The organism is Devosia sp. YR412, from assembly GCF_900110945.1.
GTDB lineage: Bacteria > Pseudomonadota > Alphaproteobacteria > Rhizobiales > Devosiaceae > Devosia.
This window is the reverse complement of record NZ_FOFL01000007.1, coordinates 1-55,634: the sequence shown is the minus strand read 5'-3', so window position 1 is coordinate 55,634 and position 55,634 is coordinate 1. Positions and strand designations below refer to the sequence as shown.

General features: G+C 63.2%; 54 protein-coding genes and 4 tRNA genes (1 of these 58 running past the window's edge). 26 read left to right on the top strand and 32 right to left on the bottom strand.

The genetic code is table 11. The features are described from left to right. Positions 1 to 786 carry the 5' portion of an ABC transporter substrate-binding protein gene (locus tag BM045_RS17665; protein ID WP_092185665.1) on the bottom strand. The gene continues 456 nt to the left of window position 1, outside the view, so only the first 786 of its 1,242 coding nucleotides appear in the window; the start codon lies at positions 784 to 786; its stop codon lies beyond the left edge, outside the window. Between the two features lie 227 nt (positions 787 to 1,013). On the opposite strand from BM045_RS17665, the gene BM045_RS17660 reads away from it, so the two are divergent. From BM045_RS17660 to BM045_RS17650, 3 genes are all read left to right on the top strand, one after another. After that, positions 1,014 to 2,084, top strand: coding sequence for a LacI family DNA-binding transcriptional regulator (locus BM045_RS17660; RefSeq protein ID WP_092185663.1), 1,071 nt, complete (start codon positions 1,014 to 1,016; stop codon positions 2,082 to 2,084). Between the two features lie 59 nt (positions 2,085 to 2,143). Further along, positions 2,144 to 2,220 (top strand) — tRNA-Arg (locus BM045_RS17655). 185 nt (positions 2,221 to 2,405) lie between these two features. Then, positions 2,406 to 2,696 carry a PilZ domain-containing protein gene (locus tag BM045_RS17650; protein WP_092185661.1) on the top strand — a complete coding sequence of 97 codons (291 nt, stop codon included), beginning with the start codon at positions 2,406 to 2,408 and terminating at the stop codon, positions 2,694 to 2,696. Here the strand turns inward: BM045_RS17650 and BM045_RS17645 are convergent. After that, positions 2,693 to 3,148 carry an ArsR/SmtB family transcription factor gene (locus BM045_RS17645; protein ID WP_092185659.1) on the bottom strand — a complete coding sequence of 152 codons (456 nt, stop codon included), beginning with the start codon at positions 3,146 to 3,148 and terminating at the stop codon, positions 2,693 to 2,695. The two genes, BM045_RS17650 and BM045_RS17645, sit on opposite strands and share 4 nt — an antisense overlap. A gap of 187 nt (positions 3,149 to 3,335) precedes the next feature. On the opposite strand from BM045_RS17645, the gene BM045_RS17640 reads away from it, so the two are divergent. Beyond that, entirely contained in the window at positions 3,336 to 4,019 is a 684-nt protein-coding gene (locus BM045_RS17640) for a PAQR family membrane homeostasis protein TrhA (RefSeq protein WP_244523052.1), read from the top strand. A 6-nt stretch (positions 4,020 to 4,025) separates the two neighbouring features. Here BM045_RS17640 and BM045_RS17635 read toward each other — a convergent pair whose 3' ends face one another. Continuing rightward, positions 4,026 to 4,505 (bottom strand): DUF192 domain-containing protein, encoded by a 480-nt coding sequence (locus BM045_RS17635; RefSeq protein ID WP_092185655.1) that lies wholly within the window; start codon positions 4,503 to 4,505, stop codon positions 4,026 to 4,028. 11 nt (positions 4,506 to 4,516) lie between these two features. After that, positions 4,517 to 5,122 carry a cold-shock protein gene (locus BM045_RS17630; protein ID WP_092185653.1) on the bottom strand — a complete coding sequence of 202 codons (606 nt, stop codon included), beginning with the start codon at positions 5,120 to 5,122 and terminating at the stop codon, positions 4,517 to 4,519. A 174-nt stretch (positions 5,123 to 5,296) separates the two neighbouring features. Here BM045_RS17630 and BM045_RS17625 point away from each other — a divergent pair, with 174 nt between their 5' ends. The 5 genes from BM045_RS17625 (at position 5,297) to BM045_RS17605 (ending at position 7,074) form a co-directional block, all read left to right on the top strand. Then, positions 5,297 to 5,713, top strand: a complete 417-nt coding sequence (locus BM045_RS17625) for a VOC family protein (RefSeq protein ID WP_092185651.1) — start codon at positions 5,297 to 5,299, stop codon at positions 5,711 to 5,713. Positions 5,714 to 5,864: 151 nt separating this feature from the next. Then, a complete protein-coding gene (locus BM045_RS17620) occupies positions 5,865 to 6,338 on the top strand; it encodes a YcbK family protein (RefSeq protein ID WP_139198832.1) in 474 nt (157 codons plus the stop codon). A gap of 75 nt (positions 6,339 to 6,413) precedes the next feature. After that, a tRNA-Glu gene (locus BM045_RS17615) sits at positions 6,414 to 6,488 on the top strand. Positions 6,489 to 6,537: 49 nt separating this feature from the next. Then, a tRNA-Glu gene (locus BM045_RS17610) sits at positions 6,538 to 6,612 on the top strand. Between the two features lie 84 nt (positions 6,613 to 6,696). Continuing rightward, complete coding sequence (locus tag BM045_RS17605) at positions 6,697 to 7,074, top strand: YbaN family protein (RefSeq protein WP_244523051.1); 378 nt, start codon at positions 6,697 to 6,699, stop codon at positions 7,072 to 7,074. Between the two features lie 305 nt (positions 7,075 to 7,379). Here BM045_RS17605 and BM045_RS19225 read toward each other — a convergent pair whose 3' ends face one another. The 5 genes from BM045_RS19225 to BM045_RS17580 all read right to left on the bottom strand — a co-directional run bounded on the left by BM045_RS19225 (position 7,380) and on the right by BM045_RS17580 (position 11,572). Then, a complete protein-coding gene (locus tag BM045_RS19225; protein ID WP_244523050.1) occupies positions 7,380 to 7,535 on the bottom strand; it encodes a hypothetical protein in 156 nt (51 codons plus the stop codon). 159 nt (positions 7,536 to 7,694) lie between these two features. Then, entirely contained in the window at positions 7,695 to 8,516 is an 822-nt protein-coding gene (locus BM045_RS17595; RefSeq protein WP_092185647.1) for an ABC transporter ATP-binding protein, read from the bottom strand. A 19-nt stretch (positions 8,517 to 8,535) separates the two neighbouring features. Further along, positions 8,536 to 9,582, bottom strand: coding sequence for a FecCD family ABC transporter permease (locus BM045_RS17590; protein WP_092185645.1), 1,047 nt, complete (start codon positions 9,580 to 9,582; stop codon positions 8,536 to 8,538). After that, complete coding sequence (locus BM045_RS17585) at positions 9,582 to 10,613, bottom strand: FecCD family ABC transporter permease (protein ID WP_210185040.1); 1,032 nt, start codon at positions 10,611 to 10,613, stop codon at positions 9,582 to 9,584. The genes BM045_RS17590 and BM045_RS17585 overlap by 1 nt, the downstream gene beginning before the upstream one ends. A 2-nt stretch (positions 10,614 to 10,615) precedes the next feature. Next, entirely contained in the window at positions 10,616 to 11,572 is a 957-nt protein-coding gene (locus tag BM045_RS17580) for an ABC transporter substrate-binding protein (RefSeq protein WP_092185641.1), read from the bottom strand. 151 nt (positions 11,573 to 11,723) lie between these two features. On the opposite strand from BM045_RS17580, the gene BM045_RS17575 reads away from it, so the two are divergent. Genes BM045_RS17575 through BM045_RS17565 form a run of 3 tightly spaced genes read left to right on the top strand, consistent with a single transcriptional unit; the run spans position 11,724 to position 13,708 of the window. Beyond that, positions 11,724 to 12,308 carry a sigma-70 family RNA polymerase sigma factor gene (locus BM045_RS17575; RefSeq protein WP_244523049.1) on the top strand — a complete coding sequence of 195 codons (585 nt, stop codon included), beginning with the start codon at positions 11,724 to 11,726 and terminating at the stop codon, positions 12,306 to 12,308. Then, positions 12,305 to 12,955, top strand: a complete 651-nt coding sequence (locus BM045_RS17570; RefSeq protein ID WP_092185639.1) for a ChrR family anti-sigma-E factor — start codon at positions 12,305 to 12,307, stop codon at positions 12,953 to 12,955. The genes BM045_RS17575 and BM045_RS17570 overlap by 4 nt, the downstream gene beginning before the upstream one ends. A 3-nt stretch (positions 12,956 to 12,958) precedes the next feature. Continuing rightward, the gene (locus BM045_RS17565) at positions 12,959 to 13,708 is read left to right on the top strand and encodes an SDR family NAD(P)-dependent oxidoreductase (protein ID WP_092185637.1); all 750 of its coding nucleotides are present in this window, start codon (positions 12,959 to 12,961) and stop codon (positions 13,706 to 13,708) included. Positions 13,709 to 13,914: 206 nt separating this feature from the next. Here BM045_RS17565 and BM045_RS17560 read toward each other — a convergent pair whose 3' ends face one another. From BM045_RS17560 to BM045_RS17525, 8 genes are all read right to left on the bottom strand, one after another. Continuing rightward, positions 13,915 to 15,150 (bottom strand): SAM-dependent methyltransferase, encoded by a 1,236-nt coding sequence (locus tag BM045_RS17560; RefSeq protein ID WP_092185635.1) that lies wholly within the window; start codon positions 15,148 to 15,150, stop codon positions 13,915 to 13,917. Positions 15,151 to 15,174: 24 nt separating this feature from the next. Further along, positions 15,175 to 15,945, bottom strand: coding sequence for a DUF1365 domain-containing protein (locus tag BM045_RS17555; protein ID WP_092185633.1), 771 nt, complete (start codon positions 15,943 to 15,945; stop codon positions 15,175 to 15,177). Continuing rightward, a complete protein-coding gene (locus BM045_RS17550) occupies positions 15,930 to 17,264 on the bottom strand; it encodes an NAD(P)/FAD-dependent oxidoreductase (protein ID WP_092185631.1) in 1,335 nt (444 codons plus the stop codon). Before BM045_RS17550 ends, BM045_RS17555 begins: the two co-directional genes overlap by 16 nt. A gap of 181 nt (positions 17,265 to 17,445) precedes the next feature. Next, positions 17,446 to 19,233 (bottom strand): single-stranded-DNA-specific exonuclease RecJ, encoded by a 1,788-nt coding sequence (recJ, locus tag BM045_RS17545; protein ID WP_092185629.1) that lies wholly within the window; start codon positions 19,231 to 19,233, stop codon positions 17,446 to 17,448. A 218-nt stretch (positions 19,234 to 19,451) separates the two neighbouring features. Then, a complete protein-coding gene (glpX, locus tag BM045_RS17540) occupies positions 19,452 to 20,438 on the bottom strand; it encodes a class II fructose-bisphosphatase (protein WP_092185627.1) in 987 nt (328 codons plus the stop codon). 39 nt (positions 20,439 to 20,477) lie between these two features. Continuing rightward, positions 20,478 to 21,818 (bottom strand): homoserine dehydrogenase, encoded by a 1,341-nt coding sequence (locus tag BM045_RS17535; protein ID WP_244523058.1) that lies wholly within the window; start codon positions 21,816 to 21,818, stop codon positions 20,478 to 20,480. Between the two features lie 266 nt (positions 21,819 to 22,084). Then, positions 22,085 to 23,050, bottom strand: coding sequence for an ABC transporter substrate-binding protein (locus BM045_RS17530; protein WP_092185623.1), 966 nt, complete (start codon positions 23,048 to 23,050; stop codon positions 22,085 to 22,087). Positions 23,051 to 23,380: 330 nt separating this feature from the next. After that, positions 23,381 to 24,595 carry an LL-diaminopimelate aminotransferase gene (locus tag BM045_RS17525; RefSeq protein ID WP_092185621.1) on the bottom strand — a complete coding sequence of 405 codons (1,215 nt, stop codon included), beginning with the start codon at positions 24,593 to 24,595 and terminating at the stop codon, positions 23,381 to 23,383. A gap of 436 nt (positions 24,596 to 25,031) precedes the next feature. Here BM045_RS17525 and BM045_RS17520 point away from each other — a divergent pair, with 436 nt between their 5' ends. Next, positions 25,032 to 26,348 (top strand): glycosyltransferase, encoded by a 1,317-nt coding sequence (locus tag BM045_RS17520; protein ID WP_092185619.1) that lies wholly within the window; start codon positions 25,032 to 25,034, stop codon positions 26,346 to 26,348. A gap of 37 nt (positions 26,349 to 26,385) precedes the next feature. Here BM045_RS17520 and BM045_RS17515 read toward each other — a convergent pair whose 3' ends face one another. From BM045_RS17515 to BM045_RS17495, 6 genes are all read right to left on the bottom strand, one after another. Then, positions 26,386 to 26,751 (bottom strand): VOC family protein, encoded by a 366-nt coding sequence (locus BM045_RS17515; protein ID WP_092185617.1) that lies wholly within the window; start codon positions 26,749 to 26,751, stop codon positions 26,386 to 26,388. 102 nt (positions 26,752 to 26,853) lie between these two features. After that, the gene (locus BM045_RS17510; protein WP_092185615.1) at positions 26,854 to 27,492 is read right to left on the bottom strand and encodes a hypothetical protein; all 639 of its coding nucleotides are present in this window, start codon (positions 27,490 to 27,492) and stop codon (positions 26,854 to 26,856) included. Between the two features lie 81 nt (positions 27,493 to 27,573). Then, complete coding sequence (gene rpsI / locus BM045_RS17505; RefSeq protein ID WP_092185613.1) at positions 27,574 to 28,053, bottom strand: 30S ribosomal protein S9; 480 nt, start codon at positions 28,051 to 28,053, stop codon at positions 27,574 to 27,576. A 1-nt stretch (position 28,054) separates the two neighbouring features. Further along, positions 28,055 to 28,519 carry a 50S ribosomal protein L13 gene (gene rplM, locus BM045_RS17500; protein ID WP_092185611.1) on the bottom strand — a complete coding sequence of 155 codons (465 nt, stop codon included), beginning with the start codon at positions 28,517 to 28,519 and terminating at the stop codon, positions 28,055 to 28,057. 149 nt (positions 28,520 to 28,668) lie between these two features. Continuing rightward, positions 28,669 to 28,842: a hypothetical protein gene (locus tag BM045_RS19005; RefSeq protein WP_170848569.1), complete on the bottom strand. Its 174-nt coding sequence runs from the start codon at positions 28,840 to 28,842 to the stop codon at positions 28,669 to 28,671. 40 nt (positions 28,843 to 28,882) lie between these two features. After that, positions 28,883 to 29,947: a COX15/CtaA family protein gene (locus tag BM045_RS17495; protein WP_244523048.1), complete on the bottom strand. Its 1,065-nt coding sequence runs from the start codon at positions 29,945 to 29,947 to the stop codon at positions 28,883 to 28,885. A 76-nt stretch (positions 29,948 to 30,023) separates the two neighbouring features. Between BM045_RS17495 and BM045_RS17490 the strand changes: the two genes are divergently transcribed. Further along, on the top strand, positions 30,024 to 30,230 hold the full coding sequence (locus BM045_RS17490; protein ID WP_092185607.1) for a DUF2842 domain-containing protein: 207 nt from the start codon (positions 30,024 to 30,026) through the stop codon (positions 30,228 to 30,230). Here BM045_RS17490 and BM045_RS17485 read toward each other — a convergent pair whose 3' ends face one another. Then, a complete protein-coding gene (locus tag BM045_RS17485) occupies positions 30,231 to 31,271 on the bottom strand; it encodes a polysaccharide deacetylase family protein (RefSeq protein WP_092185605.1) in 1,041 nt (346 codons plus the stop codon). A gap of 11 nt (positions 31,272 to 31,282) precedes the next feature. After that, on the bottom strand, positions 31,283 to 33,553 hold the full coding sequence (locus BM045_RS17480) for a GumC family protein (protein WP_170848568.1): 2,271 nt from the start codon (positions 33,551 to 33,553) through the stop codon (positions 31,283 to 31,285). 146 nt (positions 33,554 to 33,699) lie between these two features. Here BM045_RS17480 and BM045_RS17475 point away from each other — a divergent pair, with 146 nt between their 5' ends. The 5 genes from BM045_RS17475 to BM045_RS17455 all read left to right on the top strand — a co-directional run bounded on the left by BM045_RS17475 (position 33,700) and on the right by BM045_RS17455 (position 39,728). After that, complete coding sequence (locus BM045_RS17475; RefSeq protein WP_092185601.1) at positions 33,700 to 34,251, top strand: polysaccharide biosynthesis/export family protein; 552 nt, start codon at positions 33,700 to 33,702, stop codon at positions 34,249 to 34,251. A 1-nt stretch (position 34,252) separates the two neighbouring features. After that, entirely contained in the window at positions 34,253 to 35,386 is a 1,134-nt protein-coding gene (locus tag BM045_RS17470; protein WP_092185599.1) for a glycosyltransferase family 4 protein, read from the top strand. A 72-nt stretch (positions 35,387 to 35,458) separates the two neighbouring features. After that, a complete protein-coding gene (locus tag BM045_RS17465) occupies positions 35,459 to 36,979 on the top strand; it encodes an undecaprenyl-phosphate glucose phosphotransferase (RefSeq protein ID WP_092185597.1) in 1,521 nt (506 codons plus the stop codon). Between the two features lie 2 nt (positions 36,980 to 36,981). Continuing rightward, the gene (locus BM045_RS17460; protein ID WP_092185595.1) at positions 36,982 to 38,418 is read left to right on the top strand and encodes a hypothetical protein; all 1,437 of its coding nucleotides are present in this window, start codon (positions 36,982 to 36,984) and stop codon (positions 38,416 to 38,418) included. Beyond that, the gene (locus BM045_RS17455; RefSeq protein WP_092185593.1) at positions 38,415 to 39,728 is read left to right on the top strand and encodes an O-antigen ligase family protein; all 1,314 of its coding nucleotides are present in this window, start codon (positions 38,415 to 38,417) and stop codon (positions 39,726 to 39,728) included. The genes BM045_RS17460 and BM045_RS17455 overlap by 4 nt, the downstream gene beginning before the upstream one ends. Position 39,729: 1 nt before the next feature. Here BM045_RS17455 and BM045_RS17450 read toward each other — a convergent pair whose 3' ends face one another. Next, positions 39,730 to 40,701, bottom strand: coding sequence for a phosphotransferase enzyme family protein (locus tag BM045_RS17450; RefSeq protein WP_170848567.1), 972 nt, complete (start codon positions 40,699 to 40,701; stop codon positions 39,730 to 39,732). A gap of 67 nt (positions 40,702 to 40,768) precedes the next feature. After that, a tRNA-Pro gene (locus BM045_RS17445) sits at positions 40,769 to 40,845 on the bottom strand. A gap of 286 nt (positions 40,846 to 41,131) precedes the next feature. On the opposite strand from BM045_RS17445, the gene BM045_RS17440 reads away from it, so the two are divergent. Further along, on the top strand, positions 41,132 to 42,064 hold the full coding sequence (locus BM045_RS17440; protein ID WP_092185589.1) for a dihydrodipicolinate synthase family protein: 933 nt from the start codon (positions 41,132 to 41,134) through the stop codon (positions 42,062 to 42,064). A gap of 18 nt (positions 42,065 to 42,082) precedes the next feature. Here BM045_RS17440 and BM045_RS17435 read toward each other — a convergent pair whose 3' ends face one another. Genes BM045_RS17435 through BM045_RS17425 form a run of 3 tightly spaced genes read right to left on the bottom strand, consistent with a single transcriptional unit; the run spans position 42,083 to position 45,060 of the window. Further along, a complete protein-coding gene (locus BM045_RS17435; RefSeq protein WP_092185587.1) occupies positions 42,083 to 43,087 on the bottom strand; it encodes a 4-hydroxyproline epimerase in 1,005 nt (334 codons plus the stop codon). Next, on the bottom strand, positions 43,088 to 44,317 hold the full coding sequence (locus BM045_RS17430) for an NAD(P)/FAD-dependent oxidoreductase (protein WP_092185585.1): 1,230 nt from the start codon (positions 44,315 to 44,317) through the stop codon (positions 43,088 to 43,090). It abuts the gene before it with no gap. Beyond that, entirely contained in the window at positions 44,314 to 45,060 is a 747-nt protein-coding gene (locus BM045_RS17425) for a GntR family transcriptional regulator (protein ID WP_092185783.1), read from the bottom strand. Before BM045_RS17425 ends, BM045_RS17430 begins: the two co-directional genes overlap by 4 nt. 124 nt (positions 45,061 to 45,184) lie before the next feature. Here BM045_RS17425 and BM045_RS17420 point away from each other — a divergent pair, with 124 nt between their 5' ends. After that, positions 45,185 to 45,952 carry an NAD(P)-binding domain-containing protein gene (locus BM045_RS17420; protein ID WP_092185583.1) on the top strand — a complete coding sequence of 256 codons (768 nt, stop codon included), beginning with the start codon at positions 45,185 to 45,187 and terminating at the stop codon, positions 45,950 to 45,952. On the opposite strand, the gene BM045_RS17415 is transcribed toward BM045_RS17420, so the two are convergent. Continuing rightward, positions 45,949 to 48,012 (bottom strand): CHASE2 domain-containing protein, encoded by a 2,064-nt coding sequence (locus tag BM045_RS17415; RefSeq protein WP_092185581.1) that lies wholly within the window; start codon positions 48,010 to 48,012, stop codon positions 45,949 to 45,951. The two genes, BM045_RS17420 and BM045_RS17415, sit on opposite strands and share 4 nt — an antisense overlap. Positions 48,013 to 48,015: 3 nt before the next feature. Beyond that, on the bottom strand, positions 48,016 to 48,990 hold the full coding sequence (locus BM045_RS17410) for a helix-turn-helix domain-containing protein (protein ID WP_170848566.1): 975 nt from the start codon (positions 48,988 to 48,990) through the stop codon (positions 48,016 to 48,018). Positions 48,991 to 49,038: 48 nt separating this feature from the next. On the opposite strand from BM045_RS17410, the gene BM045_RS17405 reads away from it, so the two are divergent. The 5 genes from BM045_RS17405 to BM045_RS17385 all read left to right on the top strand — a co-directional run bounded on the left by BM045_RS17405 (position 49,039) and on the right by BM045_RS17385 (position 55,326). Then, positions 49,039 to 50,313: an ABC transporter substrate-binding protein gene (locus BM045_RS17405; protein WP_092185579.1), complete on the top strand. Its 1,275-nt coding sequence runs from the start codon at positions 49,039 to 49,041 to the stop codon at positions 50,311 to 50,313. 73 nt (positions 50,314 to 50,386) lie between these two features. Then, positions 50,387 to 51,283, top strand: a complete 897-nt coding sequence (locus BM045_RS17400) for a carbohydrate ABC transporter permease (protein WP_244523047.1) — start codon at positions 50,387 to 50,389, stop codon at positions 51,281 to 51,283. Continuing rightward, a complete protein-coding gene (locus BM045_RS17395; RefSeq protein WP_092185577.1) occupies positions 51,280 to 52,158 on the top strand; it encodes a carbohydrate ABC transporter permease in 879 nt (292 codons plus the stop codon). Before BM045_RS17400 ends, BM045_RS17395 begins: the two co-directional genes overlap by 4 nt. Before the next feature lie 24 nt (positions 52,159 to 52,182). Further along, positions 52,183 to 53,262: an ABC transporter ATP-binding protein gene (gene ugpC, locus BM045_RS17390; protein ID WP_092185575.1), complete on the top strand. Its 1,080-nt coding sequence runs from the start codon at positions 52,183 to 52,185 to the stop codon at positions 53,260 to 53,262. 54 nt (positions 53,263 to 53,316) lie between these two features. After that, complete coding sequence (locus BM045_RS17385; protein WP_092185777.1) at positions 53,317 to 55,326, top strand: aldo/keto reductase; 2,010 nt, start codon at positions 53,317 to 53,319, stop codon at positions 55,324 to 55,326. Positions 55,327 to 55,634 lie beyond the last annotated feature (308 nt).

Sequence of the window (55,634 nt, the reverse complement as noted above, 5' to 3'; positions counted from 1 at the left end):
GATGTTGCCGGCCGCAGTGCCTTCCAGCAGCTGGGTACCGACGTCGCCGAAGGACGGCACCATGGTTTCAGGCGAGATCACCTTGCGGAGCGAGTCGAGAGCTTCGGCGACCTTGCGGAATTCCGGGCCACGAACGGCATCGGCACTCTTGTCGCGGTTGATGGCGAGAACGAGATCGGAACCGCCGATACCCGACATCAGCACGCCCGGAATGCCCGAGAAAGGCCAGCCGGTGGCAAGACCGAAGGGCAGGATGTCCGCCGCTTCGAGAGCCGGCCAGGACGCGACATATTCGTTCCAGTCCTTGGGAACCGGCTGACCGATCTTTTCGTAAGCAGCGGTCGACAGCCACAGCCAATCCCACGAGTGGATGTTGACGGGCAGGCAGTAGATCTTGCCGTCATAGGTGCAGGGCTCGAGCAGGGTCGGATCGACATAGAAGCCGAGGCCGCCCATTTCGTCGACGATCGGGGTCAGGTCGCGGATCAGGCCGGCCTGGATCAGTTCCTCGGCGTCGCGGCCGGTGTTCATCTGCGTGGCACCCATCGGGTCGCCGCCGATGATACGGCTGATGATGACCGGGTTGGCGCCGGTGCCGGAACCGGCCAGCGCACTATCCACCCAGGTGTTGCCAGTGGTTTCTTCGAAGACGCGGGCAAATTCGGCGACGGCAGCGGCTTCGCCGGCCGACGTCCACCAATGCGTCACTTCAAGCTCTGCCGCCATGACGGCCGTTGAACCGAGCAAAGCAGTTGCCATTGCGGCAACCACTGCAAATTTCTTCATAGTTGTCCTCCCAAACATCACATGGAGCGATCGCGCTCCCACGACGCCGCCAGCCGCAAGGTTGCCTTCTTGTGAGACATCCCGAACTGGCCGCATGTAATCGATTGCATCCTTCGTTCCCGAAACCTCTGCAATCGATTGCATTACTTTCACCTACGTCTTGCGTGACTGTCAATACAGATTTACACAGAATGCATAGCTGACAGCGAGAGGGGGCGCTGGCAGACATGGTTCTAGTGAAGAAAACACCGACAATTCAAGATGTTGCGCGGTTTTCTGGGGTCTCGACGGCGACCGTCAGCCGGGCGCTTTCCAGCCCCGAAAGGGTGAGCGAGAGCACCCGTGCGCGCATTTCGGAGGCAGTTCAGCTCACCGGCTATACGCCGAACCAGTCGGCCCGCTCGCTGCGCCAGAAAACCGCCCGGACCATCCTTGTCGCCCTGCCCGACATCCGCAATCCGTTCTTCTCGGCCATCCTTGATTCGATCGAGCGCGAGGCGGCCGCGCGCGGCTATGGCGTGCTGGTGGCGAACCGATTCTCCGGCGGGGATTCGGGTCGCCGGATGCGCGACTATTTCCTCTCCAACCGCGTCGACGGCCTGCTGCTGTTTGATGGTTCGGTCGATCTGGAACAGTTGATGCTGCTTACGGGCGATCCGGCTCCGGTGCCGCTGGTGGTGGCCTGCGAGGAGATCCCGAGCGCACCATTTCACACGGTGCGGACCGACAATTGCTATGCCGCCGAACAGGCGACGCGCCATCTGATCGGGCTCGGCCATACGAGCATAGGCCATATCGCCGGCCCTTGTGGCAATGTGCTGACCGCCGAGCGCGCGGCAGGCTTCCGCAAGGCCATGGGTGATGCAGGGCTCATGGTGCGAGAAGACTGGCTGTTCGAAGGGGCCTTTGGCATGGACCAGGGCCATGCGGCCGGGCAGCGCTTTGCGGCCTTGAGGGAGCGTCCGACGGCAATGTTTTCCGCCAATGACGAGAGCGCCATAGGCTTTCTCTCGGCGCTCAACCAGCACGGCATCGCCTGCCCGCGCGACGTTTCCCTGGTCGGTTTTGATGATCTCGACATCGCCGCCCATGTCCTGCCGCCGCTGACCACCATGCGCCAGCCGCGTGAGGCTCTGGGTCGCATCGCCGCCGGCGCGCTGATCGATGTCATCGAGGGCCAGAGCCGCAGCCGGCTGCCGATGCATATGGTGCTCAGCTCCGAGCTCATCGTGCGCGGCAGCACTGCCTGTCCCCCGGCTCATCAGTCGAGCGCCGCTGCCTCGGTGCTGCCGGTGTAATAGGCGCCAAAACACCATTCCCTTTGCGTCGAAATGGGTTAAATGGGTCCATCTGCGCTGGTCCCGTAGCTCAGCTGGATAGAGCAGCAGCCTTCTAAGCTGTTGGTCGGGGGTTCGAGTCCCTCCGGGATCGCCAGATTTTTCGGTTCAGCCGTGTAGTGCAGAGCGTAGCAGGCAAACTGGAAGATTTGTTTGGCCAAGCGGACTTAGTCACGAGTTGTGTAAAATTCGAACCAGCGGTTGCAGCGGCCGGTAACGCTGGCGCGCTTTGGGCCGGCCGGAATTAACACTTCGGCAAGGCCCGTATTGCAGGCTAAGCCTATGTTTAATATATCAAAATTTACCAATCCCTCGGCCTCAACCCAGCCGCTCGAACGTCGTATGGCGCCACGGCGCAATACCTATATCGAGGCAGAGATCAGCTTCGAGAAGACCCGCCTGCCCTGCATCATCCGCGACGTTTCAGAGGGTGGTGCCAAGCTGGAAGTGGCGAAAGTCGCGGGCATTCCCAACCTTTTCCAGTTGCATGCACCGGGCCACCAGCCGCAGGCCTGCCGCGTGGCGTGGCGGGCGATCCGGGAAATGGGCGTCGCCTATCTCGACGTGGACTAAAAGTCGAAACCCATCTGCGAAATCGGGACTTCCCGTTTTGGCTTGGGGGCGACAGCTTTGTCCGCAACATCGAGCGTTGGGAGAGCGTCGAGACGAACGATCGGCGGCGGCGCGGCTTCGGCAGGCTTGGCCGCGACCTTCTTGGCGGTTGACGCCCTTGCCAGCAGCTTGACCGGCTTGTCGGTCAGCACGGGTTCGCGCATCGCGGCGACCCATTCGCCCACCGGCTTCAGCTTTTCGGCATGCAGGGCATAGCGGTTTTCGCGGCCGAGCTTTTTCTCGCTGATCAGCCTGGCCTGCTTCAGCACCCGTAGATGTCGGGAAATGGCGGGGCGGCTGATCTTGAACGAGCTGGCCAGCACATGCACCGGCTGCGGACCGTCATGCAGGATTTCGATAATCCGGCAACGGGTTGGGTCGGCCAGGGCGACAAGGACGGCGATGGGCGGCATGCTGAATTCCCGAATTATCCAGCCCCAGTAGTAACGCCTGCGTTACAGGTCAAGCGCGGCAGGAAGCATGCGGGTGGTTATTCACCAGAACTGCAGGTCTCACTTGACGATCCCATAGGATCGGCGCCTGCTTGCAACCATGTGGCCACGTCCCAGTTCGGTACTGGTATGTAGGGAGACCACGACAGTGCACGAGAGCAAGCCGAGCTATTCATGGTGGAGCCGCGAACAGCGGCCCTTCACCATCGCCGAGAAGGTGGTCGACGGTGTCGTCCATATTCTTGGGCTGATGGGCGCCATTGCCGCAGGCTCAGTGCTTTTGGCGTTTGCTATTTTCGGGACGGCGCCCGAGGCCGTTCCCGCGCTGGCGGTCTATATTGGTTCACTGGTGGCGGTGCTCGGCGTGTCGCTGGCCTACAATATGTGGCCAGTATCGCCGATCAAGATGTGGTTGGCACGGTTCGACCAGGCGGCGATCTTCCTGTTCATCGCCGGGACCTATACCCCTTTTCTGGCGGTGCTGGGCGGCACGACGTCCGGCATATTAATGACCACCTTCGTCTGGGGCGCCTCACTGGTTGGTATCGCGCTGAAACTGATCGTGCCGCAGCGCTTTGGGCGTCTGGCCATTGCGCTTTACCTAGCGATTGGCTGGAGCGGGACGTTGGTGTTCCAGTCGTTGGCCGAGAGCCTGCCTAACAGCACGCTCTGGCTGCTGCTGGCCGGCGGCGTCACCTATTCGCTCGGGATCATCTTCCATCTCTGGGAAAAGCTGAAGTTCCAGAATGCCTTGTGGCATGTCTTCGTGGTCGCCGGAGCAAGCCTGCATCTGTGGGCGGTGATCGACTTTATGGTCGTCCACCGCCTCTAGACGGCGCTATTGACCGGCAGCAATCCGGTCGTGATCCATTTTGTCACCGGCCTTGAGGCCGATCTCAACCGAGCGGCCGCCCGGGATTTCCAGCACATATTGCACCGGACCGTCGGATGGAATGCCGGTGGGGTCGTGCGGGATGGCGTTGACGTGGACGTTTTTCACCACGCCGGCCGCATCGACGAAGATCATGTCGAGCGGGATGAAAGTATTGCGCATCCAGAACGACACCGGGCGCTGTTCCTTGAAGTCGAACAACATGCCGGCGTCGTCGGCCAGCTCAGTGACATACATCAGGCCCTTGGCGCGCGATTCCGGCGTGTCGACCACCGAAACGTTGAAAGCGTAATCGCCGGTGTCGGTGTGCAGGGTCAGTTTGCTCTCATCAGCCAGCGCCACTAGCGGCGACAGCAGCAGGGCGGCAGCAATGATGGCTCCAGAGCGTCGAAGCGCCGGAGCAAAGCCTTGGGCAAACAGCATCATTTTGGGAATTCCTAGTGGGAGGACGGCGCGTCGCCCCAACCATCGGGCCGGATTTCGGCGACCATAAGGCCCTTGGGACCATTGCCGTAGCGCACCAGCACAAACTGGCCGGGGCGCAGTTCGGTGATGCCAAAACGGCGAAGGGTTTCCATATGCACGAAAATGTCAGGCGCGCCCTCACCTTCGGAGAGGAAACCGAAGCCGCGGATGCGGTTGAACCACTTTACCTCAAGGCGAACCATGCCCGAGGTCGGCTCGACCACGACATGGGTGCGCGGCGCTGGCATCTGGGCCGGATGGCGGGCGGTGGATTCGTCCATCGAGACGACGCGGAAGGCCTGCAGGCCGCCGGGGCGGTTAAGCGCCTCGACGACGATTCGGGCACCTTCATAGGCGGTCTGGTAGCCGTCGCGGCGCAGGCAGGTGACATGCAGCAAAACGTCAGCCATGCCATTGTCGGGCACGATGAAGCCAAAGCCCTTGCCGGCGTCGAACCACTTGATGGCGCCGGAAACCTCAATGGTGTCGAGGTTTGCATCGCCAGAGGACGCAGCTGCATGGGCGTCGTTTGACACGCCTGCGCCGTCCTCGTGCTCGCCAGTAAACTTGGCCCCCATGCTTTTTCCCGCAGCCCTTCGTACTCGCCCCGCCGCCGCGAGGTACTAAACTAGACAAGCACACTCTGTCCGATTCAAGGGTAATTGTTAAGACTTTGTTTGGAAATGCACCGGTTGCCGCAAGGGGCTGTGCTTGCTAGGCCTCGGACAGCAGATTTACCGAGGAGAAGCGCGATGAAATACCTGCACACCATGGTCCGGGTGACCAATGTCGAGGAGAGCCTGCGGTTCTATTGCGAGGGTCTCGGGCTCGAGGAAGTGCGCCGCCGGGAGAGCGAACAGGGCCGGTTCACGCTGATTTTCCTCAAGGCGCCGGGCGATGATGGCGGTGAAGTGGAACTGACCTACAACTGGGATCAGGAAGAATATACCGGCGGACGTAATTTCGGCCACCTGGCCTATCGCGTGCAGGATATCTATGGCCTCTGCCAGCATCTGAGCGACATGGGCGTTGTGATCAACCGGCCGCCGCGCGACGGGCATATGGCGTTTGTGCGCTCGCCGGACGGGATTTCGGTGGAACTGATCCAGGACGGCACCCTGCCCCCGCAGGAGCCGTGGGCCTCGATGCCCAACACCGGCAAATGGTAGCTATTGGTTAGCCATCTGTTCACCAGATGGTAGCAGTTCACTAACCGTAGCGCTTAGCGCGCGGTTAGCGAAACCAATCGTATTTTAGCGACTTCACAGAACGGGACATTGTCTGTTGCCAAAGCGCAACAGCGATCCTTCGGAAGCCGCGATGCACACCCCTCTCCGCTCGATTCTCGCCGTTGTCGTCTGCACCCTGTCGCTGGCCGCCTGCATGCCCATGGCAATGTTCGCCAGCGGCACCGGCTCGGCCTATGCAGGCAAGCGCAGCGACTGGGGTACCTATGTGTCGAGCAAGGACGTCAACGCGCTGTGCCTCGCGCCCAAGCTCCGATTCCTGATCTGGGAGTTCGAGGGCCAGTTCGGTCGCAAGGTAATCATGAATTCGGGCTTCCGCGATGGCCAGCATAATGCGGCGGCGGGCGGGGCGGACAATTCCTACCACACCAAATGCATGGCGGCGGATTTCTACATCCCGGGCGTCGACAAGCAGACGCTGATCAACTTTGCCATGCGCAGCAGCGCCGGTGGCCTGGGCTGCTATCCGGGCCGCCAGTTCATCCATGTCGACGTGCGCGACCGGCCACGCGGCTACAATCGGCCGGTGACGTTTTCGGGCTGTTGAAAAAATTGAACTATCTGTCGCAAATGGGTTGCGCGGATCAAAACACCCCATTATACGACCCTCACCAGCGCTTAGGCGCCCTTCGTCTATCGGTTAGGACGGCACCCTTTCACGGTGCAGAGAGGGGTTCGACTCCCCTAGGGCGTACCATTCCTTCTTTGTGAAGAATGGTATATCTAACATGGCAAGTTCCAGGTTCGCGGCCATCGTCTATCGGTCAGGACGGCACCCTCTCACGGTGCAGAGCGGGGTTCGATTCCCCGTGGCCGTACCAGGAACCTCAGCTCAACCTGAACATCGCAGTCAACTTGACGGCTGGCCGGCGACGGCTCATTAGTCGCGGAATCGCGTCAGCCCGGTGAGCAAAATCCTCCGCCCTCTCTATTTCATCGCCGGCGTGCTGCTGGTGGCCATTGGCATCATCGGCATCTTCGTGCCGCTGCTGCCGACCACCGGCCCGCTGATCCTGGCCGCCTGGTGCTTTGCACGCTCGTCAAAGCGGGCCGAGGCGTGGTTGCTGTCCAACAGGCAGTTCGGCCCGGCGATCCTTGCCTGGCGGCAGAATGGCGCCATTGCGCGCAAGCACAAGCTGATGGCCGTGGGCGGCATGGCACTGGGGCTGGTGCTGTTCTGGGCCGGGGCGCATCCGGCGCTGTGGCTGGGATTGCTGGTGGCAGCGGGGCTAGCGGCTTGCGCGGCATTTGTGTGGACGCGGCCGGAGCCGGCGAAGAGCTAGCCCTGGTAGTCCGGAACGTCGCTGGGCTGAGACAGCGGCCTGTTGACTGAATTCGAAATGCCGACGATCACAAGCACGCCATTCTCAACTGTGTGGTCGATGAAATAGCCGCCACGCAGCAGGCGGCGCAATCCGGGGACGGCAAGCCTTTGCCGTCAAATCCCGCCGCCGAAAATGTACCGAGATCATTGAAGGCCGTAGCCATGCGCTTCAGGAATTCTGCCGCGGCGCGCGGGTTGCGCTCTCGCAGATAGGCTGCCTCATGCCGATATACTGTCGCGCCAGCCCGGAGAGGCGAACGCGCATCAAGCCACCTTGCCGTGCACGATCTCTTCAAGTTCACGGAGGACGTCTTCGGCGTCATGGGAGTCGCCGTTGCGAATCTGTTCTAGGCCTTCCGCGGCCTTTTTAATCTCCGCACCCTCTGCCAGCAGGTAGTATCGCAGGGCGCGCAGGATCACCCAGGACGAGCTGCGCTCGCAGGCTTTGGCGATCGCTTAGACGTCCTGCGGTACATCTACGGGCAGTCTCAATGGGATAGGGTCTGAGAGGTCAGGCGTGCTCATCGGCATTCTCCGCGCTGGACTGTCTTTATAGTCCAAAACGAAAAAGCCGTCCAATCAGGCGCTGAGCTTTGCCCCTGCCCCTACGTGATGCCGGCCGATGGGCACCACCATCGGCGTGTCGGAAATCGGGTCGATGACGATGCGAGAGGCCATGCCGAAGACGTCGGCGACGACGGCTTCGGTGACGACGTCTGCGGGGCGGCCTTGGGCGACGAGCTTGCCGGCCTTCATGGCGACGATGTGGTCGGCATAGCGGCAGGCGAGGTTGAGGTCGTGCAGGACGACCACCACCGTGCGGCCACTGTGCTTGACCAGATCGGTGAGGAGATCGAGCACTTCGACCTGGTGGTTGATGTCAAGAAAGGTCGTGGGCTCGTCGAGCAGCAGCAGATCGGTCTGCTGGGCGAGCGCCATGGCGATCCAGACGCGCTGGCGCTGGCCGCCGGAGAGTTCATCCACGGGCCGGTCGGCCAGCTCGAGGGTATCGGTGGCGCGCAGGGCCTCGGCGACGGCGGCGTCATCCTCGGGCGTCCAGCGGCGGAACCAGCCCTGGTGCGGATAGCGGCCGCGACCGACCAGATCAGACACGACGATGGCGTCCGGCGCGATGGGCGATTGCGGCAGCACACCGAGGATGGTGGCGACCTCTTTGGTCGACATTTGGTGGATCGGCTTGCCGTCGAGATAGACGGCACCGCGGGTCGGCGCCAGAAGCCGCGCCAGGCCGCGCAGCACGGTGGACTTGCCGCAGGCATTGGCGCCGACGATGACGGTCAGCTTGCCTGGCGGAATGGTCAGGTTGAGGTCATCGACGACCTTGCGCTCGCCATAGCCAAGATCCATGCCGGCGGCGAGAAGCTGGTGGTTGATGGTCATCGAAAACTCCACGATAGCGTCAATTGACCCGCCCTGCCCGGTTGGACACGATCAGCAGCCAGATGAGGAAGGCCGCGCCGAGCAGGCCGGTGACGACGCCGACCGGCAGTTGCACGGCGGGGATGACGTGTTGCGCCACAAGGTCCGAGCCCAGCATGACTAGCGCGCCGACCAGGGCGGCCTGCACAAAACCCTTGCCGGCGCCATTGAGCAGGTTACGCGCGATGGGACCGGAGACAAAGGCCACGAAGGCCACCGGCCCGACGGCAGCCGTGGCAAAGGCGGCATAGGCGACGCCGGCCAGCATTAGGCCCAAGCGGGCCGTTTCGACGCGGGCGCCGAGGGCGCTGGCGGTGTCATCGCCCAGTTGCAGCGCATCCAGCACTCGCGACAGGGCCATGGTGATGGGCAGGAGCACGAGCATGGCAATGGCCAGCGGGATGATATCGGCGCGGTTGGCAGCATTGAGGCTGCCGACCAGCCAGGCCAGCGCCTGCTGGACCTCCACGAGGCGCGCGCGGGTGAAGAGATAGGACACCACAGCCATCATTATGGCCGCCATGCCGATGCCGATCAGCACGACGCGATAGGCGGTGACGCCATTGCGCCAGGACAGGACATAGATGATCAGCGCTGTCAGAACGGCGCCGGCGAGTGCGCCGAGAGAGACGCCAAAGCCGGTCATGCCGAAGAGTACGATGCAGACCACCGCGGCGGCGCTGGCGCCATGCGAGATTCCGATAATATCTGGACTGGCCAGAGGGTTACGCAGAAGCGTTTGGAAAATGATTCCGCTGAGGGCGAAGCTGGCGCCGGTGAGCACGGCCAGGGTGGCGCGCGGCAGGCGGACGTTGAGGACGATGAAATCGACGCCCTTGTTGGCCATGCCGGTCAGCGGCGAGAGCAGCGACTGGATGACTCCGGACGGCGGCACGGCATAGTCGCCGAGGTACAGTGCCAGGGCGAAGGTCACGAGCAGAGCGAGGGTCAGGCCGAGGCTCACCACGCGACGGCGGCTGGCGAGGTTTTGGCGGATGTGGCGGACGGTGAGGACGGCGTCACTCATCAGAGGCTCGCCAGCTTGCGGCGGCGGACCAGCGCGATGAAGAAGGGCGCGCCGATGACGGCGGTGACGATGCCGACCTGCACTTCGCCGGGCGGAGCGATGATGCGGCCGATGATGTCGGCGCCGAGCAGCAGAATGGGCGCGAGCAGCATGGAATAGGGCAGGATCCAGCGATAGTTGGGGCCGGTGATGGCGCGGGCGACATGCGGCACGGTGAGGCCGACAAAGGCGATGGGACCGGCAGCGGCGGTGGCGCCACCGGCGAGGACGACCGCGGCAAGGCCGGCAACGGCGCGGGAGCGGTTGACGTTCTGGCCGAGCGAGCGGGCGACGTCTTCGCCCATGGAGAGACCGTCAAGCATGCGGGCAGTGAACAGGGCCAGCACAATGCCGACGGCCAAGAAGGGGGCGACCTGGGTGACCACATCCATGCCGCGACCGACCAGCGAGCCGACCTGCCAGAAACGGATTTCATCGAGGGTACGCGGGCTGGTGAGCAGGATGGCGCTGGTGATGGACTGCATGGCGGCGGTCATGGCGGCGCCGGCCAGGGCCAGCTTGATCGGGGTCGCACCTTCGCGGCCGAGCGAGGCGATGGCATAGACCACCAGCATGGCGGCCCCTGCCCCGGCAAAGGCCAGCCACACGTAGGCGCTGAGTTGGGTGATGCCGAAGACGGCGACGCCGAGTACGACGAAGACCGCTGCGCCGGAGTGGATACCGAGGATGGACGGATCGGCCAGCGGATTGCGGGTGGCGCCCTGAAGTACAGCGCCAGCGAGGCCAAGCGACGCGCCGACCATCAGGCCGACCAGAGTGCGCGGCAGGCGCAGGTCCCAGATGATGCGGTGGTCGGTGGAATTGGCATCGAAGGCGGTCAGTGCCTGCCAGATCGTGTCAAGCGAAACCGGGCGGGCGCCGACGGTGACCGAAAAGAAGGATACCGCCACCACGGCCACGGCAAGGCCAATCAGGCCGAGCGCGAGCACGGCCCCCTGGGACTTGCGGGTGGGAATGGCGGTTTCGGTCACGGCTAGTCGGTCAGGTTTTCGTCGGCGGCGGTGATGGCAGCGGTCAGCTTGTCGAGCGCACCGGCATAGGCGGTGTAATTGCGCAGCCAGAAGGCCGGCCATTCGGTGACGGCGCCGGAAGCGGCGGCGGGCAGCGTGGTCCAGGTCGGCTGGGCCAAGGCGTTCTCCAGCGTCGCCGGGGCGCGGTTATCGACCATGATCAGGTCGGCCGGGTATTTGTCGGCATTTTCCCAGCTGACGGTCTCGAAGTAATTGTTTCCGGCGGCATCGACGCCAGCGGGCGTGACGATGTTGAGGCCCCAGCTTTCCAGGTCGAGCAGTTCGGCGGCGCCGGCCGGGTCAGCGACATAGAGGGCGTCGGTACCGGCATAGACGGCGAGTGCGGTGAGGTTTGGCTTGGCGTCGACAGCGGATTTGAAGGCTTCCTGCGCCGTGGCAAAGCTGGCCTTGGCTTCGGCAATTTCGGGCGCGGAAAGGTCGGCGCCGAGGCTGGCGGCCAGCGCCTCATAATCCTTGATCATGCCGACAATGGAATCGCTGGCGGCCGGGCCGGTGATGGGCGCCAGCTCGAACAGCGCGGCGGAGACGTCGGTGCCGCCGCTCCAGGAGGCGTTGCGATCCCACCATTCGCCGATGATCAGCTCGGGCTCGAGCGCTGCGACCTTTTCGATATCCACTTCGCCCCAGGCCTGGCCGACAATCTCGATGCCGGTGAGGTCGAGCCCCTGCAGCGCCTTGGCATCGGCAATCGGGCCGTCAGCAAAGATGCCGATCGGGCGGATACCCAAGGGAATGAGGCCGGCAGCCGCGTCCTGATGCGCGACGATGCGGGTCGGCACCGCGTCGAGCGTCACCGTCTGGCCGGAGGCATCGGTATAGGTCCAGGGCTCGGCTTGGGCCAGCGCGGGCAGAAGGGCCAGAGCAACGACGGAAACGGACAGCAGGGTCTTGAGCAGCATTGGGGGCTCACAAGGTTGGACAAAACGCGCCGCTACCTAAGTGGCCGTAAGATGAACGGTCAAGTCATGTTTGACAGGCTATGCTGATCCAATTGCTGCCGCGTCGCGTAGAAGGCTTACACGGGCGGAGCAGCCGATGTATGCGGTAGTTATGACGAATTCAGAGATGGGCCTGCCCCCTATCCCGCCAGACATGGAAGACCCGGCCGCGCTGATGCTGCGTATTGCGCAACAGCAGGATCGCTCGGCGCTGGCCGCGCTGTTCGGCCTGTTCGGGCCGCGCGTCAAATCCATGATGATCAAGCTGGGCGCGAGCGATGCCCTGGCCGAAGACCTGGTGCAGGAGACCTTCCTCACCGTCTGGCGCAAGGCGGCGCTTTATTCCAACCAGCGCGGCGCGCCCAGCACCTGGATTTTCACCATTGCCCGCAACCTGCGCATCGACCAGCTGCGCCGGCAGAGCAACAAGCCCTATGAAGACCTGGAAAAGGTCACGCTGGCCAGCGACAGCCCGACCGGCAGCATGCTGGTGGAACAGCATCAGGTCGTCGACCGGGTGACCCGTGCCCTGACTACCCTGTCCGAGGATCAGCGAGAGGTCGTGCGCCTCAGCTTCATCCAGGACATGGCCCATGCCCAGATTGCCGAGCACCTCGGCATTCCCCTGGGAACTGTGAAATCGCGACTTCGCCTCGCCTATGAACGGCTCCGGCCCATGCTGGAGGATCTGCAATGAGTATCCAACACCACCCCGATATCGCCACCCTGATGAGCTTCAGCGCCGGCACGCTGGACCACCCCTATGCCACGGTGATCGCCACCCATCTCGCCATGAGCGAGGGCGGGCGCGAGACGCTGCGGCAGATCGAGAGCATCGGTGGGGCGCTGCTGGCAGAGGAGCCCGCGACGGCAATGTCGTCGGGCGCGCTGAATCGGCTGATGGATGCGCTGGGCGGCGAGAAGATCGAAGTGATCCCCCATGACCAGCGCGGCGGCGGATCGCTGCCGCTGCCGGTGCAGGACTATCTGCCCGGCGGTCTCGAGGCGGTGCGCTGGAAATGGACCGGGCCGGGTGTGGCGACGGCCGATCTCGCCTGGGGCGATGATGGCAAGTCGCGGCTGATGTTGCTGCGAGTGGCCGGCGGGCGGCGGGTGCCGGAGCATGGCCATGGCGGGCACGAGCTGACGCTGATCCTGCAGGGCGCCTATCGCGACCGCTTCGGTGTGTTCGCCAGAGGCGACATTGCCGATCATGACGAAGATGTCGAGCACCAGCCGATTGCCGAACCCGGCGAGGACTGCATCTGCCTCGTGGCGGTGGATGCCAAACTGACCTTCCGCGGCCGGCTGATGCGGGCGCTGCAACCTCTGTTCGGGATTTAGGTGATGAAAGCTGGCGTGGCGTGGATTATCGGCGGTGGTTCGGGAATTGGCGCTGCGGTGGCAAAGCTCTTGGCCGCGCAAGGCTGGACGGTGGCGATTTCCGGCCGGCGGGTGGAGAAGCTGGAGGCCGTGGCCAAGGGGAACGCGGCGATCAGGCCATATGCGCTGGATGTAACGGATAGTGATGCCATTGCCGCGATTATCCAGACCATCGTTGCTGATCTGGGGCGGATCGACCTGTTCATCTTCGGGGCTGCGGCGTGGCAGCCGATGGATGTGGGCGACTATGAATTCGAGAAATTCGAGACGGTGGTGAATACCAATTATCTCGGGCTGATCCGCATTGCGGGTCCGCTGCTCAAGCAGATGGAAGCCCAGGGCGGCGGGCACTTTGCGGCGATCGCTTCGGTGGCGGGATATTTTGGCCTGCCCCGTTCGGCGGCCTATTCCTCGACCAAGGCGGGGATCATCAACCTGCTGGAGACAATGCGGAGCGAGCTCGCGCCGAAGAATATCAAGGTGCGGATGATTGCGCCGGGGTTCGTCAAATCCGAACTGACCGACAAGAACGATTTCCCGATGCCGTTTCTGATGGAAACCGATGAGGCGGCCAAGCGGATCGTCGATGGACTGACGCAGTCGGATCGATTCGAGATCGCGTTTCCGAAGCGCATGGTCTGGCTGATGAAGACGGTGCGGTGGTTGCCGTATCCGGTGTTTTTCTGGCTGACGGGGAAGATGGTTCCGAAGTAGCCGAGATGGTGCAGTCGACACCCTCCCCCTTGAGGGGAGGGATCAAGGGAGGGGGTAGGCAACAGGCGCTGAGCCAGCGGAACATACCCCCTTCCTGCTCGATGACGGACTTAGCAAAGGGCTAAGTCCTATCTCGCTTCCCTCCCCTCAAGGGGGAGGGTGAAGCCGGTGGCTAACCGACAGGAAGCGCCATACTTAAAACCGCCCTAAACAGGCCGGCGGTACTGGTAAATCCCGACGTCGATGGATCCTTCGGTGAACCCTGCCTCGCAATAGCTCAGATAATACACCCACTTGCGCTTGAATTCTTCGTCGTAGCCAAGGGGCGCGATCATCGGCCAGCGTTCTAGGAAGCGCTCGCGCCATAGCTTGAGCGTCTTGGCGTAGCTCAGGCGGAAGGTGTCGACATTTTCCAGCACCAGGCCGTATTTGTCGCCGAATTCCTGCATCACCGTCTTGGTCAGCAGCATGCCGCCGGGGAAGATGTAGCGCTGGATGAAATCGGGGCCGGAGCGATAGCCGTCGAAATCGGCCTCGTTAATGGTGATGGCCTGGATCGCCGCCGTGCCACCGGGCTTGAGGCGATCATGCACGGTCTGGAAGTAGCTCGGCCAATTGTCTTCGCCGACCGCCTCGATCATTTCGATCGAGCCGATATGGTCGAACTGACCCTCGGTGTGGCGATAGTCTTCGAAAACCAGCGTGGCGAACTTGTCGAGGCCCTGTTTGGCCAAGCGTTCCTGGCCGTATTTAAGCTGTTCGGCGGAGAGGGTGATGCCGCGCAGATTGGCCTGGTAGTCGCGGGCGACGGTTTCGGCGAAGCCGCCCCAGCCGCAGCCGATTTCCAAAACTGAGGAGCCCGGCTTGACGCCGGCCATGTCGGCGACGCGGCGATATTTTTCGCGCTGCGCTTCTTCGAGGCTCTGGTCGCCCGAGGTGAAGACCGCCGAGGAATAGGTCATCGAAGGGTCGAGCCATTGGCCGTAGAAATCATTGCCGAGGTCATAGTGCTCGGCGATGTTCTTCTTGGAGCCTTCCAGCGTATTGCGGCGCGACAGGTGATAATGCAGATCGCCGGCGGCGCGGCGGAACAGGCCCGGATTGGCCTCTTCGAACATGTCGCGATTCTGCAGGAAGAAGCGCAGCAGCGCCGTCAGGTCGTCGACCTCGATATCGCCATTCATATAGGCCGAGGCAAAGCCCACCGTGCCACGCTTCATGGCCTCGGTGATGACCTTGAAATTGTTGAGCCGCAAAACCGAATGCTCGCCGGTCGCCGGATCGCCGACCGTGCGCGTCCGCCCATTGGGCAGGATGACGGTCACAGCGCCGTATTTGGGCTTGCCGAGCAGCTTGTAGCCGATCTTTTCGACGGCCCAGGAGGCAAACTTCGTCCACGGCGTAACGCCGGTATTGCTGGCTTCTACAACGGTCTTGTTCATCGTGCCGCTTGATCCAAAAACTGGCTAGAGCTGGTGGCGGCGCTTTGGCGGCCGCCTCAATTTAAGCGTCGGCGGCACACCCTTGAGCCACAAAAGCAGTGCTTCCCAGTGTATGCCCGCCACCACTTTAGCGGTCATAAAGGGATATGCAAGCAGCAGTTTCAGGAGCGTAGCGTCACTCAGGGGGCGGCGTTCACCTTCGAAATAGGCCGTCAACAGCCCGCCTTCGGCGTCGGACAAGGTGATGCCGAGGAAGACGGTTTCCGACGGAGGGCGCACAGAAAAACGGTAGTCGCCCTCCATGGTGTTGAAGGGCGAAACGTAGAGCGCCTTGCTGGCCTCGTGGCGGATTTCGCCATCCACCGGGGTCACATTGGCCTGATAAAAATGGTGCTCGCCAAAGGTATTGCTGACCTCATAGGCCATGAAGCGCACGGTGCCTGCTGAGTCTTCGCAATAGTAGACGGTGATCGGATTGAAGGCGAAGCCGAGCAGGCGCGGATAGGCCAGCATGCGGATCTTGGCGATGTCGGGAACGCCGGCCGCAGCCGCCTTGCGGCGGATGAAGGCGGCAACGCTGCTGCCGTCGCGCGGTCCGAAATCCTTACTCACCAGTGAGACAAGGTTGAATCTATTCAAGGAGAAGAAGCGGAGTTTCTCATCCAGAGAATCAAGCTGGTCGAGATCGACCAGCATAGAGAAAACCCGGTAGCGCAGCGCATGGCGTTTGGGCCGGGCACGCTTGTGCACGACGTCGCCGACATAGATAGCGCCGTCGCTTATTCCGCCGCCCATAGCTTCTGGTCTCCCTCGACCCAGTTATGCGCAATGCGGCCGCGCTGCTCGGCAACCTGCCAGGGGCGCTGGACCGGGCCGATGCGTTCGGCCACTTCGAGGCCCGACTGCAGGCCATCCTCGTGAAAACCGTAGCCCATCCAGGCGCCGGCAAACCAGGAGTTATTGACGCCCTGAATCTGGTGCAGCTGCGGCTGAGCCGCAATGGCCGCGGCATCGAACAGCGGATGCTTGTAATCCACCTCATAGGCCACGGTTTCCGGCGCGACCTCGCGATGCGGATTGAGCGTGACGAAGAGGTTTTGCGTGGTGGGCAGCGGCTGAAGCTTGTTCATCCAATAGGTCAGGCTGAGGCCCTCTTCGCCTGCGGTGCCGCGCAGATAATTCCAGGCCGACCAGAGATGGCGGCGCTTGGGCATGAAGCTCTTGTCGGTATGCAGCACGGCGCGATTATTGGTGTAGCGAAAGGCGGACAGGATGCGCTGTTCGGCTTCGCTCGGATCGGCGATCAGCGCCAGGGCCTGATCGGCATGGGTGGCGAAGACCACCTGGTCGAAGTGACGATGGCTGCCGTCCTCGAAATAGATTTCGGCGCCCTGGGCATGGCGGCGCACGGCGGTGATGCCGGCATTGAGCACGGTTTCCATCTGCGTCGCAGCGACGAGCTTGTTGATATATTCGCGCGAGCCGCCCTTCACCGTACGCCAGAGCGGGCGACCGGTAACCTGCAGCAGCGAGTGATTGGCGAAGAATTCGATGAAGGTGCGGGCCGGAAATTCCAGCATGCCGCGCGACGGGGTCGACCAGATGGCGGCCGAAATCGGCAGGATGTGATCGTCGATGAAGGCCTGCGAATAGTCGAAGCGCTTGAGGAAGTCGCCGATCGAGAGATCGTCGGCGCAGGTCTGCATCTGCCCTTCAGCATCGCGGAAGAAGCGCATGATGTCGCTGACGAGCTTCCAGTGGCGCGGGCGCACGATATTGCGGCGCTGGCCGAACAGGCCCCAGAGATATTCGCCGGAATATTCCATCTGCCCTTCGCCGATCGACACGGCAAAGCTCATATAGGAGCGCGCGGTCTCGACCTCGAAATGGTCGAAAAACGCGGTCAGGTTAGGGTAGTTCTTCTCGTTATAGACGATGAAGCCGGTATCGACCGGCACCGGACCCTGGGGCGTTGGCGCCATCACCGTATTGCTGTGGCCGCCCAGCACGGCGTTCTTTTCGAACAGCGTGACGCTATGGGATTTTGAAAGCAGCCAGGCGGCTGACAGGCCGGAAATTCCCGAGCCGATCACGGCAATGGTCGAAGCAGTCATGTCCGGGAGATCTCCGCTTGGCCCTATGGAGCTTGTACGGGGAGAGCAACGGCGTGGATCAGTGCAAAGTTTCTTATATGGCATTTGAGCGGGCTACTAAGACGCTGAAATGCCCTGATTTTTCATCTGTCGCGCTTTCGAACCGCAAAAGTGGTGTCCACTTTTGCTGAAAGCGCTCCGGTCACTTGGGTTTAGCCATGTCGGTCAGGCGGAACTGCACCTGCTCGCGACCCTGGTAGTGATCGACCGAAAGCGCGCCGGCAAAATGCCAGGCCGGGTCGGCATCGCGCAGCAGCGCATCGCCCAGCGCAGTATTGGCGGCGCGGAAGGCGATGGCCTTGAGGCGCGCGCCATCTTCGGAGGTCAGGGTGAAGCTGACATGGCCGCCCTTGCCGACGATCTGGGCATAGCGGGCACGGTGGGCCGGAAAGGCGAACAGCGGGCCGGGATTGCCGGCGCCATAGGGCCCTGCCCGCTCCAGCGCTTGCACGAGGTCGAGCGTGGCGCCGCGGGCGGTCAGCGCCGCGTCGATTGGTAGTGCCGTGGCGGCGCGGGCAGCGGTCACATCGACCGAGAGCTTTTGCGCGAGGAAGGAGCGGAAAGCGCCGAGCTGGTCCTGCTTGATGGTGATACCGGCCGCCATGGCATGGCCGCCGCCTTTGGCGAGAAGGCCGAGCTCGACGGCCTCGATGACGGCGCGGCCGAGATCGACGCCGGGCATTGAGCGGCCGGAGCCAGTGCCGGCGCCGTCGGGGCCGAGCGCGATGGCAAAGGTCGGGCGTTCGAAGCGGTCTTTCAGGCGCGAGGCGATGAGGCCGGCAACGCCGGGATGCCAATTGGCCGAGGCGAGGACGAGCACCGGCGGCCCCTCCCCGCTGCCGATCTCGAGTTCGGCCACGGCGGCGGCTTCTTCGACTGCTTCCACTTCGATGCGCTGACGCTCGGTATTGAGCTCGTCGAGCCGGGCGGCGATGGCGAGGGAATGGTGCTCGTCATCGGTGGTCAGCAGTTCGACCCCCAGCGCGGCATTGCCGATACGGCCGCCGGCATTGATGCGCGGACCGAGCAGGAAGCCGAGATGATAGGGGTTGATCGGGCCGCTGAGACGAGCAGCCAGCGCCAGCGCCGCCATGCCCTTGTTATCGCCGCGGCGGGCGACTTCAAGGCCACGCACGACGAAGGCGCGGTTGAGGCCCGTGAGCGGGACGACGTCGCAGACCGTGGCGAGGGCCACGAGATCGAGCAGTTTCAACAGGTCCGGCAGGCCGGTATCGCCGCGCAGGCGCAAAGCGCGGTTGACGGCGACCAGCACCATGAAGGTGACGCCGGCGGCACAGAGATAGCCGAGGCCGGAAATGTCGTCCGGCCGGTTGGGATTGACCAGGGCATTGGCCTCGGGCAGCGCGTGATCCGCCAGATGGTGGTCAATCACCAGCACATCGGCGCCGCGGGAGCGGGCATGGGCGATCGGCGCCATGCTGGTGGTGCCGCAGTCGAGGGTGATGATGAGCGTGGCGCCGGCATCGATCAGCTTGTCCATGGCGCCGATATTGGGGCCATAGCCTTCGAAAATGCGGTCGGGAATATGCACCTGCGGCTCGACGCCGAAGTGGCGCAGATAGCGCGCCATCAGGGCGCAGGAACAGGCGCCGTCGACGTCGTAATCACCGAACAGTGCCACGGATTCATTGTCGGTGATGGCCTGGGCGATGCGGTCGGCCAGCGCGTCCATGGCGGTGAGCGTCGAGGGATCGGGCATCAACCCACGGATAGTGGGATCGAGATAGGCATCGGCCTCGTCGAGGGTGACGCCGCGCGCCGCGATGATGCGGGCGAGAATTTCGGAAATGCCGCTGCGCTGGGAAATCGCCGTCGCCATGCGCGTCGTCGCCATATCAAGACGATCGGTCCACATGCGTCCGGTGAGGGACCGGGTGACGTCGAGAAAAGGGCGCGGGGCGTCAAGCATGGAGGGAGGGTTAAGCGATTTGAGGGGGGAGGTCGAGGGGCGCCGTGTCTCCTCTCCCGTTTACGGGAGAGGAGGACCGCCAAAGGCGGTGGAGAGGGGAGCGGCTTGCGCGAATAGAAGGTGGACAATGGGATGGTCGGTGCACGTGGCTCCCCCCTCCACCACGCTACACGCGGTCCCCCTCCCCCGCAGGCGGGGGAGGACAAGAGGTGGTTAGCCTACCTCGCGTGCCGCGCCTTGATCCACCGCGTCGTCTGGCTCCAGCTGCGCATCACGACCGTGCTGGTCTCGATGAAGCCGCGGCGCAGGCGGACGCCTTCGACCAGTGAGCCGTCGGTGATACCGGTGGCGGAGAACAGCACGTCGCCGGCGGCGAGTTCGGTCACGTCGTAGTTGCGGTTGGGGTCCTCGATGCCCATTTCGCGGGCGCGCAGGCGCTTGTCGGGCGTGTCGAGGATGAGCTTGCCCTGCATGTGGCCGCCGATGCAGCGCAGGGCCGCGGCGGCCAGCACGCCTTCAGGGGCGCCGCCGGAGCCGAGATAAATGTCCACGCCGGTATCGACCGTGTTGACGGCATGGATGACGCCGGCAATGTCGCCGTCGCTGAGCAGCTTCACGGCGACGCCGGTGGTGCGCAATTCCTCGATCAGGCCGGCGTGACGGGGCCTATCGAGCACGATGGCGGTGATTTCGCTCAAGGGCACGCCCTTGGCCTTGGCCAAGGCCCGGACGTTTTCGCTGGCCGTCCAGTCGATATTGACGGTGCCCGGCGCATAGTCGGCGCCGACGGCGATCTTGTGCATATAGACATTGCGGGCGACGTTGAGCAGACCGCCGCGTTCGGCCATGGCGAGGACGACGAGGGAATCGGGCTGGTTCTTGGCGCAGAGGGTGACGCCTTCGAGCGGGTCGACGGCGATATCGACTTCGGGGCCTTCGCCCGCGCCGACGGCCTGGCCGATGAACAGGTCGTCCACCTCGCCCAGTTCGCCTTCGCCGATGACGATGCGGCCGGAAATGGCGACGCTGTCGAGCTCGTCCTTCATCGCCCGGACGGCGGCGAGGTCGGCGGCCTGTTCATCGCCCTTGCCGCGCCATTCGGCGGCGGCGATGGCGGCGCGCTCGGTGACGCGCACCAGCTCCAGCGTCAGGTTACGGTGCAGATTGGCGGGGCTCTTGTCGCCCTCGGCCTTGGTCAGCTTCATTCTATTTCCCCCCGGGCCCTGTTTGTCCCCGGGCGGGACTCAGAGCGTTTCGATCCGGATCAACTGCGGTTCACCGACGATAAACCCGTCGGCGGCGATCTGCGCAAGCGATTCACGCACGGCTGATTCCAAAGTCTGCTGCGTGATCATCACCACGGTGCGGGTCGGCGCGCCGTCGAGCGAGACGGCTTTAGCGTTCAAATCCGACCGCTGGATGACAGAATCGATGCTTATCCCCCGCTCGCCCATGCGGGTGGTGATGGCGGCCAAAGCGCCGGGCACGTCCTTGGCATTGAGGCGGATGTAATAGCCGCCGTCATGGGCGCGCATCGGCGCCTGCTTATAGGGCAGCAGTTCCTCGGAGGGCACGCCGAGCGGCGGCACGCGAGTGCCGCGGGCGATGTCGAGGATGTCGGAGAGGACTGATGATGCGGTCGGCGGGCCACCGGCACCGGGACCGGCCAGCAGCAGTTCATGCACATGGTCAGTTTCGAGCGCCACGGCATTCATCACGCCATCGACGCCGGCAATCGCCGAGCCTTTGGGCACGAAGGTCGGATGAACGCGCTGCTCGATGCCCTCGTCGGTGCGCTGGGCAATGCCGAGCAGCTTGATCTTGTAGCCGAGCTCGGCGGCGACCTTGATGTCATGCTGGGTGATGCGGGAAATGCCTTCCACGCGGATCTGGTCAGGCGCGATCTCGTAGCCGAAGCAGAGCGTCGCGAGGATGGACAGCTTGTGGGCGGTATCAAAACCTTCGACGTCGAAGGTCGGGTCGGCTTCGGCATAGCCAAGGGCCTGGGCGTCCTTGAGGCAATCGGCAAAGGAAATATCCTCATTACCCATGCGGGTGAGAATATAGTTGCAGGTGCCGTTCATGATGCCGAAGACCTTGGCGATGCGGGCCGAGCCGAGGCCTTCGCGGAGAGTCTTGATGACGGGTATGCCGCCGGCGACAGCGGCTTCAAAGCCCAGCTGGGCGCCGGATTCTTCGGCCATGCGGGCAAGCGTCACACCATGTTTGGCCAGCAGCGCCTTGTTGGCGGTGACCACCGGACGGCCGATTTCGAGGGCGGCTTTCACCGCGGCAAAGGCCGGGCCGTCTTCGCCGCCGATCAGTTCGACGAAAAGGTCGATGCCGTCGGATTTGGCCAGGGCGACCGGATCATCGAACCACTCGAGGCCGGAAATATCAATGCCGCGGTCGCGGGACCGCGAGCGCGCGGCGACAGCCGTGACCACCAGCTGGCGGCCGAGCTTTTTGGTGAGCTCGGCGCCGTCTTTCTGAAGAATCCGGACCAGCGTGGCGCCGACATTGCCGAGGCCGGCGACGCCGACGCGCAGCGGCGCCTGGGCCTCGCCGTCGCCGAAATCCTGCATCGCCTTGAGGATGCGCGTGCGCGTATCGGAGCGCGGCTCGCGGCCCTCGCGAAGGTCGAACACGAACAGCGGATCACCCGCAACGGTGCGGCCGAAGCGGGTCGGTGTCCAGCCCCGGGCAGAGATGAAGGTTTCGACGGCGTGGCGGAAAGAAGCAATGTCACTCATGGTGGCGCCATGTGCATAGGAATTCGCCTAGCCGTCAATAGGAGTTTGGGCATGCCATCCTGCCGACGCTAAAAAAGCACGGCAGGACGGCAAATGCTCTACTTGGCTGTGACGGTTTTCGCAGCGGCACCAAGCACTTCGAGATAGCGCGGCAGGCCCCAGCGCAGCGACAGAATGCTGGGTGGAGATACAGCGGCGACATTCTCCGTTCCTACCAGGGCCGCAAGACCGCCGTTAACCACGGGCGGATAGGTTTCGGCCTGCGGGGTGGTCAGCCAAGCGTCGAGGGCCGCCTGCTCTTCGTAATAGGTAATGAAAATATCGGCCTCGAGGTTGTCGAACAGCTCGTAGCTCAGCGGATAATAGAAGGCGTCGTCGCCCAGGGCGAGAGCGGCCACGCTGGGATTGAGCTGCATGCCGAAATCGGTGAGAAATTTCATGCGGGCGTCGAGCGGCGCGTAAACGGCCATGGCGCCATCATAGTCGTTCGCACTGGCGAAAGTGACCTGCTTGAGCGCGGGATATTTGGCGAATTCCGCCTCTACCCAGGCCGTGGTGTCGGCGACCAGCGCCTGCGCTTCGGCCTCCTTGCCCAGCGCCTTGCCGATGATCAGCGTCAGATCCTGCCACGAGGTCGACCACGGCGCGCCGGAATAGGCGATGGTGGGCGCGATGCCCGACAGCAGTTCATATTGATCCTGGGTCAGGCCGGAATAGGCGGCAATGATCAGGTCGGGCGTCAGTGATGCGATCTGCTCCACGGGCGGTTCGTTGGAGGCCTGCAGGATAGTCGGCATGTTCGCGCCGGCCGCCGCGAGCGCCTCTTCGACCCATTCATGAACGCCATTCTCGCCGCCGCCATAGGACTGGAACGGCATGCCGACCGGAATTTTTCCCAGCGCAATCACCACGTCCTCATTGCTCCAGCCCCACGTGACGATGCGCTGTGGCTCGGCGGGAATGGTGGTTTCGCCATGGGCATGGCTGATGGTGACGGGAAAATCCTGCGCATGCGCTGCGGTGGTGAAGGCAAGGGTCACGGCGAGGAGGAGCGTACGCAGCATGGGGCACCTATGGGTGGCGGTGGTTCTGCATACAAAAGGTGAGTAGCTGTGTCATGGAATTTGTTTGGTCGACGAAACGCCCACACCCACAGGGTCACCCCGGCCTTGAGCCGGGGCCCATCCCGAGATTGTGCCACATACCGCCAGATCGCAGCGACCTTGCGGCTGTGGCGAGATCTCAAGATGGATCCCGGCTCGAGGCCGGGATGACATCGAGGGTGGGGCGGGCTTAAGTGGCAGCAAGTGTAGGGCCCTTGGGTCAAGCCCGAGGGTGACGTCTGGTGGTTGGGGCGACGCCCTGCCCTTCGCAGGGCTTAGGGCGTTCGCAGTTTATCCGACCAGCGGAACCACATTCCCTGCCCCGGTCTTGGACCCGAGGAGCTTTTTGATATTCCGCGCCGCCTGGCGGATGCGCTGTTCGTTTTCGACGAAGGCGAGGCGGATATACTGATCGCCATATTCGCCGAAGCCCACGCCCGGGGCGACGCCGACGCCGGTTTCCTGGATCAGCAGCTTGGCGAATTCGAGCGAGCCCATATGGGCGAACTGGGCCGGGATCGGGGCCCAGGCGAACATGGTGGCCTTTGGCACTGGAATGTCCCAGCCGGAGCGGGCGAAGCTTTCCACCATGACGTCGCGGCGGTGCTTGTAGACCTTTCGGACCTCTTCGATGACGTCATCCGAGCCGTTGAGGGCTGCGGTTGCAGCGACCTGGATCGGGGTGAAGGCGCCGTAGTCGAGGTAGGACTTCACCCGCGCCAGGGCGGCAATCAGGCGTTCGTTGCCGACGGCGAAGCCGACGCGCCAACCGGGCATGGAATAGGTTTTCGACATCGAGGTGAATTCCACCGTGATATCGATGGCGCCGGGCACCTGCAGCACCGATGGCGGCGGCGCGTCTGCGTCGAAATAGATCTCGGAATAGGCCAGATCGGAGAGGATGAAGATGTCGTTGGCGCGGCAGTATTTGACGACTTCGGTGTAGAAATCGAGGTCGGCCGTATAGGCGGTCGGGTTGGCCGGGTAGTTCAGCACCAGGGCGATCGGCTTTGGGATCGAATGCCGTACCGCACGATCGAGCGAGCGCATGAAATCTTCGTTCGGATCGGCCGGCATGGAGCGGACGACGCCGCCACTCATGATGAAGCCGAAGGAGTGGATCGGATAGGTCGGGTTGGGCACCAGCACCACATCGCCGGGGGCGGTGATGGCCGAGGCCATGTTGGCAAAGCCTTCCTTGGAGCCCAGGGTCGCGACGACCTGGGTATCGGGATTGAGCTTCACGCCGAAGCGGCGGCCATAATAGCTGGCTTGGGCCTTGCGCAGGCCGGGAATGCCGCGCGAGGTGGAATAGCGGTGGGTACGACCGTCCTTGACGGTTTCCTGCAGCTTTTCGACGATATGCTGGGGCGTTGGCATGTCCGGATTGCCCATGCCAAGATCGATCACGTCGACGCCTTCGGCGCGGGCCTTGGCCTTGAGCGGGTCGATATGGGCAAAGACGTAAGGGGGAAGACGACGGATCTTGTGGAAGTCTGCGCTCATGATTTCCTCGGCGGCTTCCCATGGAAGCCTGGACTGGCCGCGACGCGCTGATCAGCGCTGCGCCTCTGTTTGAGGCTCGGATTATCGCGGAATTATGGTTGTGAACGGGTTAAACGGCCAGCTTTGGGCCGGATTATCATGTTCGGCTCTTCCCAGCCCGGTTCGGGCCATTTGGGAAGAGCTAGCGGGCGTTTGCCGCCGCCGCAGGGGCGAACGCAGCGATTGCCAAGGCAACGCAGGGCACTGCACCGATGGCGAGCGAGGCTCCAACCTTAGCAACAGTGTATAGAGACGGCATGTCCCTTGCCCTTCAGATGCGATTTTTGTAAGGAAATCAGCTATCGACAAGGCCGTTCATAATTCCTCGCGTGGGTATTGTAAATGGTCCGGAGGGTGCCAACCTTCGGCTCAGGACGGCATATGGTGAGGTAAGACTTTGAAGCGCATTGCCCTGGTCACGATCGGCACGCAAGGCGACGTTCAACCCTATCTGGCCCTTGCGATCGCCCTCAAGGAACGCGGCTATTCCGTCGTGCTTGGCGCCTCCGAAGAATTCCAGGACATGGTTGAAGGCTATGGCGTTGAATTCCATACGCTTGGGCCGTCGATTCAGTCCTTCCTGACGCAACAGCGATTCGAGAATGCGATGAGCCAGTCCATGCTCATCAACGGCCCGAGCCTGCTCCGCCAGGGCCAGCAGATCGTCGATACGGCAGCGCGCCACGCCTGGCATATGTGCCAGGGCGCCGACATGCTGATCCTCAACATGAATACCAGCTTTGGCATCGACATTGCCGAGGCGCTGCATATCCCCGCCATCATGGTGGCGCTGCAGCCGCTGAACTCGACCAGCGAATTCCCGCTCTGCATCTATTACGGCGCCGATTTCGGCCCGGCCTTCAACAAGCTGACCTATGCGACCATGTCGGTGCAGCAGATCTATTACAACCTGCCGCGCAACAAGCTGCGCCGCGAGTTGATGGGGCTCGAGGCGCGCAAGAAGGGCGGCTTCTTCCGCAATACCGACGGCACTGCGATGACGACGCTGTATCCCTATTCGCCCGTCGTATCCCCTCGCCCGCGCGATTGGCCGAAGAGTGCGCTGGTTACCGGCTATTGGCAGCTTAGGGATCGCAGCGACTGGCAGCCGTCGGCGGAATTCCAGAAGTTCCTCTCCGAAGGCGAGGCGCCGGTCTATATCGGCTTTGGCTCGATGCCGTTCGGCGCCGAACGCAATACCAAAATCCTCAAGGAGGCCGTCGCCATGTGGGGCGGCCGCGCCGTGGTGGCGCGTGGCTGGGGCGGCATCAATCCGCAGGACCTGCCGGACACGATCTTTGCCATCGAAAAGGCACCGCACGACAAGCTGTTCAAATATGTCTCGGCGGTGGTGCACCACGGCGGCGCCGGCACGACCTCGGCCGGCCTACATCTCGGGCGTCCGACCTTCGTGGTGCCGCAGGCCGTCGACCAGCCCTATTGGGGCCGCCGGGTCTATGAGCTGGGCTGCGGGCCCAAGCCGGTGCGCCTGCGCAAGCTGACTTCGGAGATTCTGGCCGGCGCCTTGGCCGACCTCACCACCAATAAGGATTACCGCCGCAAGGCGGGCGAGATCGGCGAGCAGCTGCAGAACGAAGACGGTATCGAAAAGGCCATCAAGGTCATCGAACGCGTGATGACCAATTACGTGCCGCGCGTGCCCAAGATCAAGAAGGCCAAGAAGATCAAGGCGCCGCTCAAGCTGGTGGGGTGAGGGTCAGACGCCCCTCACCCGCTGCTGCGCGGTGGTCTCACCCCTCCGTCGTACACATCACTTCCAGATTATTGCCATCCGGGTCGATTACGAAAGCCGCGTAATAGGTCGGGGTATATTCCGGGCGCAGGCCGGGACCGCCGTTGTCCTTGGCGCCCTTGGCCATGGCGGCGGCATAGAAGGCGTCGACGGCGGCGTGGTTGTCGGCCACGAGGGCCAGGTGGATCTGCGAGGTCGGGCTGGTGTCGGAGGGGCCGACCCAGATGTCGGCACGCTCGCGGCCGAAGCCGGCGGTGCCTTCGAATTCCATCAGTCTTGTGTAGCCCAGGGGGGCCAAGGCCGCCTGGTAGAAGGCGATCATGGTGTCGGGCTGTTTGGTGCGCAGGCCAATATGGTCGATCATCGTATAGCTCCAGGCTGAAAAGGGATGGCGACGCTGGCCGCCACTCTCCTGCTAGTGCCGGCTGATGACAAGTCGTGTCAGTACGCTGTTGCGGAAACTGGCTCAGCGCGACCGCAGGGCAAGCGTCGCCAGGCCGGCCAGCGTTGGCGGCAGCAGCAGCGCTGCGGCAAACCCCATGACCAAAGCCCCTGCCCCGGCGTCGAGCCAGGCCAGGGCCACGAGGCCGATGGCGGCGAGGCCGAAACTCAATCCCGCCACGCGGTGCACCAGGCGCCAGGCGCCATCGGTGCGGATGGGCCAGGGCATGCGCAGGCCGGCATAAGTGTGACGCTCGGCTTCGAACAGCACCACTCCGAGCAGGAACAGCGCAGCGCCGAGGCCAAAGCCGGTGACGCGGATGAAATCGAGGTCGGAGCCTATGCCGGTGAGCAGCAGGCCGAGCTGGCTTGCGGCGACCACGGTCATGATGAGGGTCAGTGCCGGATCGAAGATGTGCTGCGTCTTGGCATAGTGGTTTTTGGTCAGTAGCCGGCCGAGCAGGAAGAAGGCGGTCATCAGTGCCAGTTGGACGAGCGGGGCCACCAGCAGTGCATGGCGCGGCCAGAGCCAGTCGGCGGCGCTGCCGGACCAATGGGCCGGGAAGGCAAAGTTTTCCGGAATGCGAAAGAAGCCGACGCCGGTCAGGGCCAGCGTCACGGTCAGCAGCAGGAGGTGGAAGCGGGTGACGAGGAGTCTTTGCATGGCGCTGGGGATATGGGCACTGCCGGACAAATGCAAAGGGGCCGGTTTCCCGGCCCCCTTGCATATTCGAATATCCGAAGCTTAGCGCTTGGAGAACTGGAAGGACTTGCGGGCCTTGGCCTTGCCGTACTTCTTGCGTTCGACGACGCGGCTGTCGCGGGTCAGGAAGCCACCCTTCTTGAGCGTCGGGCGCAGGGCCGGCTCGAAGAAGTTCAGGGCCTTGGAGATGCCGTGACGAACGGCACCGGCCTGGCCGGAGAGACCGCCGCCGGCGACCGTGACGGTGACGTCATACTGGTCGGTGCGTTCGGTCGCGACGATCGGCTGCTTGACGATCAGCTGCAGAACGGGACGGGCGAAGTAAGCGGCGAATTCGCGGCCGTTGACAACGACCTTGCCCTTGCCTGGCTTGATCCAGACGCGAGCAACGGCGTTCTTGCGCTTGCCGGTTGCATAGGCACGGCCCTGGGCGTCGAGCTTCTGGGTGTGCACCGGTGCGGTGTTGACAGGAGCGACGGTCGAGGTGCCGAGGTCTTCGAGGGAGTTGATGGTTTCGGCCATATTACTTCACCCGCGCATTCTTGGGATTCATCGCAGCAACGTCCAGCGTGGCCGGGTTCTGCGCTTCATGGGGATGCTCGGCGCCCGAATAGACGCGGAGGTTCTTGAGCTGCGCGCGGGTCAGCGGGCCGCCCGGCATCATGCGACGCACGGCGTTCTCGAGCACGCGCTCGGGGAAACGGCCTTCGAGGAGCTGACGGGCAGTCCGGTCCTTGATGCCGCCGGGGAAGCCGGTGTGCCAGTAGAACTTGTGCTGGTCCAGCTTGCGGCCGGTCAGCTTCACCTTGTCGGCATTGATGACAACAATGTTGTCGCCCATGTCCATGTGCGGGGTGAAAGTGGGCTTGTGCTTGCCGCGCAGGCGGGAAGCAATGATCGAAGCAACGCGACCCACGACGAGGCCATTGGCGTCGATCAGGATCCACTTCTTTTCGATCTCGCTCGGTTTTGCCGAGTAAGTGCTCATATTGAATTTCCCTAGAAATTGGGGGCTTGCAGCCTCCATCCAGGGACGAAAGCGGCACGTTCGGCGGTCCGTTTAGGGGGGATTCTGACAGCCGTCAATAGGCTTGATTTGTTGTAGCAAAATCAATGGGTTACGGACGTGGTATTATGTTACCGCATGCCGCGATAGCGTTGCAGTGCCTGAAACAGCGGATAGCAGCATCCCGCGACGATACCGCCCGTGACCATCCAGCCCAGCGCGCCGCCACCGACCAGTTCCTGGCCCAGATAGGTGCCGGCAATGCAGCCCACCAGCGCCAGTGCACTCTTCCAGATCCAATCCATGGTCGTGATCGCTGCCTCCCTGCGCCCGAAGCAGCAAATTCTATTCCCGTGCCCGGCGCAAGTCGGCGATATAGGCCATGACGGTGCCGGCCAGCATGAAGGCCAGCGCTTGGTGGCCGACGGCCAGCGAGATCGGCACGGCGTGCAACAGCGTCATGATGCCGAGGACGACCTGCAGCAGAACCAGGATGCCGATGCGCGGCAGCCAGCCATGCACATGCTTGAAGCCACCCATGGCGCGCTGCTGCCAGAGCAGGACGGCCACATAGGCGGTAATCAGATAGGCAATGGTGCGATGGACGAACTGCACGGTGAGGTTGTTTTCGAAAAGATTCCGCCAGAAGGGCTGCATGACGCCCATGCCATCGGGCACCATGGCACCATCCATCAGCGGCCAGGTGTTGTAGCCCATGCCGGCATCGAGGCCGGCAACGAAGCCCCCTGCCCCGATCTGGAGGATAATCAGCACCAGCAGGATGCTGGCCGAGGCGAGGTTCTGCCCGGTGACGAAGCCGGTGACCCGGCCGGGATCGAGCGAGCGCGGCACATAGATCAGGGCGATGAACAGCAGCGAGGCGGCGGTCAGGTGGGCGGCGAGGCGGTATTGCGAGACCGAGGTCAATTCGGTCAGGCCGGATGAGACCATCCACCAGCCGAGCACACCCTGGAAGCCGCCGAGAATGAAGAGGCCGAACAAGGGCCAGGCCAACTGCGCGGTAAAGCGCTTCTGGACGAGGAAGACCACGAAGGGAATGGCGAACAGCACGCCGAGGATGCGGCCCAGCAGGCGGTGCAGATATTCCCAGAAGAAGATGTATTTGAAGTCGTCCAGCGACATCCAGCTATTGTTGACCGTATACTGCGGGATCTGCTGATAGGCCTCGAACTCGGCCTGCCACTGGGCGTCATTGAGCGGCGGGATGGTGCCGGAGATCGGCTTCCAGCTGGTGATCGAGAGGCCGGATTCGGTGAGGCGGGTAATGCCGCCGACCACCACCATCAACAGCACGAAAGCGGCCATGCCATAGAGCCAGATGCGCACGGGCCGGAGGCGGTCATTGGCGATGCGGGTTTCGCTCAGTGCGGCGTTTTGGGCGGTGGTCACGGTGATTTCCCGGTGTCGGTCAGTGGCCGGGAGTGGTATTCCCCCGCAACCGCCCCTGCAATAGCCGCGATGCCACATGACCCAGCGTAACCGCAAAGCTCTCGGAATCTTGTTGATCCTCGGCTCGATCATTGCCTGGCTGTCGGTGTTCACCTCGGTCTATCTGGCGTTTCCGCCCGACCTGCCGATCTGGATCCTGATGCCCTATTTCATCGTCGCGGGCATGGGCTGGCTTTATCCGGCCATGGCCATCATTCGCTGGATGGCCAAGCCAGACGCCTGATTACCCAGTGAGCTTTCCCATCACCGAAAAGATCGCGCCTGTCGTGAAAACATCGACATAGCGGCGGGACTGGAAGTAACCGTTGAGCGAGACGCGCGGCAGGGCATGCGGCGTTGACGCATGATGGGCGTAAAGTCCGCCCGGCTTTGTGGTAACGGCTGACCTGAAGCCCAATTCCTTTGCCAGTGCATATTCGCGGTGTCCGGCCGACAGCGGTCCGCCCAGCGGGTATGAGAAATGTGCCGGGCGCTGGCCGAACTGGGCAGTGAGAATATCGGCCGATTGGGCGATTTCGTTCCGCGCCTGCTCCAGCGGCAGCTTGGCCAATTCGTAATGATGCACGGTATGGGCGCCGATGGTGCAGAGCGGTTCGCCGGCGAACAGGCGCAGCTCCTGCCAGTCCATGATCAGGTCGCGGCATTGCTTGTCGAGGTCATAGCCGTAAGAGGCGGCAAAGCTGCGCACCAGGGTGACGCGCTCGGGTTCTGGCATTTTGCGCATCTGCCAGTAGAGCGTGTCATAGGCGGCATTTTTTTGCGCCGTGGTGCGGGTGTCGACATAGTCGGTCTGGCCGTCTGAACTCAGGGCTATGGCGTCCTGGCGGGCGATAATGTCCTCGATGGCCTGCCACCACAGTTCGCCGACGCCATCGACCAGTGCCGTCGGCACATAGAGGGTAAAGGGCGCTTCATGGCGGCGCAGGATCGGCAGCGCATATTGCAGGTTGTCCTTATAGGCGTCGTCGAAGGTCAGGACGATGAACTGCCGCGTGGGTTCGGCGGCGGCAAGGCGCTCCAGCGCTTCGTCCAGCGTCACGATATCGAGGCCCAGCTCGCGCACCCGCTCGATGACATAGTCGAGAAAGTCCGGCGTTACCTGCAGGATCGCATTGGGCGAAAAGTCTTCGGGCTCGTCGGGCAGGACCCGGTGCAGGGTGAAGATCACCCCGCGCGAGGCGGAAAGCGTACGGATCAACTGCGGCAGTCGCGATAGCCACAGGGCCTCGAACATGGCCCGTATGGCGGTATATTTCAGCGACATGGCAGGATCCGTCAGGCGGCGACGCGGGCGGGAGCAGCGGCCACTTCGCAGCGCTCGAAACCGGCATCGAGCAGCAGCTGGCGAGTCTGGGCGACGGCGTTGAGGTCGTCCTCCGGCCCGGCGACCAGCACGAGGCGTCCATCGAGGCCATCAAAGAACGGCAGGCTGGAGGTCATGCCGACCCGACCGGTCATCAGCACCACGACTTCGTAGATGTCGCCCAAAGCTTCGACCAGGGTCAGCGGCTTGACCGAGCTGCGCGAAATGGCACGCGCCCTGCCCCATGGTACTTCGGCAAAGCTGTTGTCGGCCGACTTGTGCACCACGTCCCCAAAGCTGGCGGCATCGGTGCTGAGGTCGGTGAGGCCGGCTGCATCACCCGGGCGGGCACTGCCGGCATCGATCAGGGCAACGCTGAGGCCGCGCGCCAGGGCGTCGTCGATCAGCTGTTCGGCCAGGATTTCACAATCGGCATTGGCATTGTGCGCGGCCAGGACCACGAGATGGGTGCGGCCCAGCACGAGATCGGAGGCAAGGTCAGCCAGCCGCACGAGGCCGATGGAGGGACGTGCGGGTGCCGGTGGCGGCGCCATGTGCTCGAACACCGTGGTCGTCGGAGCAGCGCTCTCGGTGCTTTCGACAGCTTCAGTCTTGGCCGAGCGGGCAAAGGCCTGGCGGAAGCGCTGCAGCGCCGGCTGGCGTTCGGCTGCGGGGGCGGCGGCGACGGGTTCTTCAACCGGCTCTGGCGCGACATGGACCGGCTCGATATCGGACACCACGGCGACGACGACAGGCTCGGCATCCTGATAGTCCGCAGTGTCTTCGGCGACGAGTTCGTCATCGGCATAAAGCTCTTCTTCGAGCTCGTCCTGCGGACGTTCGACACGCACCATGGCGCGGCCGGACATCAGTTCGCCGAAGATGACGATGCCGATCTGGACAGCCACCGAGACGAAGCCGACTGCGATCAGCATCAGCGTGACCTTGGGCGATGCCGGCGTCACGGAGGGCGCGGCAACGCTGACGACGCGCACGTCGGGCAGCGCCGAATTGGAGTCTGTGCGCGACACGGCTTCGCTATAGCGCTGCAGATAGCCTTCGAGCAGATTGCGCTGTGCGGTGGCTTCGCGCTCCAGCGCATCGAGGGTGACGGTATCCTGGGTCACCGTGGAGGATGACGACTTGGCACGGGTCAGGTCGGCCTGCAGCGACGCCTCGATACCGGCTTCGATCTGGGCCTGCGCATCGAGGGCGTTGGCGACGCCACGGCCCTCGATGGTGATCTGGTTGTCGAGCTCGGCGATCTGGGCGGTCAGCGCCTGCACGGTCGGGTGATTGGCCAGAAGCGTAGCCGAACGCTGGGCCTTTTCGCCCTGCAGGCGGGCTTTTTCCTGGGTCAGCTGCAGGATGACGGCGGAGTCGCGGACGTCGGCGACGCCTTCGATGGACTGGCCGCGATCAATCATGCCGCGGATCAGAGCGGCCTTGGACTCGGCCGTGCTCTTGCGCTCCTGTGCTGCACTGATCTGGCTGGCGATGGTGGAGAGCTGCTGGTCGGCAAGGCTGGTATTGTTGGAGCCGATGAACAGGTCATTGTCGACCTTGAAATTGGCGACGGCGGTCTCGGCTTCGGTCACCGTGACGCGCAGCTTGGCGATTTCGTCGGCCAGCCAGGACGAGGCTTCGGCCGTATCGGACAGTGACAGTTCGGCACGGCGGGCGACGTGCGCATTGGCTACGGCATTGGCGATTTCGGCAGCGAGGTCCGGATCGGTGGAGCTGACCGTCACCACGATCAGGCGGGAATCTTTGTCCTGAGCGACATTGAGGCGCTCGTAGAGGGCATTGAGCACGGTTTCGTCTATGCTGACCGGCGTCGAGGCGCCACGGCCGAGCATGCGGCTCACCAGGCTCATCGGCGAAAAGCCGCCGCTGGCGCCGTTGAATTCGGGAACGGAGCGCAGGTCGAGCTGGTCGATGACCTTGAGCAGGGTGTCGCGCGAGCGGATCAGACCCATCTGACTGGAGACCACGCCGGCCTCACCACCCGAGAGCGACGGCGCCTGCTCGTTGATGGCGCGGGAATAGACGTTGCCACGCGGCTCGACCAGGATGGTCGCCGATGAGTCATAGGTCCGCGGCACGAACATCAGCAGCACAAAGGTCGCCGCGAGTAGTGCCAGTGTGACCAGCAATATCCGTGGCAAGCGCTGCACAACGCCCCGCAACATGGCGGCGACGTCGATCCGCGCTTCCTGCGCTTCTGGCGACTCATAGGTCATTGTCATTCCTCAATTGCCACCTGATTTATTGTCACGTCGTAGTAAGCATTTCGTAAACGGCGCGCCGGGCGGCAAAGGACTGAGAAGGGCTTTATTAACCAAGACCGGAGACACTGGAGCCATTGTAAAAGTGCCCCGAGAGTAACATGCGCTGGCTCCCCCTTCTTGCCCTGGCTTTGGTCGTCCCGCTTGCGGCATGCAGCACGACACGGCCCGCCGCCTACCTCGTCGAGACCAAGGGGCCCTACCAACTCGATACCGGCGACGCGCTGCGGGTCAGCGTCTATGGCGATACCGAACTTACCAATACCTACCGGGTCGATGATGCTGGCGCGATCGCCTTTCCACTGGTCGGGCCCGTGCAGGTGCGCGGCACGACGACCAATGTGGCGGCCGGCCGCGTCGCTGCCGCGCTGTCCAATGGCTATATGCGCAATCCCAATGTCGCGGTGGAAGTGGCCGAATACCGGCCCTTCTTCATCCAGGGCGAAATCAAGAATGCCGGCCAGTTCCAATATGTCTATGGCATGACCGTTCGCGCCGCGATCAGCACCTCGGGCGGCTTCTCCGAGACCGCCGACCGCAATCGCGCCGTGGTCTATCGCCGCCAGGGCGACCAGATGGTCAAGGGCACTGTGGATCTCGATTTCCCGATCTATCCGGGCGACACCGTCGTCATTCTCGAGCGCTGGTTCTAATATGCCGGCAGGGCCGCGGCTGCGTATCCTGCAGGTGATGCGGGCGCCGGTTGGCGGACTGTTCCGCCATGTTGCCGACCTGACCCGCGAGCTTTCCGCCCGCGGGCATAGCGTCGGCCTCGTGGTCGATAGCCTCGCTAATGACGCCCAGACCGAAGAAAAGCTGACGGCGCTCTTGCCGCATGCCAGCCTCGGTATTCACCGCTTTGCCATGCCGCGCGTGCTGGGGAGCGGCGATCTCGAGACGCCGTTCGGCGTGCGCAAGCTGGCCAAATCGCTCAGCATCGACATCCTGCATGGCCACGGCGCCAAGGGCGGCTTCTATGCCCGACTGGCAAGGCTGAGCGGCAGCACGGCTTCGGCGCTCTATACGCCGCATGGCGGGGTGCTGCATTTTTCCAAAAGCTCCACATCGGGCCGCATCTTTCACATGCTCGAACGCGCCCTGATGGCGCAGACCGGTGCGATCATCTTCGAAAGCGCCTATGCGCAGACCACCTATTCGGCGCTGATTGGCGCGCCCACCTGCCCGGTGCAGGTGATCCACAACGGTCTGGCGCCGGATGAATTCGTGCCGGTCCAACATGCGCCCGATGCGGCAGATTTCGTGTTTGTCGGCGAATTGCGCGATCTCAAGGGCATTCACGTTTTGATCGACTCGCTGGCCGGCGTGACGCGGCCGGATGGCAGGCCGGCCATGCTGGTGATGGCCGGCGATGGCGCCAGCCGCGGCGAGCTGGAAGCCCAGATTGCCCGGCTTGGTCTGACGTCCCGCGTCACCCTCTTGGGGGCGCAGCCGGCGCGGCCGACCTTTGCCAAGGGCCGCATTGCCGTGGTGCCGTCGCGTGCAGAATCGCTGCCCTATGTGGTGCTCGAAGCGGCCGCGGCCCAATTGCCGGTGATCGCCACTAATGTCGGCGGGATTCCAGAGATCTTCGGGCCCACCGCCAAGAGCCTCGTCCCAGCCGGTGATGCCGATGCCCTGCGCATGGCGATGATGGCGGCGCTGGACAATCCCGAGACCACCCATGCCGAGATGCTGGCGCGTCTGGCCCATATCGAAAGCCACTTCTCGCTGGCCACGATGACGGACAGTATCGAGGCGCTCTATCACGCGGTAATGACTAGAGCTTAAGCGGCCAACTTCACCGGTTTTAAACGCCTTGTGGCGACAATGGGCGCCAGAATTTCCTGGCGAAAGCGTCCCATGTATCGAGTTGACCCCAAGCAGGCCGTGCTGGACCACGTGTCCAAGCAGACTGCTGCCGGCGAGTCCGGACGGCAGCTGTCCCCGCAAGCCGAAGCCATCATCGCCGCGCCGGTCGAGCGAAATGTGCCCGGGGCCGTGGTGGCCGGCGTCGCCCAGGTGGTGGAAGCCGTGCTGCTCGCCGCGCTCGGCTATAGCATCTACGAATATTATGTCGAGCTGGGGCATCCGGCCTTCTACATCCCGGTGATCCTCGCCGCGACTTTGCTGGCCAATGTGCTGTTCAACGCCGCCCGCACCCATCGCGTCGCCGCCTATCGGCGCCTGTTCACTCAGGTCGGTCGCGTGCTGGTCGGCTGGACGCTGGTGATGACGGTGCTGACCGTCGGCATATTCTTCCTCAAGGCGGGCGACCAGTTCTCCCGCGTCTGGTTGATCAGCTGGTTCATCGGCGGCGCCGTGCTGCTGGTTGCCTATCGCCTCGCCCTGCGCGCCCTGGTGCAGCGCTGGACCGTGCAAGGTCGCCTGCGCCGCCGCACCGTCGTGGTCGGTGGCGGCAAGGATGCGGAAAACCTGATCGAACAGATCCGCGCCAGCGCCAGCAATGACATCAACCTGCTCGGCCTGTTCGATGATCGCATCGACGACCGCTCGCCTGAAATGGTCGCCGGCTATCCAAAGCTCGGCAAGGTGGTCGACCTGATCGAATTTGCCCGCCGCACCAAGGTCGATCTGGTGATCGTCTCGATGCCGCTGTCGGCGGAAAAACGCGTGCTCGACATGCTGACCCAGCTCTGGGTGCTGCCGGTGGACATTCGCCTGTCGGCGCATATGAGCAAGCTCAAATTCACCAACAAGGCCTATTCCTTTGTCGGCGACATCGCCGTGTTCGACATGGCCGACCGGCCGATTTCGGACTGGAACCTGGTGTTCAAATGGGTGTTCGACAAGGTGGTGGCGCTGACCGCGCTGATCCTGCTCTCGCCGATCATGGTGGCCACGGCCATTGCCATCAAGCTCGAGAGCAAGGGCCCGGTTTTCTTCATGCAGAACCGGCATGGCTTCAACAATGAGCTGATCAAGATCTACAAATTCCGCTCGATGCGGACCGATATGCTCGACGAGGGCGCGGCAAAGCTGGTGACCAAGGGCGACTCGCGCGTCACCAAAGTCGGCAAGTTCATCCGCAAGACCTCCATCGACGAGCTGCCGCAGCTGTTCAACGTGCTCAAGGGCCAGCTGTCGATCGTCGGCCCCCGCCCGCATGCACTGCAGGCCAAGGCCGACAACAAGCTGTATTACGACGCCGTGGAAGGCTATTTCGCCCGCCATCGCGTCAAGCCCGGCATGACCGGCTGGGCCCAGATCAATGGCTGGCGCGGCGAGACCGACACGATCGACAAGATCATGAACCGCGTGAACCACGACCTCTATTATATCGAGCACTGGTCGATCTGGTTCGACGTCTACATTCTGGTGATGACGCCGATCCGGCTGTTCGATTCCGAAAACGCGTATTGAGCATGCTGGACCGCGTATCGCTTCACGCCGGGCTTGCCGCCCTGGCCGTCCTGATGGCGGCCGGGCCGGCAAATGCGCAAAGCGATATCTGCGTGGATTGCATCCAGATCCGCGTAGGCCCGCCTTCGGTGCTGCGCGGCCCCTTCCCTGACGAGTTGGATGCCGCCTTTACGGCGATCAAGCTGCCGGACGGTACGTTTCGTGGCTTCAGCGCCAATGGGTCAACCTATGCCATCGACGGCGCCTCGCTGGCCGACATGGGCGGTGAGCGTCGCGAGGTGATGCAGCCCGGCCCCGAAGGCGCGCCCGATGATTGCGGACGCTGGCTGACCTCGCTGACCCGCACCGGCGACGAGCTGCTTGGCCTCGTGCATCAGGAACATGATTGCGACTACAATGCCGGACGCACCGAAAAATCCATGGCCATGGCCACCTCGTCCGACGATGGCCTGACCTGGACGGATCTCGGCACCGTCGTCACCGGCACCGACCTGGGCCGCGGCAATGTCACCACCGGCGAGGGTGACTGCACCATGGTCGATGGCTTTGACGGCTATCTCTATGCCTATTGCCTGCGCGCCTCGGACTGGCAGACCATCATCGCCCGCGCCGAGCCCGGCGCGCCGACCGTCTGGCACAAATATTTCGAGGGCGGCTGGACCGAGCCGGGCCTTGGCGGCCAATCCACCGATATCGGCTTTGTCGGCATCGGCACCGGCTATCTGCGCGACCATAGCTGGGTCGCGGCCGTCGCCACCGATCCATGGTTTGGCGGCCTGCGCCTGTCGCTCTCGGCGGACAAGGTGTCCTTCGTCGATCTCAAGGAGCCGCTGCTGACCATCGACGGCTCGGACTGGAACCGGCCGGCCGACAGCGATCTCATCGCCTATGAAACCATTCTCGACCCGGCCAGCGGCAGCAATGTCGTCGGCGACGATTTCATCCTGAGCTATACCTATGTGCCGCCGGGCAAAGGCTTTGAAAGCCGCTATCTGGTGCAGCAGGACGTGACGCTGACACTCGCGGATACGCCGCAGCCGGTGCAGGTCGGCATGGCCCTCGCCCGCTGGGTCGATCCCGAGGGTACGCGCTACGTCACCTCCACCGGCCCTCTCACCGGCGAGCGCCAGCCCTATGGTCTCGACACCGTCGTCGCCCATATGCTGACCCGCGCACCGGACGGCGTTGCCAGCCTCAAGCTGGCCGAATGCTCGAACTCAGCAACCGGCGATCAGTTGCTGGCCGATGACGGACACTGCGACGCCGACTTTGCCCGCGAGAGAACGGCCGGCTGGCTTTATGCCGAGGCCCGGCCCGGCACCGTCCCGGTCTATCGCTGCGTCAATGACGCGGCACAAAGCCATTTTGCCTCCAGTGCGCAGGACTGCGAAGGCCTCGGGCGCATGGAATTCCTGCTTGGTCACGGACTGACGCCATGAGCACAGATGTCGAGCACCACAAGGTTGGCATAAGCCTCGAAGGCCTGCGGTTCGCAGTATTTTCGACCCGCAACATGATCTTCTGGGTTGCGGTGTTGGCGATGAATTTCACGCTGATGCGGCCGTCGCCGGTCGATCTGCTGTATATTCTCACCTTTCTGATCACCATGGTCTACCTGACCCTGTTCCCGAGGTTCGAGGTAACGCGGCGCGCCATGCTGGTCACGCTGCTGCTGGGCGGTTGGGCCGTGTCCTATTTCCTCGCCTCGCTGCCGCATATCGGCGAGACGCCGACGCAGTTCGAGCTCTTGGCCAAGACTTTCGCCATTTCCATCGGCGTCTTTGCCGCCTTCAGCGCGATGAGCTGGCGGCGCAAGGATTTCGAGACCTTCATGCGGGTCTATATCGTCTCCTGCTGCATCGCCTCGCTGCTCGGTACGTTCGGTTTTCTAACCCAGATGCCGCTGCTGACCTGGGACGGGCGCGCCAAGGGCTTGATCGACGATCCAAATATGTATGGCTCGTTCCTGATCCCGGCCGGCGTGTTCTGCGCCTATTTCCTGTCGCGTGGCCAGGGCAGCAAGATTCTGCTCAGCGGCGCGCTGGGGCTCGTTCTCCTGGGCATTCTGCTGTCCTTCTCGCGCATTGCCGTGGTGGCCGGAATTTTCTGCTGCTTTGCTTATATTTTCTTCCACAATCGCAGCCGGCCGCGCCGGCTGATGCTGATCATCGGCGGGCTGGTGGTCACCGGCATCGTGCTGTTCGTCTTCGCCAGCCTGACCTCGGCCGAATTCACCGCCAAGCTGATGGATCGCCTGACCTTCGCCAAGTCCTATGACCTGGGTGAAGAAGGCCGTTATCACCGCTACGCGCTGGTGCTGCCGATGATCGCCACCAATCCGATCGGCATCGGCGTGCTGCAGCTGGAAAAGATTTTCCCAGAGCCGATCCACAACATCTGGCTCAGCTCCTTCGTCAACTATGGCTGGGGCGGTGGCATCAGCTATGTGACGCTGGCCGTGGGCAGCGTGATTGTCTCGATCCGCAACTATCGCCGCACCGGCAATGAAGTCGCCATCGCTTTGCTGATCGGGCTGGCAGGCGTGATCTTCTGCTCCTCGCTGCATGAGGGCGAGCACTGGCGGCAGTCCTGGCTGTTCTACGGCCTGGTCTGGGGCTTCAACCCCGCCCTGATGGGCACAACCAAGCCAAAGGCCATCAAACCCGGTGCGCCGCGTCGAGTCGCTGCTGATCAGGTGAAGAGGCCCCCAGCCCCGGCGCCTGTCAGGCGCCAGCCAAAACCGCTGTGAGTTACGGCCAGATCGGGCCGCGCAGGTAGCGCTCGGCCAGTTGCGCCGTGCCGTCGGCAAAGCCGGTCACATGTTGCTGCGCCAGCTTGGTATCGCCATGCGAACCGACCCAGGCCAACAGTGCCATACGGCGCAGCATGACCATGGAATCGATGGCCGCAATGTCTTCCTCGGCGAGCGGGCGCACCGCCTGATAGCCCTCCAGCCAGGACGCCTTCAGCGCCGGGATGGCCGGATTGGTCTCGTGAAACGAGATGGCAGCGGCAAAATCATAGGCGAACCAGCAAAAGCCGCAGTCGTCAAAATCGATCAGATGGGTCGTGTCGCCATCGACCAGCAGGTTGCCCAGCCGCATGTCAGCGTGGATCAGGCCGAAGCGATCGGGCGCGGTGCCATATTCGGCAAGCCGGCGCCACAGGGTGGCATCCAAGCGATCGAGCACCGCGCGATTGGCTGCGGTCACACCCGGCGCGGCGCGCCAGTCGCCCCACAGCCCGTCCGCATCGAGAATGGTCGAGGCCTGCCAGACCTGGCGCTGGAATTCGGCGGGACGCTGCCACTGCGTGGCGTGATTGTGCAGCGTCGCCGCGTAGCGCCCGATGGTGACGAAGAGATCGCCGAGATTGCTGTCTGGAGTGGGTTCACCGCCCGGCAGGTGGCGGAACAGCACGGCGAAGCGGTCGCCCTGTGCCGTCGAGAAATGCTGCAGCAAGGCGCCGTCACGGCCAGCCACCGGCTCGGGGATCGGCAGCGCCGTATCGCGGCGCAGCGCCATCAGCCAGGACAGTTCGCTCTCGACCGAGGGCCGCGTCTGGTAACCGATGCGGTGCACGCGCAGCGTGAAGCTGCCGTTGGCCGGCGTATCGATCTGAAAGGTCTGGTTTTCGGAATGGTTGATCAGCCGGGCGCTGGCACCGGCCACTTCGATCCAGGATGACAGGGCGGGCTCGACTTCAAGCGCCGTCAGCGGCATCGGCATATCTCCAGGCAGCAACAATGGCCTGAAGCAGGCCAGTCACCAAGGCATAAAGGAGAAATAATGGTCGGAGCGACAGGATTTGAACCTGCGACCCTTTGTCCCCCAGACAAATGCGCTACCAAGCTGCGCTACGCCCCGACTGCGCGGAGACATAGAGAAACCGGGGATTGGGTGCAACCCTGAATTTTGGCCTGATGTGCACAAGCCAAGGTTTTTCGAGGGGCGGTGACGGGATGGGACCGGAAGTCCGGCGTATTTCCGGCGCTTTTTCACTCGGTTGTGAGCCTAAAGCAGCGTCGTAAAGCGCAGAACGTTTGCCCTCATAATCTTGAAATACAAATTGTCGACAAAGAAGTTCCGATGCTATTGTCTGTCCAACGAGGCGCGCGCCTCTCGCCTTTTCGAACTGCCTTTGGAGCATCGCATGCAGCAGAACCCTTTTGCCGGGTGCATACCCGCCCTGATGACCCCGTGTAGGCCTGACCGCAGCCCAGATTTCGATGCCCTGGTTCGCAAGGCACAGGAGCTGATTGGTCTGGGCATGTCGGCCGTGGTCTATTGCGGCTCGATGGGCGACTGGCCGCTGCTGACCGATGCGCAGCGCCAGGAAGGCGTCGAGCGCCTCGTCAAGGCCGGCATTCCGGTGATCGTCGGCACCGGCGCGGTCAATACGCAGATTGCAGTGGAGCATGCCGCTCACGCCCAAAAGGTTGGCGCGGCCGGCCTGATGCTGATCCCCCGCGTCTTGTCGCGCGGCTCCTCGCCTTCGGCGCAAAAGTCCCATTTTAAGGCGCTGCTGTCCGCCGCCCCCGACCTGCCCGCCGTCATCTACAACAGCCCCTACTACGGCTTCGCCACGCGGGCCGACCTGTTCTTCGCGCTGCGCGAAGACCACGCCAATCTCGTTGGCTTCAAGGAATTTGGCGGCGAGACTGACTTGACCTATGCCGCCGAGCATATCACGTCCAGTGATCCGGCCCTGTCACTGATGGTGGGCGTCGATACCGCCGTCTACCACGGCTTCGTCAATTGCGGCGCCAATGGCGCCATCACCGGCATCGGCAATTGCCTGCCGCGCGAGGTGCTTCAGCTGGTGTCGCTCTGCGTTGACGCCCAGAAGGGCGATCCGGTTGCCCGCCGCCGTGCCAGGGAGCTCGAAGAGGCGCTGATGACGCTTTCGACCTGGGATGCCGGCCCGGACCTGGTGCTGTATTTCAAATACCTGCTGGAGCTGAATGGCGAGCAGGAATATGCGCTGCATTTCAATACCGATGACGCCCTGAGCGCGTCGCAGCGCCATCATGCCGAAGCCTCGCTGCAGCGCTTCCGCAGCTGGTACGAAAAATGGGCTGCCTAGGCAGCCCATCATCGCGTCTCAGTTGACGGTGAAGCCTTTCACGAAGGGGTCGCGGTCGTCGAGGAAGATCGTGTTGTAGCCAGTCATCCAGGCCTGTCCGGCGATAGACGGGATCATGCCGGCAAACGCGCCGACCTGGACGGCGGCCTCGACCTTGCCGTGAAACAGGCTGCCGATGATGCTTTCATGCACGAAGCTGTCGCCGACCTGCAGCTCGCCCTTGCCGAATTTCTGCGCCAGCCGCGCCGAAGTGCCGGTGCCGCAGGGCGAGCGGTCGATGGCCTTCTCGCCATAGAACACCGCATTGCGCCCATCGGCCTCGGGATGGTTCGGCTTGCCGGTCCACATCACATGGCGCAGCCCGTTGATGGTCGGGAACAGCGGGTGCTGAAAGCTGTATTTCTCGTTGATCAGCCGCCGGGCAATCGGTGACAGCTGCTGGATCTCGAAGGCGGTGAACTGCGCCATGTCGGCAAAGCCCGGCTGCGGCTCGAAAATGGCGTAGAAATTGCCGCCATAGGCCACGTCGAATTTCAGCGGCCCGACACCCGGCAGATCGATCTCGAGGTCGGTCTGGTAGAGGAAGGACGGCACATTGGTGATCTTGACGCTGGTCACATGACCCGCCGCATCTTGCTCATAGTCGCATTCGATAATGCCGGCCGGCACTTCGAGGCGCAGATGGCCGGGCACCTTGGGCGTCACCAGCCCCTCCTCGATCATCACCGTCACCGTGCCGATCGTGCCATGCCCGCACATCGGCAGGCAGCCGGAGGTTTCGATGAACAGGATCGAGCCATCGACGTCGTCGCGCAGCGCCGGATAGAGGATCGAGCCGGACATCACGTCATGGCCGCGCGGCTCGAACATCAGGCCGGTGCGGATCCAGTCATATTCGGCCAGGAAATGCTCGCGCCGCGCATTCATCGTCTCGCCCTGCAGCTGGGGCCCGCCGCCAGTGACGACGCGCACCGGATTGCCGCAGGTATGCGCATCGACGCAGAAAAATGTCCGCCGGGTCATTTATTGAAACCTCTGAATTGAAAATGCCGGAACATCCGGGCCACCCGCCACCAGCTCGGCGATCATCCGCCCTGTCACGGCGCTGAGCGTCAGGCCGAGATGGCCATGTCCGAAGGCGTAAAGAATGCGCTTGTCACGCGGGTTGCGGCTGATGACGGGCAGGGAATCGGGTGTCGACGGCCGGCGGCCCATCCACTCCGTGCCACCTTCCGGCAGCGACGGCACATAGCGGCGCATCTTGGCGCGCATCGCCTTGGCCCGGCCGTAGTTGGGCGACGTCTCCGGCTTGGCCAGTTCCACCGCGCCACCGACCCGCAGGCCATCGACCAGCGGCGAGGCGATGAAGCCATGATCGCCAAAGCCGACCGGCATGGCGAGATTCCAGCCGAGGTCGGTGAAAGTGGTATTGTAGCCGCGCTCGGTTTCCAGCAGCACTTTCAACCCGCCCTGGCGCACCAGTTCGCGCGACCAGACCCCCGCGGCCACCACGACGAAATCGGCGCTGGCGCTGCGGCTGCCATCGGTCAACACAAGGGTGACGCCCTCGGCGCCCTGTTCCATCCCCGCGACGCGCCCGGCCACAACCGTGGCCTTGCTGCGCAGGAAGGCCTGGTAGTGGCGCAGGACGGTCAGCGGATTGGACACCATCCAGTAGCCCGGCTGGTGCACGGCGCCGGCAAATTCGCCTTCCAGTTGCGGCACCAGACGCCGCGCCGCGGCCGGATCGAGCGCTTCATAGGCATAGCCCAGCACCGCCTTGACCCGCTCGGCCTCCTGCAGCGCAGCGGAGACGCTTTGCGGCGTGCTGTGCACAGAGATATAGCCGGACTGGCGCAGATGGCCCTCCATCCCGGCAATCCGCGCCATGCTGTGGTGATCGCTCAAGGCCGTCTGCATCAATCCGCCGAGCGCCTGGCGCACGTGCACATCATGCGATGGCGCGGCGGATCGCAGAAAGGCCAACAGCCATGGCAGCATGCTGGGCAGGTCCTGCCAGCGGACGGTCAGCGGCCCGAGCGGATCAAGCAGCCAGCCGGGTACGGCGGTCAGGATGCCGGGGCTGGCCAGCGGCGCGATTTCGGGCAGCGCGATCAGCGCCGCATTGCCCGACGAGGTTGGCAGTCCGTCCGGCTCGGTGTCGAAGACAGTAACTTCATGGCCGGCATCAACCAGCCAGGTCGCGGCGGCACTGCCGACAATCCCGGCACCAATGACGTGAACCCGGCTCAACGGAGCACCTCGCCCAGGGCAATGCCGCTGGCGGTATCGCGTGCGATATAGGTCTGGATCTGCCGCACGATCTGTGCGGCATGAGCGGCACCCAGCGCATCGGCCGTGTCGGCGTCGCCGGCCTCGATGGCTGCGACCATGTCGCTATGCTCGTCGACATATTGCCGCGGCAGGGCATCGTCAAAGGACTGATAATAGAGCCGCAACACCCTCCGCCCCTCGTCGAGCAGACGAGCAAACAGCTGGGTGAAATAGTGATTGCCGCCGGCTTCGGCGATGGCGACGTGAAAATCGCGGTTGGTGGCAATCATGGCAATGGCGTCCCGTCGCGCCACAGACGCGGCATAGCTGGCCTCAAGGCTTTTGATCTTGATCAGGTGTTCTGGCCGGCGGTGTACGGCGGCTGATCGCGTGGTAACGCGATACATCAGGGTCAGCGCTTCGAAATAGAACGGCAGGTTGACGAAATCGATCGGCGCCACAATGGTATTGCGGTTGGGCAGCGTCAGCAGCAGCCCCTCGGCACTGAGGCGCACCATGGCTTCGCGAATGGGTGTGCGGGAGAGGTTGAACTGGTCGGCCAGCCGCGTCTCGTCGAGTGGGCTGCCCGGCTCCAGCGTCAGCTCAAGAATAGCCTGGCGCAAGCTGTCGTAGACGATCTGTACGCCCTGCCCGCGCTTTTTCAGCGTAGACACATCGGCGGCCGCTGATTCAATATCCTCGTCCGGCAGTTTGCTCGTCATCATTGGCTCGAACTTGGTGGGGTCATTGCGGCAAGGAAGACGCCTGATTGCGCATGCAAAACTATATACAAACAGTCGACAGGGCGTCATCCCCTTTCTGAACCATCAAGGAGATATCGGCGACATGACGACTGGTTTTATCGGCACCGGCACCATCACGGCAGCCATTATCCGTGGCTTGGCGGCTGCCGGCTGGACCGATCCGATCGTGGTCTCGCCGAGGAATGCAGAGTTGTCTGCAGCACTGGCGGCGGAGCATGGCTTCGTCGAGGTGGCCCGCGACAATCAGGAGGTCGTGGACCGCTCGACGCTGGTTTTCATCGCCGTGCGGCCGCAGGTTTTCGATGAGGCGATGGCGCCGCTGTCGTTTGGCAATGCCGCGGCGGTCGCCAGTCTCGTGCCGACGATTTCCCTCGACCGCCTGCGCGAGGTGACCGGACCGGGGCCCGCCCTGTCGCGCGCGGTGCCGCTCCCCTTTGTCGAGCAATTGACCGGACCGACGCCAATCTATCCGCCGGGGGCCGCTTGCGTGCCGCTGTTTGAAAAGCTCGGCCGCGCTATAGTGGTGGAGCAGGAAGCTCAGATGGATGTGCTGCTCGCTGCCAGCGGCACCATGGGCAGCTTCTTCCTGCTGCAGGCCGCCATCGTGGACTGGATGGCGGCGCAGGGTCTCGATCCCACGCTGGCGCGCCTTTATGCCGGGGAGCTTGTCTCTGGTCTGGCGCTGTCAGCGCAGATCCGGCCCAACCAGAGTTTCGAAACGCTGATGGACGAGTTTTCCACGCGTGGCGGTTTGAATGAACAGTTGCGCAAAAGCCTGGAACAGGCGGGGCTGCGACAGCATGTCGGCGAGGGTTTGACCGCGCTGCTGCATCGGGTGCAGCAGGGCTAAGACCTCCGGGCGTCAAGCACCACCGCAAAATCCTGCTGTCGCTGTTTTGCACGTTGGTAAAAGCCGGCAAGGCGCGCATCGATGCTTGACGCACTGGCAAGGCAGCGCTGCAGCAGGTCCGTGCCGGGTTGACCCTGTGCCCAAGCCGCCAGCACGGCATCATGATCGGCGCGCAGTGCGGCAAAACCGGCGGAGGCTGCGAGTTCGGCTGAACCGATGAGCAGATGGACCGGTTCGGGCTGGCTGATGCCTTTGAGCGGGATGTGTCCAGCCGGCAGGAAGGCCAGGTCCGGCGCCGCCAATCTTGTCTGGTCGGTGACCAAGATGTCGTAACCCAATTCCTTGCAGGCGCTTTCGAGCCGGCTGGCGACATTGACCGTGTCGCCGATGCAGGAATAATCGAAGCGCGTTTCAAAGCCCATGTTTCCCACCAGCGCCGGGCCGGTCGAAATCCCGATGCCGATGCTGATTTTTTCGTCCTGGCCAGCATTGAGCCTTTCCAGAGCCAGACGCATGGCAAGCGCCGCCTCGCAGGCGCGGCTGGCGTGTTGCGGCACGTCCACCGGGGCATTCCAGAAGGCCATCACCGCATCGCCCATGAATTTGTCGATGGTCCCCTGATGCGCGACGATGGCGGCGCCCAGTGCGGCGAACAGCCGGTTGAGAATGCCGACCAGTTCGGCCGGTGCCTTGCGTTCGCTGAGTGCGGTAAAATTGCGCACATCGGAAAACATCACGGTCAGCTCGCGCAGGTCGCCGCCCAGCTTGAGCAGGCCGGCATTGGCCTCGATCTGGGTCAGCAGCGACGGTTCGACATAATGGGCAAAGGCGCGGCGGATGCGGCGCCTGTCGGCATCGGTCACGGCAAATTGGAAGAAGCTCATCGCGGCATAGGCGACGAGCACGGCAAACAGCGCAAAGCTCGGGTCGAGCAACAGCCCGTATTGAGTAAAGGCCAGCCAACTGACCGAGAGCATCAGGGCGCCGATTGCCGCCGAGACCAGCAGGCCCAGCAGCGGTCCGAGCAAAAAGACCGCCAGCACCACCGCCACCACGCTCACAGCCAGTAGCAACAGTTCCAGCCCACCAACCCAATCGGCGCGCATAAGGAACGTGCCGGTCAGCATCTGCTCCAGCGCCTGCAGGTGGATCGACACGCCGGGCACCGCCTCGCCCAGTGCCGAAGCACGAATATCGAGCAAGCCGGCGGCAGAGGCCCCCACCAGGACGATCTGCCCGGCCAGTTGCGGCGCCAGCCGAGCATAGTCATCGGCCAAAAGATCTTTTGCCGAAATGAACGTCTCCGGCCCCAGCGGGCGATAGTAGAGCCACATCTCGCCCGTCGGTCCGGTCGGCACGTCGAAGGCGCCGATGCGCAAGCCGTCCACGGTGCCGGCATCATTCCCCAGCACGACCAGGGTGGATGCACCCTGCGCGACCCCCAGCGTCTCCACCGCCAGCGTCGGCAGCGGCACCGTGCCGTTCGACCACAGCAGTGGCAGCCGGCGCGCTACACCCGCCCCTGCCACATCGAGGCTGGCAACGCCGACGCCCGCAGCGACATCGAGCAGAATTGGTAACGGCGCCGCTACACCTTGCAGAGGTGGCAGATTGGGCAAAACGTCCATGCCGGTCATGGCAAAACCGGACTTCGGCGCCGGCGCAACACCGCCCTGCCCGCTGCGGCTGGTAACCAACACACTCGGCCGGTCGCTCAATGCCTTCGCAAAAACTGCATCCATGCCAAACCGATCCGGCTCGGAAAACAAAACGTCAAAAGCCATAGTCGCGGCGCCAAGCTCGTTCAGCCGATCGGCGATACGGGCCATGACCTCCCGTGACCAGGGCCATTGCCCGATCGCCGCCAGCGAGGACTCGTCGATATCAATGATCCGCACCGGCAGGTCGGCCGGCGCCTGCCGTGGCTTGATCTGCTGGAACACGTCAAACGTCGTCTCGCGCGCCACCTGCACGGCATAGGGATCGGCGGTGCGCAGCAGCACCAGCGCAATCACCAGCGCCGCGCCAAACAACAGTGCCGCGGCGCGCCGTTTCCACATCGACTAGTTCATCGGCGAAGTGGAATAGGCCTTCATTACAGGTGCCGAACCGGGCCGGCAGCGCACGTCGCGGCGGAAATCGCTGGGTGACATGCCGGCGATCTTGCGGAACGACTTGTTGAAGGCGCTGAGCGAGCCGAACCCACTGTCCATCGCCACCTGCAGCACATTGGCGTCGTCCTGCATCAGCAGGGCCTGGGCATAGCTGAGCCGCATCAGGTTGACATAGTCGTTGAGCGTCATGCCGGTCGACTTCTTGAACACGTTCATCGCGTATTTCGGATGGATGTCCGCTGCCTGGGCAATGTCGGAGGAATCGATCTCTTCGCGGAAATTGTCGGCGATGAAATCGCAGATCCGCACCACGATGGGCGAGGAATGGTGGTCCAGTCCATCCACCGCATTGACCACCGCGGCCGGTCCCGGCAGCAAGTCGTAAGGGTCGAAGCGCACGCGCTCGATCCGCAGCAGCAGTTCTTCAACCGCCATGCTGGCCTTCATCGGATCGCCCGAGCGGGCATAGTCGTTCCAGCGGGCAAAGTTCAGCGGGTCGGAGGCATCAGTGGCCTTGGTGACCAGCGTCGCCCCCTGCATCAGCCGCGACTGCACATTCTGCGGCAGCCGGAGGCGGAAGAAATGCACCAGCGGCAGGTGACCGCCGCCATAGACCAGATCGTCCGAAGCATCATCGAGCCAATGCGGCAGGCCGCCCCAGAACAGCGCCATGTCGCCGGCATTGAAGCGCACGTCATGGCCGCTCATCTTATAGTGGGCCCAGCCGCGCACGATGTAATTGACCTCGACCTGGGCATGCCAATGCGCCGCCCGCATCACCAAGGGCGAAGCGTGGAACATGTGCAGCTCGGTCGGCAGGCGTTCGACCCCGTTCGCCATGGGCTCGTAGTAGGCCTTTTCCGCGATCTTACTTTCCGCCAACTCTCTATGCCTTTTGGGATGGACGCCCTGCGCCAGAAGCATAGCTTAGGAAGGGCTCGGAGGAAGAGCAACTTAAAAGGGAGGACTACAATGATCCGCAACACTTCGCGGTCGCGCAGCATTCTTGCCATGGCGCTTGCCGGTATCAGCCTGCTGACCGTCACAGCCGCCTCGGCTGGCGATATTTCCGTCTGGGTTTGGGACAAGGCCTTTAACGGCGACACCATGCGTGAAGCCGGCGCCATCTACACCGCCGCCCATCCTGACGTCACCGTCACCGTCGATGACAGCGCCAGCCAGGACGATATCCGCGCCAAGCTGCAGACCCAGCTTCTGGCCGGCAGCACCGATGGCCTGCCCGACATCGTGCTGATCCAGGACGATATCGCCCAGAAATATTTGCAGTCCTTCCCCGGCGCCTTCGAGCCGCTGTCCGACTCGATCGATATGGCGGCCTTTGCGCCCTACAAGGTTGCCGCCGCCACTTATGACGGCAAATCCTATTCCGTGCCTTTCGATTCCGGCGTGACCGGCCTGTTCTACCGCTCGGACTACCTCGAAGAGGCCGGCTTCACTGCCGCTGACCTCGAAAACATCACCTGGGACCGGCTCGTCGAAATCGGCACCACGGTCAAGGAAAAGACCGGCCACCTGCTGCTCGACCTTGACCTCAATGACACCGGCCTGATCCGCATGATGATGCAGTCGGCCGGCGAATGGTATTTCAACGAGGACGGCAGCCTCCACATCACCGACAATGCCGCGTTGAAGAAGGCCATCGAGACCTACGCCAAGTTCTACCAGGCTGACCTCGTCAAGCCCGTTTCCGGCTGGGCCGAATATACCGGCGCCTTCACCTCCGGCGAAGTTGCCGCCGTGCCGGTCGGCGTCTGGATCACCGCGACGATCAAGGCCAATGCCGATCAGTCCGGTCTCTGGGCCATCGCCCCGATCCCGCGCCTCGACATGGAGGGCTCGGTCAACGCTTCCAACCAGGGCGGCTCGAGCTGGTTCGTGCTCTCCTCCTCGGACAACAAGGAAGAAACCATCGACTTCCTCAAGACGGTCTGGGCGGAAAATGTCGACTTCTACCAGGACATCCTGATCAAGCGCGGCGCTGTCGGCTCGCTGCTCGCCGCCCGTGAAGGCGAAGCCTTCAAGGCTTCGGATGAGTTCTTCGGCGGCGCGCCGGTGTGGCAGAACTTCTCCACCTGGCTCGGCCAGATCCCGAGCGTCGATTACGGCACCTTCACCGCCGAAGTCGATGCGGCCGTGCAGGCCCAGCTCCCCGGCATCATCCAGGGCGGCGATCTCGATGCGGCCCTCCAGGCCATCAACGACCAGGCCACCCAGCAGATGCAGTAATCTGCGCGGAGGGCGGGCCTTGCCCGCTCTCCGTCCCATTCGGCCATCGTTGACGCACCGGGGAGGGTGACACTTGGCACAGGCGCGACTTGATCGCAGGGAGCAGATCACTGGCTGGGCTTTCATCGCCCCTGCCCTGATCCTGCTCGGATTGTTCATGATCTATCCCATCGTCTGGTCGCTCTGGATGAGCTTCCAGGTCGGCAAGGGGATGAATCTCAGCTTTGGCGGCTTTGCCAATATCGTGCGGCTGACCAAGGATCCGGTGTTCATCCGCGCCCTGGGCAATACCTTCACCTTCTTCATCTTCCAGGTGCCGATCATGATCGGCCTGGCGCTGCTGTTTGCCGTCGCGCTCAACGATTCCACTTTGCGCTTCCGCGGCCTGTTCCGCACGGCGATCTTTCTGCCCTGCGTCACCTCGCTGATCGCCTATTCCACCGTCTTCAAGTCGATGTTCGCCACCGATGGCATCATCAACCAGGCGCTGATGGCGCTGCATGTCATCGCCTCGCCGATCTCCTGGTTCGGCGACCCCTTCTGGGCCAAGGTGGCCATCATCATCGCCATCACCTGGCGCTGGACCGGCTACAACATGATCTTCTACCTGGCGGCGCTGCAGAATATCGACCGCTCGATCTATGAAGCCGCCCGCATCGATGGTGTCCCGGCCTGGGCGCGCTTCCGCTACCTGACCATTCCGATGTTGAAGCCGGTGATCCTCTTTACCACCGTCATTTCCACCATCGGCACGCTGCAACTGTTCGACGAGGTCGCCAACTTCACCGCCGGCACCGGTGGCCCCTCCGATTCCACCGTCACGCTGTCGCTCTATATCTACAACCTGACCTTCAAGTTCATGCCCAGCTTTGGCTATTCGGCCACCGTCTCCTGGGTGATCGTGGTGCTGGTCGGCATCCTGACCTTCCTGCAATTCCTCATCGCCCGCGACCGGAGGATCAAGTCATGACCGTCTCCACCGCTGACGCCGTCGGCACGCGCCCCGTCGTGGTCCGCAGCTATGTCCCCGGCAATCCCTGGGCCCTGGCCCGCCGGGCACTGGTCTACGTGCTGCTGTCGATCGCGGCCTTCCTGTCGGTCTTCCCCTTCTTCTGGATGATGATCGGCGCCACCAATGCGTCGGCCGATATTATCAAGGGCAAGGCCTGGTTCGGCGGGGCACTGGTCGCCAATGCCACGACCTTCTTCACCCAGGTCGACGCGCCGCGCATCTTCTTCAATTCCGGCTTCATTGCCGTAGTCGCCACCGCGCTGACGCTGATCATCTCGTCACTGGCCGGTTACGGCTTCGAGATGTTCCGCTCCAAGGTCCGCGAACGCATCTTCGCTTTCCTGCTGCTGCTGCTCTCCATCCCCTTTGCGGCAATGATGGTGCCGCTGTTCGTGATGTTTTCGCAGGCCAAGCTGGTCAACACCTTTGCTGCCGTCATCCTGCCGACGGTCGCCTCGATCTTCATCATCTTCTACTTCCGCCAGGCGACGAAGGCCTTCCCCAGCGAATTGCGCGACGCCGCCAAGATCGACGGGCTCAAGGAATGGCAGATTTTCCTCTTCGTCTATCTGCCGGTGATGCGCTCCACCTATGCGGCTGCGACGATCATCGTCTTCATGGGCAATTGGAACAATTACCTGTGGCCGCTGATCGTGCTGCAGACCGCCGAGAACAAGACCATCACGCTGATCCTGTCGGCGCTGACCTCGGCCTATACGCCCGATTACGGCATGATCCTGTTCGGCACCGTGCTGGCCACCCTGCCCACCCTCGTCATCTTCTTCCTGCTCCAGCGCCGCTTCGTCGAAGGCATGCTGGGAGCCGTCAAATAGTCGCGCCAGTTGGAGAGTTGAATCATGTCTAGTTTGAAACTGCGCGACGTCCGCAAGGCCTTCGGATCACTCGAAGTGATCAAGGGGGTCAACCTCGATATCGCCGACAAGGAATTCGTCGTCTTCGTCGGCCCCTCTGGCTGCGGCAAGTCCACGCTGCTGCGCATGATCGCCGGCCTTGAGAACATCACCGATGGTGACCTGTTGATCGGCGACGAGCGGATGAACGATGTCGATCCGTCCAAGCGCGGCATCGCCATGGTGTTCCAGACCTATGCGCTCTATCCGCATATGACGGTGCGCGAAAACATGGGCTTTGCGCTCAAATTCGCCGGTGTCTCGAAAGCCGATATCGAAAAGCAGGTGGCCGAAGCCGCGCGCATTCTCGAGCTCGGCCCCCTGCTCGATCGCCTGCCCAAGCAGCTATCGGGCGGTCAGCGCCAGCGCGTCGCCATCGGCCGCGCCATCGTGCGCCACCCCGAAGTCTTCCTGTTCGACGAACCGCTGTCCAATCTCGATGCCGAGCTGCGCGTGCATATGCGCATCGAGATCGCCCGGCTGCACAAGGAACTCCAGACCACCATCATCTATGTGACGCACGACCAGGTCGAAGCCATGACGCTAGCCGACAAGATCGTCGTGCTGCGCGAAGGAGTGGTGGAACAGGTCGGCCGGCCGCTGGAACTCTATGACAACCCCGCCAACCAGTTCGTCGCCGGCTTCATCGGCTCGCCGAAGATGAACTTTTTGGCCGCCACCGTGGTCGATAAATCGCCTGACAGCCTGCGTATCGAGCTCAGCGCTCACAAGGGCGTTCGCCTCAACATCCCCGCCACCGGTGGCGCTGTCGGCGACAAGGTGACCCTTGGCGTTCGTGCCGAGCATTTCGGCGAGGCCGGCGCCGGCAATGCCGATCTCACGCTGGATATCGACGTCGCCGAACATCTCGGTTCGACAAGTTATGTCTATGCCAATTCCGGCAGCGAGCCGCTGGTCATCGAGCGCGAGGAATCGCGCCACCAGTTCGGCGAAGACCGCATCACCATCTCGATCAGTGCCGACAAGGCCTACCTCTTCGACAGCAAGGGCCAGCGCCTGCGCTGACATTCTCCCGCCGCCGGCTCTCTGCAGGTGGCCATGACACTTTCTATAGGGACTATTTCCATGTCTGAAAAAATCCGCTGGGGCATTATCGGGCCGGGCAGCATTGCCAAGGCTTTCCAGGGCGGCGTCGCCGGCTCCAAGCATGGCGTGCTGGCCGCCGTTGCCACGCGCGATCCCAATAAGCCGGGCCTCGCGGCGGACTTCCCCGGCGCCAGGGTCGTGCATGGCTATGACGCCCTGCTGGCCGATCCCGAGATCGATGCCGTCTATATCGCCGTTCCCCATACCGGCCATGCCGAATGGGCGATCAAGGCCGCCGAGGCCGGCAAGCATGTGCTGGTCGAAAAGCCGCTGGCGCTCTCCGCCTTCGAGATCGACGCGGTGTTCCACGCCCATCGCAAGGCCGGCACTTTCGCGGGCGAAGCCTTCATGTATCGCCTGCATCCGCAGGCGGCCAAGCTGGCCGGACTGATCCGCTCCGGCGCCATTGGCGAAGTGCGGATGATCCAGTCGAGCTTTGGCTTCAACATGGGCAAGTTCCAGCCGGAACACCGCCTGTTTGCCTCTAAACTTGCAGGCGGCGGCATTCTCGATGTCGGCGGCTATCCGGTGTCGATGTCGCGCTTCATCGCCGGTGCCGCGCTGGGCAAGCCGTTTGCCGATCCGGTCAAGGTCGCCGGCACCGCCAAGCTCAATGCCGAGGGCACCGACGACTGGGCTGCCGCCGTCCTCACCTTCGAGAATGGCATTGTCGCCCAGGTCTCCTGCGCGGTTATGGCCAATCTCGACAATGTGCTGCGCATCCACGGCTCGGAAGGCCGCATCGAAGTGCCGGACTTCTGGTTTGCCGGCGGCGATCGCACCACCGGCAAGGGCCGCATCGACGTCATCAAGAATGGCCAGACCGAGACCATCAGCGTCAACGAGACCGGCCATGTCTATTCCTTCGAGGCCGATGCCGCTGCCGAAGCCATCTTTGCCAAGCGGCAGGAACTGGCTGCGCCCGGCATGACCTGGGCCGACAGTCTCGGCAATGCGCGCGTCCTCGACGCCTGGCGCAAGGATGCAGGGATCGAATTTTCGATCGAAAAGGCCAGCACCCGCGTTACCACGCTCGACAATCGCAAGCTCGGTCCCAACACCGGCGTCATTCCCAAGCGCTCGATCCCGGGCCTTGGCAAGCAGGCTTCGGCCGTGGCACTGGGATTTGAGGACTTCAAGAGCTTCGCCTCGGGCGCCATCCTGCTCGACGCCTTCTGGGAAAAGGGCGGCAATATTTTCGATACCGCCTTTGTCTATGGCTCGGGTTATACCGAAAAGCTGTTTGGCGAATGGCACCGCAACCGCGGCACGCGCGAAGGCGCGGTGCTGATCGGCAAGGGCGCGCATAGCCCCCTCGTCTATCCCGACGTCATCGCCAAGCAGCTGACCCAGTCGCTCGATCGCCTGCAGACCGACTATGTCGACGTCTATTTCATGCACCGCGATAATCCCGAGGTGCCGGTCGGCGAATTCGTCGATGCCATGGACGCCGAAGTCAAGAATGGCCGTATCCGTGGGCCGTTCGGTGGTTCAAACTGGACCAAGGAGCGTTTCGACGAGGCAGTCGCCTATGCCGAAAAGACCGGCAAGACCAAGCCGCAGGCGCTGTCCAACAATTTCGCCCTCAGCGAAATGCTGGTGCCGATCTGGGATGGCTGCGTTACTGCCTCGACCGACGAGTGGAAAAGCTGGCTCAAGGAAAAGCAGGTCACCAACTTCTCCTGGTCCAGCCAGGGCCGCGGCTTCTTCACCGACCGCGCCGGCCGCGACAAGCTCGACAATGAAGAACTGGTGCGCTGCTGGTACAATGACAAGAACTTCGCGCGCCGCGACCGCGCCATCGAACTGGCCAAGCAGCTCGGCCACAACCCGATCCACATCGCTTTGGCCTGGGTTCTTACACAGGAGTTCCCATCCATCCCGCTGATCGGTCCCCGGACCCTGGGCGAGCTGGACGATAGCCTGAAGGCGTTCGAGATTCAGCTGACGCCGGATCAGGTGGCCTGGCTGGATAACGGTTAGGCGCGGAGGAAGCCGCCCGACTGCGGGCGGTGGAGGGGGGGAGCCGCTTTCGCAGATGCGCCAATGCCCCGCATAGAAATTTGGGCCTGTCGCTCTCCTCTCCACCACGCTACGCGTGGTCCCCCTCTCCCGTAAACGGGAGAGGAAGCCACCCCGCCATCCCCCTGCCCCACCAGCAAAAACCCGAAATCTATCCACGCCCCCTCCAACCTCCCGCATACTGTTCCCATACCCGCCACACACGCGGCCCCGACGCAGGGCCGGGCGGGGCGACCGTGGGAGAGGGGCGCTTCTCCAGTGGGGTTGGA

What these genes read in the sequence shown, in the direction of transcription:
- BM045_RS17660 (WP_092185663.1), top strand. Translation starts at nt 1,014, where the DNA reads ATGGTTCTAGTGAAGAAAACACCGACAATTCAAGATGTTGCGCGGTTT.
- BM045_RS17650 (WP_092185661.1), top strand. Translation starts at nt 2,406, where the DNA reads ATGTTTAATATATCAAAATTTACCAATCCCTCGGCCTCAACCCAGCCG.
- BM045_RS17645 (WP_092185659.1), bottom strand. Translation starts at nt 3,148, where the DNA reads ATGCCGCCCATCGCCGTCCTTGTCGCCCTGGCCGACCCAACCCGTTGC.
- BM045_RS17635 (WP_092185655.1), bottom strand. Translation starts at nt 4,505, where the DNA reads ATGATGCTGTTTGCCCAAGGCTTTGCTCCGGCGCTTCGACGCTCTGGA.
- BM045_RS17630 (WP_092185653.1), bottom strand. Translation starts at nt 5,122, where the DNA reads ATGGGGGCCAAGTTTACTGGCGAGCACGAGGACGGCGCAGGCGTGTCA.
- BM045_RS17625 (WP_092185651.1), top strand. Translation starts at nt 5,297, where the DNA reads ATGAAATACCTGCACACCATGGTCCGGGTGACCAATGTCGAGGAGAGC.
- BM045_RS17620 (WP_139198832.1), top strand. Translation starts at nt 5,865, where the DNA reads ATGCACACCCCTCTCCGCTCGATTCTCGCCGTTGTCGTCTGCACCCTG.
- BM045_RS17595 (WP_092185647.1), bottom strand. Translation starts at nt 8,516, where the DNA reads ATGACCATCAACCACCAGCTTCTCGCCGCCGGCATGGATCTTGGCTAT.
- BM045_RS17590 (WP_092185645.1), bottom strand. Translation starts at nt 9,582, where the DNA reads ATGAGTGACGCCGTCCTCACCGTCCGCCACATCCGCCAAAACCTCGCC.
- BM045_RS17580 (WP_092185641.1), bottom strand. Translation starts at nt 11,572, where the DNA reads ATGCTGCTCAAGACCCTGCTGTCCGTTTCCGTCGTTGCTCTGGCCCTT.
- BM045_RS17575 (WP_244523049.1), top strand. Translation starts at nt 11,724, where the DNA reads ATGACGAATTCAGAGATGGGCCTGCCCCCTATCCCGCCAGACATGGAA.
- BM045_RS17570 (WP_092185639.1), top strand. Translation starts at nt 12,305, where the DNA reads ATGAGTATCCAACACCACCCCGATATCGCCACCCTGATGAGCTTCAGC.
- BM045_RS17565 (WP_092185637.1), top strand. Translation starts at nt 12,959, where the DNA reads ATGAAAGCTGGCGTGGCGTGGATTATCGGCGGTGGTTCGGGAATTGGC.
- BM045_RS17560 (WP_092185635.1), bottom strand. Translation starts at nt 15,150, where the DNA reads ATGAACAAGACCGTTGTAGAAGCCAGCAATACCGGCGTTACGCCGTGG.
- BM045_RS17555 (WP_092185633.1), bottom strand. Translation starts at nt 15,945, where the DNA reads ATGGGCGGCGGAATAAGCGACGGCGCTATCTATGTCGGCGACGTCGTG.
- BM045_RS17550 (WP_092185631.1), bottom strand. Translation starts at nt 17,264, where the DNA reads ATGACTGCTTCGACCATTGCCGTGATCGGCTCGGGAATTTCCGGCCTG.
- recJ (WP_092185629.1), bottom strand. Translation starts at nt 19,233, where the DNA reads ATGCTTGACGCCCCGCGCCCTTTTCTCGACGTCACCCGGTCCCTCACC.
- glpX (WP_092185627.1), bottom strand. Translation starts at nt 20,438, where the DNA reads ATGAAGCTGACCAAGGCCGAGGGCGACAAGAGCCCCGCCAATCTGCAC.
- BM045_RS17535 (WP_244523058.1), bottom strand. Translation starts at nt 21,818, where the DNA reads ATGCAGGATTTCGGCGACGGCGAGGCCCAGGCGCCGCTGCGCGTCGGC.
- BM045_RS17530 (WP_092185623.1), bottom strand. Translation starts at nt 23,050, where the DNA reads ATGCTGCGTACGCTCCTCCTCGCCGTGACCCTTGCCTTCACCACCGCA.
- BM045_RS17525 (WP_092185621.1), bottom strand. Translation starts at nt 24,595, where the DNA reads ATGAGCGCAGACTTCCACAAGATCCGTCGTCTTCCCCCTTACGTCTTT.
- BM045_RS17515 (WP_092185617.1), bottom strand. Translation starts at nt 26,751, where the DNA reads ATGATCGACCATATTGGCCTGCGCACCAAACAGCCCGACACCATGATC.
- BM045_RS17510 (WP_092185615.1), bottom strand. Translation starts at nt 27,492, where the DNA reads ATGCAAAGACTCCTCGTCACCCGCTTCCACCTCCTGCTGCTGACCGTG.
- rpsI (WP_092185613.1), bottom strand. Translation starts at nt 28,053, where the DNA reads ATGGCCGAAACCATCAACTCCCTCGAAGACCTCGGCACCTCGACCGTC.
- rplM (WP_092185611.1), bottom strand. Translation starts at nt 28,519, where the DNA reads ATGAGCACTTACTCGGCAAAACCGAGCGAGATCGAAAAGAAGTGGATC.
- BM045_RS19005 (WP_170848569.1), bottom strand. Translation starts at nt 28,842, where the DNA reads ATGGATTGGATCTGGAAGAGTGCACTGGCGCTGGTGGGCTGCATTGCC.
- BM045_RS17490 (WP_092185607.1), top strand. Translation starts at nt 30,024, where the DNA reads ATGACCCAGCGTAACCGCAAAGCTCTCGGAATCTTGTTGATCCTCGGC.
- BM045_RS17485 (WP_092185605.1), bottom strand. Translation starts at nt 31,271, where the DNA reads ATGTCGCTGAAATATACCGCCATACGGGCCATGTTCGAGGCCCTGTGG.
- BM045_RS17480 (WP_170848568.1), bottom strand. Translation starts at nt 33,553, where the DNA reads ATGACCTATGAGTCGCCAGAAGCGCAGGAAGCGCGGATCGACGTCGCC.
- BM045_RS17475 (WP_092185601.1), top strand. Translation starts at nt 33,700, where the DNA reads ATGCGCTGGCTCCCCCTTCTTGCCCTGGCTTTGGTCGTCCCGCTTGCG.
- BM045_RS17470 (WP_092185599.1), top strand. Translation starts at nt 34,253, where the DNA reads ATGCCGGCAGGGCCGCGGCTGCGTATCCTGCAGGTGATGCGGGCGCCG.
- BM045_RS17465 (WP_092185597.1), top strand. Translation starts at nt 35,459, where the DNA reads ATGTATCGAGTTGACCCCAAGCAGGCCGTGCTGGACCACGTGTCCAAG.
- BM045_RS17460 (WP_092185595.1), top strand. Translation starts at nt 36,982, where the DNA reads ATGCTGGACCGCGTATCGCTTCACGCCGGGCTTGCCGCCCTGGCCGTC.
- BM045_RS17455 (WP_092185593.1), top strand. Translation starts at nt 38,415, where the DNA reads ATGAGCACAGATGTCGAGCACCACAAGGTTGGCATAAGCCTCGAAGGC.
- BM045_RS17450 (WP_170848567.1), bottom strand. Translation starts at nt 40,701, where the DNA reads ATGCCGCTGACGGCGCTTGAAGTCGAGCCCGCCCTGTCATCCTGGATC.
- BM045_RS17440 (WP_092185589.1), top strand. Translation starts at nt 41,132, where the DNA reads ATGCAGCAGAACCCTTTTGCCGGGTGCATACCCGCCCTGATGACCCCG.
- BM045_RS17435 (WP_092185587.1), bottom strand. Translation starts at nt 43,087, where the DNA reads ATGACCCGGCGGACATTTTTCTGCGTCGATGCGCATACCTGCGGCAAT.
- BM045_RS17425 (WP_092185783.1), bottom strand. Translation starts at nt 45,060, where the DNA reads ATGACGAGCAAACTGCCGGACGAGGATATTGAATCAGCGGCCGCCGAT.
- BM045_RS17420 (WP_092185583.1), top strand. Translation starts at nt 45,185, where the DNA reads ATGACGACTGGTTTTATCGGCACCGGCACCATCACGGCAGCCATTATC.
- BM045_RS17415 (WP_092185581.1), bottom strand. Translation starts at nt 48,012, where the DNA reads ATGTGGAAACGGCGCGCCGCGGCACTGTTGTTTGGCGCGGCGCTGGTG.
- BM045_RS17410 (WP_170848566.1), bottom strand. Translation starts at nt 48,990, where the DNA reads ATGCTTCTGGCGCAGGGCGTCCATCCCAAAAGGCATAGAGAGTTGGCG.
- BM045_RS17405 (WP_092185579.1), top strand. Translation starts at nt 49,039, where the DNA reads ATGATCCGCAACACTTCGCGGTCGCGCAGCATTCTTGCCATGGCGCTT.
- BM045_RS17395 (WP_092185577.1), top strand. Translation starts at nt 51,280, where the DNA reads ATGACCGTCTCCACCGCTGACGCCGTCGGCACGCGCCCCGTCGTGGTC.
- ugpC (WP_092185575.1), top strand. Translation starts at nt 52,183, where the DNA reads ATGTCTAGTTTGAAACTGCGCGACGTCCGCAAGGCCTTCGGATCACTC.